Here is a 57,671-nt window from a genome sequence, read left to right as displayed (position 1 = left end):
TCGAAGAATCTGTTTGCGCCGTTTTGCCTGCTGGCCTTGACGCTGGCACTGAGTGCTTGTGGCAAGTCGGCCGATGACGCGCCGGAAATGCCCTTGGCCAAAGTCCGCATCGAAACCCTGCAGGCCAAACCCCTCTCCATCACCAGCGAACTGAGCGGGCGAATCGCCGCACCGCGCATTGCCGAAGTGCGTGCACGGGTCGCTGGCGTGGTCATGCAGCGCGTGTTCAAGGAAGGCCACGACGTGAAACAGGGCGATGTGCTGTTTCGCATTGACCCGGCCCCGTTCAAGGCTGACCTGGACAGCGCTCGGGCCAACCTGGACAAGGCCCAGGCCAATGCCTTCCAGGCACGCCTGCAAGAACAGCGCTACAGCCAGTTGGTAGAAGGCAATGCCATCAGCGGCCAGGACTACGACAATGCCCGCGCCGCCGTGCGCCAGACCAACGCCGAAGTCGCCGCTAATAAGGCTGCCGTCGAGCGTGCGAAGCTGAACCTGGGCTACGCCACCGTCACTGCGCCGATCTCCGGCCGAATCGGCCGCGCGCTGGTGACCGAGGGTGCACTGGTGGGCCAGAACGAAGCCACGCCACTGGCGATCATCCAGCAACTGGACCCGATTCACGCCGACCTGACCCAGTCGACCCGCGAGCTGAATGACCTGCGCCGCGCCTTCCGTGCCGGCAGCTTGAAGCAGGTCGGCCAGGACCAGGCCAAGGCCACGCTGATCCAGGACGACGGCAGCCTGTACCCGCTGCCGGGCAAATTGCTGTTTGCCGAGATCAGCGTCGACCCGGGCACCGGGCAGATCATCCTGCGCAGCGAGTTCCCCAACCCTGACCTCGACCTGCTGCCCGGCAGTTTTGTGCGCGTGCGCCTGGAACAAGCGGTTGATAAGCAAGGCATCAGCGTGCCGCAACGCGCCATTACGCGCGACAGCGCCGGCATCCCGATGGTGCTGCTGTTGGACGCCGAGCAGACCGTCAGCCAACAGCCGGTGGAGCTGGGCGCGGTCGTCGAGGATCGCTGGATCGTCAGCAGCGGCCTCAAGCCCGGTGATCGCATCATCGTCGAAGGCCTGCAACACGCGCGCCCCGGTGAAAAGTCGAAGTGGACGACAGCCCGGCCCCTGGCCAGCCCGTAAAGGAATAACCCGCCATGCCGCAGTTCTTTATTGACCGCCCGATTTTCGCCTGGGTGGTCGCCCTGTTTATCCTGCTGGCCGGTGCACTCGCCATCCCGCAGTTGCCGGTGGCGCAGTACCCCAACGTGGCGCCGCCAAAGGTGGAAATCTACGCGGTGTACCCGGGCGCTTCGGCCCAGACCCTGGATGAAAGCGTGGTCAGCCTGATTGAGCAGGAGCTCAACGGCGCCGATCACCTGCTGTATTTCGAATCCCAGAGCAGCCTGGGTTCGGCCACGATCACCGCCACCTTCCAGCCGGGCACCAACCCGGAAATGGCCCAGGTTGATGTGCAAAACCGCCTTAAAGCGGTAGAGCCGCGCTTGCCGCAAGCGGTGACCCAGCAAGGCTTGCAGGTGGAAAAGGTTTCCGCCGGCTTCCTGCTGCTGGTCACCCTGACCTCCAACGACGGCAAGCTCGATGACGTCGCGCTCAGCGATTACCTGGCACGCAACGTGATGAACGAGCTCAAGCGCCTGGACGGTGTGGGCAAAGCCCAGCTGTATGGCGCCGAGCGCGCCATGCGTATCTGGATCGACCCGCAGAAGTTGATTGGCTTCAACCTCACCCCGGCCGACGTGAACGCTGCAATCAGCGCGCAGAACGCCCAGGTCTCGGCGGGCAGCATCGGTGATTTGCCGGGTACCAAGACCCAGGAAATCACCGCCGCCATCCTGGTCAAGGGCCAACTGTCGACGCCGGCGGAATTCGCCGACATCGTGCTCAAAGCCAACCCTGACGGCTCCACCGTGCGTATCGGCGACGTGGCGCGGGTGGAGATCGGCAGCCAGGAATACCAGTTCTCCACGCGCCTGAACGGCAAGCCATCCACCGCCGTCAGTGTGCAGCTGTCGCCGGGCGCCAACGCGCTGAAAACGGCGACCCTGGTGCGGGCGAGGATGGACGAGCTGTCGCGCTACTTCCCGGCCAACGTGGAGTACAAGATCCCGTACGACACCTCGCCCTTCGTCAAGGTCTCGATTACCAAAGTGGTCTACACCTTGCTCGAGGCGATGGCGCTGGTGTTTGCGGTGATGTACCTGTTCCTGCAGAACGTGCGCTATACCTTGATCCCGACGCTGGTGGTGCCCATTGCATTGATGGGCACCTTCGCCACCATGTTGTTGCTGGGCTTCTCGATCAACGTGCTGACCATGTTCGGCATGGTGCTGGCGATCGGCATCCTGGTGGACGATGCGATTGTGGTAGTGGAGAACGTCGAGCGCATCATGGTCACCGAGGGTTTGTCGCCCAAAGAGGCCACGCGCAAGGCCATGGGCCAGATTACCGGGGCCATCGTCGGTATCACCCTGGTGTTGGTCGCGGTGTTTCTGCCAATGGCGTTCATGCCGGGTTCGGTCGGGGTGATCTACCAGCAGTTCTCGCTGTCGATGGCGACCTCGATCCTGTTCTCGGCGTTCCTCGCCCTGACGTTGACCCCGGCTTTGTGCGCGACCTTGCTCAAACCGATTGCCAAGGGCGAGCACCACGCCAAAAGCGGCTTTTTCGGCTGGTTCAACAAACGTTTTGAAAGCTTCACGGACCGTTATGAAGGCTGGGTGGCCTATGCCCTCAAGCGCAGCGGCCGTTACCTGCTGATCTACTTGGTATTGCTGGTGGGCCTGGGGTGGATGTTCAGCCGCCTGCCCTCTTCGTTCCTGCCGGTGGAGGACCAGGGTTACACCATTACCGATATCCAGTTGCCGCCGGGTGCGAGTAAGAACCGCACGGTGCAGGTGGCCGAGCAGATCGAAGCACATAACGCCGAGGAGCCTGGGGTGGGCGATACCACCATGATCATGGGCTTCAGTTTCTCCGGTTCCGGGCAGAACGCGGCGCTGGCGTTTACCACGCTCAAGGATTGGTCGAAACGCAGCAGCGAGGATTCGGCCTCGGCCATTGCCGACCGCGCCAACGCCGCTTTCGGCGAGCTTAAGGATGCGATTGCCTTTGCGATCCTGCCACCGCCCGTGGACGGCCTTGGCACCTCCAGCGGTTTCGAGTTCCGCTTGCAGGACCGTGGCGGTGTCGGCCATGCCGCGTTGATGCAGGCACGTACCGAGTTGCTGGCGGCCGCCGAGAAAAGCCCGATCCTGGCCAACGTGCGCGAAAGCGCCCTGGCTGAAGCGCCGCAAGTGCAGTTGCAGGTTGACCGCAAGCAGGCCAACGCCCTTGGGGTCTCCTTCGCGGACGTGGGTAATGTGCTGTCCTCGGCCATCGGCTCAGCCTATGTCAACGACTTCCCCAACCAGGGCCGCATGCAGCGGGTGGTCGTGCAGGCCGAAGGCGACCAGCGCAGCCAGGTGGCGGACTTGATGAAGATCAACGTGCGCAACAACGCCGGGAAGATGGTGCCGTTGTCGGCATTCGTCGAAGCCAAATGGACCCAGGGCCCTGCGCAGTTGACGCGTTACAACGGCTACCCGGCCATCGCCATCAGCGGTGAAGCAGCACCGGGGCACAGCACCGGTGAGGCGATGGAAGAAATTCAGCGCCTGGTCAGCCAACTGCCGGCGGGCCTGGGCCAGGAATGGACCGGTTTGTCGTTGCAGGAACGCTTGTCCGGGTCCCAGGCGCCATTGCTGTTGGGCCTGTCGCTGTTGATCGTGTTCCTGTGCCTGGCCGCGCTGTATGAAAGCTGGTCGATTCCAACGTCGGTATTGTTGGTGGTGCCGCTGGGTGTGCTCGGCGCCGTATTGGCGGTGAGCTTGCGCGGCATGCCTAACGATGTGTTCTTCAAGGTCGGCCTGATCACCATCATTGGCTTGTCGGCGAAGAACGCGATCCTGATCATCGAGTTCGCCAAGGACTTGTATGAGCAGGGCGAAGACTTGATCGACGCCACCTTGAAAGCCGCGCGCCTGCGTTTACGGCCCATCATCATGACGTCGCTCGCCTTTATCCTCGGCGTGGTGCCGTTGGCCATTGCCACCGGTGCCAGCTCGGCCAGCCAGCAGGCGATCGGCACGGGCGTGATAGGCGGGATGATCACCGCAACACTGGCGGTGGTGTTTGTGCCGGTGTTCTTTGTGGTCGTCATGAAGCTGGTGCGCAAGCGTTCATAACCCGTTTGAAAATGCGCTATGGTGCTCACAACCTCCCCTGTTGTGAGCACCTATGGCCTTCCTCGCCCGCACCCACCCTCGCCTCTCCGCCGCCGCCGTCCTGGGCCTTGCCGTGGGCATCCTGGCGCCCGCCGACACGATCATCAGCAAAATCCTCATCGGCTGGAACGCCGGCGTCTGGACCTACCTGATACTGATGCTGTGGCTAACCAGCCGCTCGCGTGCCGACGACGTCAAACGCTTCGCCGAGATTGAGGATGAAAACGCAGGATTGGTGCTGTTCATGGTGTGCATCGCGGCGATTGCCAGCCTGGCGACCATCACGCTGAACCTGGTGGGCAGCAAAGACCTGGACAGCACCGCGCGCCTGCTGCATTACGGTTTTACCGGTATGACGGTGATCGGTTCATGGTTGCTGACCGGCGTGATTTTCAGCGTGCATTACGCGCGGCTTTTTTATACGTGGGAAGGTGACGAGCCGGCGCTGCGCTTTGCCGAAGGTTTGCGTAACCCCAACTATTGGGACTTCCTGTACTTCTCGTTCACCATTGGCGTGGCGGTGCAGACGGCCGATGTAGGCGTTGCCACGCGCAGCATGCGTAAAGTGGTGTTGGGCCAATCGTTGATCGGCTTCTTGTTCAATACCGCCATCCTTGGCTTCTCGATCAATATCGCCGCGGGTCTGTTCAGCTGAGCTTGGCTGGCCAGACCCCTGGCCTTGTCGCCTGCACACTTAGATGAAAAAGCTATTAAAAGTCTTTTATTAGACTGTCAACTATGACAGTAGACAAGTGTGAGGAAAGGCCTCTAATAGCGTGAGCTATTCAAACATAGCGCTGTACGGGCACAGTTGAATACTGCCTTCACAAGCGGCGTAACGAAGAAGATAGACACGCATTTGTAAACTGTGAATTCTGACAGTTACATAAATATTTTATTTGTCGCTTGATACCTGCAGTCAGAAGCATCAGCGCTTCTGAATCTTGCAAAAACATCATTGATGGAGAGGCGATCATGGCAGCGACACTGAAATTGGCAACTGAAAAACCAGCCCCCCGCGACGCAACTGGCGAGGTAAAAGGAACGATTGGTGATCACTCATTTAAAACCGATATCGGTAAATGGAGCATCCATCAAGGCATTGTCAGCATGAACCTTATTCACAAACATGAAGACGGCAACGTGGCAGAAGATGTATTCATCCAATTCCCGAGCGATGTCGAATTCGGCAAAGAACTGCAACTGCGAACGCACAATCCTCCAATGGCCTGGGTTTCCTACAAGGCCGAAGACCCTGTTTTGGTCGCCCAGTGCATCAGCAGTCGCAGCGGAGATCCAGAAAACAAGCCTGGTAAAGCGATCCTGGTTATTGAAAAGCTGTCACTCAGTCCTTTTCAAGTCACCGGCAAGCTCCAGTCAACGACTAATGAGATTCGCATAGAATACGTCACCCTCAATTTTCACTTGAAACAGAGTAATTAACCAACGACAAAAAGCCCTGATCGAAAGATCAGGGCTTTTTAATGACCGGCGCTTTAGTTAGAAGGAATAACGTACGCCAACGTTGGCACCCAGTACCTGATCGATTTTATTACTGGAGCTGGTTTCAAGGTCCGCGTGCATTTGCAGGTTCTGCGAGAGTTTCACCGCTACGCCGGCACCAAACTTGGCGCGCGAACCTGACAGGTCATTGTTGAAGGTCTGGTTGTTGACCGCAACCTTATTATTGTTGGCGAACTCGTGAACCATGGCCGCACGCAGGTACGGCTGGATAATGGTGCCACTGTCGAGCTGGATATCACGCCCTACTGTCGCGCCGGCTTCAGCGATACGTGAACGGGTACGTTCACCGTCGACTTTCAAGCCATTTTTCAGACTGTAGTTTCCACCCTGGACCACAATCGTCGACAGTCGACCATAAGGTTCAACGTACCAGCCATCATCGAGTTTGATATTGCGACCGAACTCAGCCGACAGGCTGCCACCCACGTTGTTGTAATTACCTTTGGTCGATGTAGCGTCGCTGAGGCTTACTTTGGCTTCGTTCTGGAAACGGTTGGCCTTGGCTACCGTATCAAAGTAGAACCCGCTTTCCTGGTCCATCCAGGTTGCATAAGCGCCCACGAAGTAGCTCTTGACGGTACCCGAGGAGCCGCGCGCAGGGTTAAGGTCGGAGGTACTATGACCAGCCATCACACCCACCAGCCATTGGCTGTCTACCAGCGGCATGTCCGCACCGATGGAGAAGCCGCGCTGGTTTTGCGTATACGCGGTACCCGAACTTTCGGACACGTTGTACTTGTTACCAAAACCACGAACCCAAAGACCCGCCTGGCCTGGCTCGAAACGCAACTCACCCATGCGGGCGCGCAACGAGGCCTCTTCGCCGTACATCACCGTCGGCGCGGTGTTGAAGAGTGCCGTTACCACACGGGTGCCACGGCTTTTCGTACGGGTTTCCGGGTCGAGATACCAATCAGTGCCTTCTTTTTTCAGATCGTAGGCAAAAGCACCTGCATCGACCGGGCCATTAACCAGGGAGAACTGCGCATCCCCACCGCCGGTATGGACCACGCGAACCTGATCGGGGTTGACCGGCTCAGCGCCACTGGCCGACAGCAACAGGTTGTGATTACCCGTAGCTTCGCCGGTGACATTGATGAAGTCCGTCTTGCCTTGCGCGAAATCGGTGCCCATAACAAACGTGCCATCACCGGCAAGCGTATTCAGGTTCAGTTGATAGAACGCATCCCCGGCGCCCATGGTAACCGTACCACCGGTCATGTTCAGTACACCGACCTGGCTGTCGCCCGTCATGTTCCAGTTGGAAGCATTGCCCACGTTCAAGCTGGACACATTCTGCAACTGGCCAGTCAACTCGGCGTTGTTCTGCAGGGTCAAATGGGCGGTGCTGGTGCCATCGACCACCACATTGCCGGTCAAACGGCTGTTATCAACCGTCATCGTCGCTGAACTGCCGCCCGTGACAGACAGCAGATTACCGTTACCCCCCGTGAGCGTGGAGCCGTTGCGCACCTCTATTTCTACCACCGGGGCCAGGCCTTGCGAGGCCCTGACCGAAATGGCGGAACCGGTTTTGCCCTCAACAACGGATTGGTCCAATACCAACTTGCCATCGGTGGTATCAAAACGTCCGCGGGTAAACGATACCCCGCTGCCCTGGCCGACGATCGTGGCCTGGGTGGCCGTTGCCGTGGCACCCCGTAGGGAAAGGCCAAAACTGTTCACGCCAGTACCTTGTACCAACGTGCCTTGCTTGAAGTCCATCTGGCTACCGCTGCTGGCTTCCGCCCCGCCGGCAGTACCGCTGATAATGCTGTTGCTTACTTGTGTTGACGAGCCATCGTCGGAACTTACAGCACCAACGGCTTGCAAACCCACGCCGTTGTTGTTGGTAATCGTACTGCTATTGATAAACGCAGCGCTTTGTTCCAGGCGCACTGCGCCGAACACCGGGTTGTTCGAAGTTACATGCGCTGATTCGAGATGAACCACGGACCCGTTAGTCGCACGAACATCATTGGCCTGACTGCCGGCATTCATGTTCAGCGTAGAGGCTGCGAGTGCAATGCTGGTGGCCGTTGCGTTGTTCATGTCCAGGGTGGACTGGTTAAACAATTGCCAATCCGTAGTTTGCTCAGTGGCGTCAATGGTTTTTTGCTCACCGTTCAACTGAGCGGCTTGCGCTTGCCCATGTACCGCAGCAAACAGGCAGAACGTAATGGTTGGGACTTTCATCATCTTACTCAAGGGCTTGAGTTCGAATATATTCAGTGCCGACATGGTCAATCACTCTTTGGCAAAGCCTACGAAAACGGTTTGGCTGGTCTATAAAAAGCGAGCCTAACCTCTGAGGCACACAGACTAAGGAGTAAAAGCCCGACATTCTGTAGGAACAATCCCTTAAGTCCTTGGTAAAAACCTGTGTCTCAAGTGGCTGATTAACAGAAAAAAGTCAGTGACTTGCGTCCCCCTCCAAAAGAGGGAGACGTAGTCATACCGACTGCTTACCTACGTGGTGCCCTAAGGGTTTGTTACCAGGACAAAATCACAATATGTGTTCGCCAACGTTGTGCGCCCGGTGATGGTGTTATTGCCGCGCCCGCTGACGTTGCCTACGAGTGGTGCGATGCTGGTCACCTGTACGAGCCCCGATCGAAGCGGCCTGAGGAATGAGAACGGTACGGGGAACGTAAAGCCACTGGCTCTAACCTGAGGTGTAATAAGCTCTTCGAGGATTATGAAAGCGTCTGCCGTGGGTGACGTAATCCGGACAACCAACTGCAGCATCTGATTCAACACAAACCTCTGGTCCCCAGGCACGAAAATCCGGCCGTCATAATTAGCAGGGTTTACTTGCGGCCTTGGCCCCATCGAATCACAGGTCCAAACCCTTTTACCGACTGGGCCCTTCGCATTGACAAACTCAGGCGGTTCCAGGGAAACCATCACAGCGTCTGTCACAGTAATCTCTGTATCCGGCGCTCTATTCATGTTGTCGGTGGGCGCCGGCGTTGCCGAGGACGCGATAAAATAGTGAATGTTCTGAACACCATTAAACTTGATTAAACCTGAGTCCCATTGGATATCAAAACTGACCGTGTCACCCGGCAATTGATTGGTGATTTCATAAGGAGGCAACACTGCAATGCCATCGCTGCCTACAACGTGGATCCACTGATTGGGTCCGGGTATGTCCTCGGCCGTCCACAATACAATCTCCACGGTAATAGGTTTATTGGCATGCTCGGCTGTCAACTCATCCGCCACCAGCGAACCTTGGCCATATATATGCGCTGGATTCAAATTGGGGTTCCGGCTTCCAGGCTCGCCTGGGTTTTCCGGGCCCGGTACACTCAAGTCGACCTTGACGATCTTAGGAGGAGAATCGGTAATTGCGCCGTTTTGATTTACCCGAAATTGCATGGGGGTCGGCACAGGCCCCCTCTGCTTTCCGTATTCGATCTTTAGCAAATCGTTAAGTACTGTTCCCGAGATGACCACCGGTAAGGTGGTGAACGTAGCAGATAACGAAGTCCACGGTTGTGAGCCCACCTTCCACTGAATTTTATCCAGATTAAACTGCGGGTCCGTGTAGGTCCCCTGGAACTCGATACGTGCCAAATAGTCCGCAATATTGAGCAGATCATCGACACTGCCCCCTACCGGTGCCGGTGCCAACGGAATGAAAATATCCAGTTGCGTGGGCGTCGGCAACAGCGACACATTGAAGCGATTAACGATCGATGGCCGGCTGACGTTCCCCGCAGCGTCGGTGCAGGTGTAGAAGTAATACCAGACACCGCTGCCGGTGATAAAACGGGCAGGCACGGTAAATGTGTTGCCGGTTTGCAGCGCCAGCGTCGTCCCTACCACAAACGCAGCCAGTGGAACCGTATCTTGGCTCCAGTAATGTGTGTAGGTATCGCCGAGTGCCCATTGCCCGGCCGGATACGGGTAGGTATTGTTGGCAAGGTTGAAGGGTGCCCCCCCGTCATTGTTAATAATAGCCTGTGTCAGCGGCTGCGCCGGATCCCCAGTCCCTGTGTAAGTTGAGACAGGGGGTTGAACGCTATTTATCTGACTGGACCAGGGAGCAAACCGGTCAACCGTGAAATTCCCGGACGTTGAAAAGTTAAACTCTTCCTGCGGTCTTGCTACGTCATTCTCATCGTAATCATTCACAAACACCCTGTACTGGAACTGATACCGACCGTCCCTTATCCCTCCATCGTTTATTTCTGACTGAGTAAAAGGGACGGTCACATCAAGCGTGGCGTCTGTCGACGTTATTTCAAATTGGGCAGGGCCATACCGCGTTACCCAATTGGGCAACGGCTGGGAGAGGTCTTGCATGAGTATTTCGATCCAGTCATCGCTCAGCGTTTCACTCCCCAATTCACACCTCAGCGTGGAGGGCAGCTTGGCGGCTTCTGCTGAAATAAGGCCCGTCGCAGGATTGAGTGCGCCCAAGACCTCAGGTGCACGCAGCGTGGGCCCAGCGGCAAGTATGGCGGCAACTTTTGCAGACACAGGGGTGCTCATATATATTCTCCATCTTCATTTGATATGAATGCCGAACAAACACAGACAGTCAACGTGCATTAATGCCCTGCTGACCCTTTAGAGCGTTACTTCTTTCCGCGCCCGCCAATACAATTATTAGAGACGAAGAAGTTCGTGATGAAGAGTGCCTATCGCCCTCTCCACCGCAACCTTATAAAACAGCCGTTCTTATTTTTCCCCAGGCCCTACACCGTTCGGCCCGCAGTATTTACCCGTGCTGTACTTACGATCAATCGGCACGTAGGCGGCTGCTGATGTCCCTTGTAAGATACCCTCACGGAATACACTGTAACGAGCGGCTCCCCCTGCATAGTCACTCAATGGCCTGATCAGCGCTTCGTAAGGCTCAATGATATATTCATGCGTCGTATCGCCCGCCACCCAAACATATTCAAAGGTGTCGGCGGTTGCAGGAAGCGGATTGCGATCCGGGTAGTTTAGATAGCCCTGCCATGACAACACGACCTGGTCTCCCGGTTGCAGAACATTCGGTGCGGGGTTGACCACCACTTTAATGCCTTCCCACACTTTCGCATCACACGCCAACCATTTATGAGGGTGTGGCGCCGTCTGGGGAAAGCTGGGTTTGGGGTAACTGATGGGCGGAGTAAGACTGACAAAAACCGTTTGATCAGGCGATAACTGTTGGTTCACACCATTATCGGTCTGGTAACTCACAAGCGTGTTCGCATTACTGCCGCCGGCCTGAATCACCTGCCAATCAATTCGATTGTCAAAGTCGACGATCTTCCCGCCGACGTCACCCGGCTTAACCAGATAAGTCGCGACCGGTGTCGCCTGGCCTGGCCAGAAAAGCAAGGCGCGCTCACCCTGCACCGGGTTGTCGAACAAGGTAAACGACGCTCTCACCGGCTGGTTGGCATCACTGCTGTCCAGACGGTTGGGAATCTGGGAGACCGCGCCATGGATGTTAACCAGAGCCAATTGACGGTTCAGCAGCGCAGGCGCCTGAGGGTTTTCCTGGCCTGCAATCGTCATGTCCACAGTGACCCGTTTCACTGGGGAGCTGATGCCTGGGCCCACCGTATCGCCTGCGCGGAGAATGGCGTAGCGCACGGGCAAGTTAATGATTCGGCGCAGGTTCGCGCCTTTGGCGATCAACACGCTCCACTCCACGCTGACCGAGAATGGCAACGCGCTGACTGGCACCGGCGGCAGCTTAATACCGTCCCACTCGACCACACACTGATCATCTGCCAACAGGTTGTCGTAGTGACGCACCCTGACCGAGACAATACGACGTGCGTCCTCCCGATTAACCAGCAAATCGGAATCATACGCCGGCACTTCAGGTACCGACAGGTTGGCAGGCGGGGCATTCAACTGCAGGCCGGTACTCGCAACGAATGAGTATTGAGCAGAGATATTCCCCGCACGGTCACGCAGACGATAAAAGAAATACAGCAGGGGCGCGCCGGCAAACTTGCGAATCTCCGCCATCGGAATATTCACACGCATAGGGCCACTCACAGCAGCAAATGATTGCTCATGGATGGCCGGGCGTGTAGGCAGTGTGTCTCGGTCACTTAAATAACATAAAACCGTGTCGAACGCTTTTCGATCAAGGTAATCGCCGGGCACGTCGACCTCAGCCGTGGCATTGCTTGAATCGTACTCTGTAATAGGATCGAGTAGAAACCTGGCGGCGTTAAGCACTTGGCCGCCGCCCGGCGCAACTCTGTCGATAATAATTGTCCTGTCGGACGAAACTTCAAAAACCTCGCTGTCAACAAACAAGTTATTAACACGGTAAGAAACACGCACCTTCGCACTGTTGAGAAAATAAGCCTGAGGTATCGTTACCTCAACAGGAAAATCATCCGCGGTAATAGGCCCTACCAACTCAATCGGTTCAAGATCAAACGCGACGCTGCCCTCGACGTGCCATATGAAGGTCACAAAGTCGCTCTCGCCGAGTTGGGGCAAAAATTGCCAAGGCTTGGTTAACTTAACGACCAAATCGTCAAATAGATATTTTATTAGAATTAATCCATCGGGCTCTACGTTGCTTATGTCAGGTGCAGGCAATGTCGGAACAGTCGCCACCCCGGCAGCCTCAGCAGCGGCAAAACCTGCGGCATTTTCTTTGTTGATAGCATCATCTGCTGAACTGTTGCCCATGGTGTTCTCCGACGCATGTGTGAATGGCTATTACCAACTACGTTAGACAGGATTGAATACTTAACGCTGCTGTTCGGATACTGTCAGAACTAACAGGTAGCGCCGCCACTCGTCGGGCCGAGCCACCGGCTGATTGCACATTTGCACTGAAATACACTTGACGTACTTTCGTCGTTGAGGTCTCCTGAAACCGGTTTCAAAGCTCCACAACCTCCAATAAGAAAGGCCTGCAACCGTGACTTCTTTTTCCGCCGCCCAGCGCAGCCGCGTGACCATGCTCGACGTCGCCGAGCGCGCCGGTGTGTCCAAAGCCAGCGTCTCGCGCTTTATCGGTGATGACCGCGCCTTGCTCTCCGACGCCATTGCTCTGCGCATCGAACAGGCGATCAGCGAACTCGGCTACCGCCCTAACCAAATGGCGCGGGGCTTGAAACGTGGGCGCACTCGCCTGATCGGCATGCTGGTGGCCGATATCCGCAACCCCTATTCCATTGCCGTGATGCACGGCGTCGAAACCGCCTGCCGCCAACACGGCTACAGCCTGGTGGTGTGCAACACCGACCGCGATGACGAGCAGGAGCGCCAGCATCTGGCAGCATTGCGTTCGTACAACATCGAAGGGTTGATCGTGAACACCCTTGGCCATCACCTCGACCAGTTGCTGGAGTTGCAACAGGAAATGCCGCTGGTGCTGGTCGACCGCAAGGTCGAGCCGCTGCACAGCGACATGGTGGGTTTGGATAACTTCGCGGCGGTACGCATCGCCGTGGAGCATCTCGAACAGCAGGGTTATCGCGATGTGTTGCTAGTGAGCGAAGCCGCCGATGGCACCAGTTCCCGACTGGAACGCCAGACCAGTTTCAAGGCAGAGATTGCCAGCCGCCCAGGGTTGACCGGCGCCGTGCTGGAACTCGATGGCGAGCTGGAAAATCGTCTGCAGGCCTTTCTTGCCAAACCCGGCCCCAAAGCCTTGTTCTGCGCCAACGGTATCGCCACGCTGGCCTGTACCCGCGCGCTCAAGTCTTTAGGCTGCAACCTGTTTAATGAGGTCGGCCTGATCGCCCTGGATGACCTGGACTGGTACCCGCTGGTAGGCAACGGCATCACCGCCCTCGCCCAGCCGACCGAAGCGATAGGCGCGAGCGCCTTCGACTGCCTGCTCAAACGCCTGCGTGGCGATGACGCACCGACGCGCACCCTGGACTTTTTGCCGCAACTGATCATTCGCGGCTCAACTCAACCCCCTGTGGGCGCTGGCTTGCCTGCGATCGCGGGTTCTCAGCCGAAGCAGTAATCGACTGATTCACCGCCATCGCAGGCAAGCCAGCTCCCACCCCTGTTTTGTGTATAAAAATGAAACCGGTTTCAGAGGTAAACAACAATGCATAAGTACCCCGTCTCCATCAGCCTTTCCAGCTACGGCGCTGATCTGGTACGCCAGCAGGGCCAATTGAGTTTTGTCTCGTTGCTCAATGCTGCCGGCGCCCAGCGCATCGAATGGCGTGAAGAATTGCTGACCACCGAACAACCCGCCGTCCTCGCCCAGGCAGCCGCTGAGCATGGCCTGGAATCGGTGTTTTCGTCGCCGCTGGAACTCTGGGTCGCCGGGCGCGCCCAGCCGAATGCCGAACTCGCCGCCATCCTGGACCGCGCGCAGGCATTCGGCGCACGCTGGCTGAAAGTCTCCCTCGGTTACTTCACCGACACCAACGACCTGCAAAGCCTGCACGCCCTGCTCAACCGCCACCCGGTCCAATTGCTGGTGGAAAACGACCAGACCCTGCACGGCGGGCGCATCGAGCCGATGCAACGGTTCTTTACCGAGGTTGAACGCCTGGGTGTACCGGTCAAAATGACCTTCGACATCGGCAACTGGCAGTGGCAAGACCAATCCGCCCTCACCGCCGCACGCCTGCTGGGCCGGCACGTGGATTACCTGCACTGCAAGGCCGTGGCGCGTCGCCAGGACGGCAAGCTGGTGGCCTTGCCGCCCAGCGCCACCGACCTGCATCTGTGGGAACAACTGCTCAAGCATATGACTCAAGGTATTACCCGGGCCGTGGAATTCCCGTTGCAAGGTGATGACTTGACCGCAGTTACCGCGCAACAGGTCGCCGCCCTCGCCCTCCTTGGCCAGCCCCGTGCGGAGAATGCCCATGTCTGAGATCGATATCCTGTCGTTTGGTGAAACCATGGCGATGTTTGTCGCCGAACAGACCGGCGACCTGGCCGAGGTGGCCCAGTTCCACAAACGCATTGCCGGGGCCGACAGCAATGTGGCTATTGGTCTGTCGCGCCTGGGTTTCAATGTCGCCTGGCTGAGCCGGGTAGGGGCTGATTCCCTCGGCCGGTTTGTCATCGACACCCTGCAAAAAGAAGGCCTGGATTGTCGCCATGTGGCGGTCGATCCGCTGCACCCCACCGGTTTTCAGTTCAAATCCCGCGAAGAGACTGGCGCAGACCCTCAAGTGGAATATTTCCGCAAAGGCTCGGCCGCCAGTCATTTGTCGATTGCCGACATTCGTCCCGCCCTCCTGCAAGCGCGGCACCTGCATGCCACCGGTATTCCGCCGGCCTTGTCCGAGGCCACCCGCGAGCTGTCCGTGACGCTGATGACGCAGATGCGCAAGGCCGGGCGCAGCGTGTCATTCGACCCGAACCTGCGCCCGTCTCTGTGGGCCAATCAGCAGCAGATGATTCGCCAGATAAACGCCCTCGCAAGCCTGGCTGACTGGGTCTTGCCCGGCTTGAGCGAAGGCCGCTTGCTCACCGGCTTCGACGACCCGGCCGACATCGCCGCCTTCTACCTCGACCAGGGTGCCGAAGCCGTGGCCATCAAGCTTGGGCCGGATGGTGCCTACTACCGCACCCAGATGGACCAGGGCTTCGTCGCCGCCGTGCCGGTGGAAAAAGTCGTGGACACCGTCGGCGCCGGTGATGGTTTTGCCGTCGGCATGATCAGCGCCTTGCTCGACAACCTCAGCTTCCCCGAGGCCGTACAGCGCGGCAACTGGATCGGCAGCCGCGCCGTGCAAAGCCGCGGAGATATGGAAGGCCTGCCCACCCGTGCGGAGTTACCCACTCGATCCATTGCATGACCCACACCCTGTTGCCACAACTACAACAAGCTCAGGAGCAACCCCATGGACACCTTGAAACTCGCCACCCGCCGCTGGTGGTACATCATGCCCATCGTCTTTATCACCTACAGCCTGGCGTACCTGGACCGCGCCAACTACGGCTTCGCCGCCGCCTCCGGAATGGCCGAAGACTTGATGATCACCCCCGGCATGTCGTCGCTGCTGGGGGCGCTGTTCTTTCTCGGCTACTTTTTTTTCCAGGTACCGGGGGCTATCTACGCGCAGAAACGCAGCGTTAAAAAGCTGATTTTCGTCAGCCTGATCCTGTGGGGCGGCCTGGCCACCCTGACCGGCGTGGTGTCCAACGCCTATATGTTGATCGCGATTCGCTTCATGCTTGGGGTGGTGGAAGCGGCGGTGATGCCGGCGATGCTGGTCTACCTGTGTCACTGGTTTACCCGTGCCGAACGCTCGCGGGCCAACACGTTCCTGATCCTCGGCAACCCGGTGACCATGCTTTGGATGTCGGTGGTGTCGGGCTATCTGGTGCAGCATTTCAGTTGGCGCTGGATGTTTATCGTTGAAGGCCTGCCGGCGGTGATCTGGGCGTTTATCTGGTGGCGCCTGGCTGACGAACGGCCCAAGGATGCCAAGTGGCTGAGCGACGCACAAAAGCAGGACTTGGAAACGGCCCTGGCTGCCGAGCAAGTCGGCATCAAGGCGGTGAAAAACTACGCCGAAGCCTTTCGCTCGCCCAAGGTGATCATCCTGGCCCTGCAGTTTTTCTGCTGGAGCATCGGCGTGTACGGCTTTGTGCTGTGGCTGCCATCGATTCTCAAGGCCGGTTTGCAGATGGACATGGTCGAAGCGGGCTGGCTGTCCGCGCTGCCTTACCTGGCAGCCGTCATCGGTATGCTCGCGGTGTCCTGGGGCTCGGACAAGCTGCAAAAACGTAAACGTTTTGTGTGGCCGCCGTTGCTGATTGCGTCCATCGCTTTCTACGCGTCCTACGCCCTGGGCGCCGAGCACTTCTGGTGGTCCTACACCCTGTTGGTGATCGCCGGGGCCTGCATGTATGCGCCTTATGGCCCGTTCTTCGCCATTGTCCCGGAGATCCTGCCGGCCAACGTTGCCGGTGGCGCCATGGCGCTGATCAACAGCATGGGCGCGCTCGGCTCGTTCGGTGGTTCGTACCTGGTGGGTTACCTCAATAGCAGCACCGGTTCGCCCGGCGCCTCCTACCTGCTGATGAGCGGCGCATTGATGTTCGCGGTGGTGCTGACGATTTTCCTCAAGCCCGGCGCCAGCGACCGTAAACGCGCGCCGTCGCCTACTTTTGATTTGAAGGTTAAAACCCGATGAAGAAATCTGTCGTTTTATACAAAAAACTCTCGGCGCCATTGATGGCCCGCCTGCACGAGCACGCCGACGTCACGTTGATCGACGCGCTGGACGAACCCGGCCTGGCCAAACTGCGTGACGCCCTGCCCAGCGCCCACGGCCTGCTGGGTGCCAGCCTGCGCCTGGACGCCACGCTGCTCGATCTGGCGCCCAAACTGGAAGCGGTGGCCAGCGTCTCGGTCGGTGTCGACAACTACGACATCGACTACCTGACCCAACGAGGCATTCTGCTCAGCAACACCCCGGACGTACTCACCGAAACCACGGCGGACACCGGCTTTGCGCTGATCCTGGCCACTGCCCGCCGCGTGGTCGAACTCGCCGATATGGTGCGCGCCGGCCAATGGAACAAGAACATCGGCCCCTCGCATTTCGGCAGCGACGTGCACGGCAAGACCCTGGGCATTATCGGCATGGGCCGCATCGGTGAAGCCCTGGCCCAACGCGGGCATTTCGGTTTCGGCATGCCGGTGATCTACCACAGCCACTCGCCCAAGCCGCTGGTAGAAGAGCGCTTCGGCGCGCAGTATCGCAGCCTGGTGGCGTTGCTCAAGGAGGCCGACTTTGTCTGCCTGACACTGCCGCTCACGGCTGAAACCGAGAAATTGATTGGCGCTGAGGAATTTGCACAGATGGGCCCCGAGACGATTTTTATCAATATTTCTCGGGGCAAAGTCGTCGATGAAGCCGCGCTGGTCGAGGCACTGCAGCAACGCACGATTCGGGCGGCGGGGCTGGATGTGTTTGAGCGTGAGCCGCTGAATCACGACTCGCCGTTGTTGCGCTTGAATAACGTGGTGGCCACGCCGCATATCGGTTCGGCGACCCACGAAACGCGGGAAGCGATGGCACGCTGTGCGGTGGATAATCTGCTGGCGGCATTGTCGGGTGAACGGCCGAAAAACCTGGTGAATCCGGCGGCCTGGAAACCCTGAATCCCGAGCGCTGAACAGCTCCCACAGAAAAGCAGAGCACTGCGGTGCTGGCAGCTAAACTCGGTCAAAATTGTGGGAGCGGGCTTGCTCGCGAATGCGGTGGGTAAGGCAGCTTATTTGTAACTGACCCTACCGCATTCGCGAGCAAGTCGAATCGTCGCACCGCCGCTCCCACATTTGGAACTCATTTCCTCAGGTAGAAGTGGTGTTGCCCTGCTTCTGCCCTGCTTTTGCTTCAACCACTCAGGTCGTCTACCAGGCCGCCGTGCTCTGCTTTTGATTTTTATCTGACAGGCCCTGTTAATCACATTTTGAACTCAGTACATCAGGCAGAGGGTATGCGACTCTTCAGGCTGTACTCGGTCAATGTGGGAGCTGGCTTGTCGGACCGCCGAACCGCTGCGATGGCATCAATTGGGTATGCCTGATGTACCGAGTTGCCGGCATCGCAGGCAAGCCAGCTCCCACATTTAGATCATCAACGCTTTCCAATCAGCGCAACGCCCGGCGCAATACTTTGCCGACGGTCGTCTTGGGCAACTCGTTGCTGCGAAACTCCACATACCGCGGCACCTTGTACCCCGTCAGGTATTCCCGGCAATGGGCAAGTATCTGTTCCTGAGTAAGGTTCGGGTCTTTGCGCACCACAATGATCTTCACCTTCTCCCCTGTCACAGCATCCTCAACACCGATTGCCGCCACCTCGCCCACGCCTGGGTGCAGCGCCACCACGTCTTCGATTTCATTGGGGTACACGTTGAAACCCGAGACCAGGATCATGTCTTTTTTGCGGTCGACCAGGCGAATATAGCCACGCTCGTCCATCACGCCGATATCACCGGTCGACAACCACCCTTCGGCATCCAGCACCTCGGCGGTTTCCTTCGGGCGTTTCCAGTAGCCCTGCATCACCTGCGGGCCGCGCACTTGCAGTTCGCCCTGCTCACCGATGTCGGCCAGCTCGCCATCTTCACGAATAAAGCGCACCCAGGTCGACGGCAACGGCACGCCGATGCTGCCGGTGAACTCCATCTCGCGCATGCGTGAAATGTCGATGGGGCTGATGCTCACCACCGGCGAGCACTCGGTCAGCCCATAACCCTCGACGATCGGCAGCCCGGTGACTTCCTTCCAACGCTTGGCCACCGCCGTGTGCGTGGCCATGCCGCCAGCAATCACCATGCGCAAATCCGAGAAGTCCCGCGCGCAGAATGCCTTGTTCTCCAGCAAGCCGTTAAACAGCGTGTTGACCCCGGCAATCCCATTGAAGCGCTCCTTGCGCAGGATCATCTGCACCCGCTTCACGTCCCGAGGGTTGGCGATCAAGATGTTGCGCCCGCCCAGGCACATGAACATCAGGCAGTTCACCGTGAGCGAAAAGATGTGGTACAGCGGCAGCAAGGTGACGTTGGTTTCCTGTTTGTGCTGATCGAGCTGATCACCGACCCAGGCCTTGGCTTGCAGCAGGTTGGCGATGATATTGCGGTGGCTGAGCATCACGCCCTTGGCGTCCCCCGTGGTGCCGCCGGTGTATTGCAAAAAGGCCAGCTCATCGAGGCCCATGGCGACCGGAAAGTGATGCTGCGCCCGCCCCTGTTTCAGCGCCTGGTTGAAGCGTACCGAGCCTGGCAGATTAAAGACGGGCACCTGCTTTTGCACACGGCGCAGGATGAAGTTCATCGCTGCCCCCTTGAAGGTGCCCAGCAAATCGCCGATGGCCGCCACCACCACGCGCTTGACCTTGCTGCCGGCCACCACCTTTTCGAGGGTGTGGGCGAAATTTTCGAAGATCACCACGGTTTCAGCGCCGCTGTCCTTGAGCAGATGCTTGAGCTCATGGGAGGTGTACAGCGGGTTAACGTTCACCACCACCGCACCGGCCAGGATCGTGCCCAGCAGGCAAATCGGGTACTGCAAGCAGTTGGGCATCATCAGCGCCACGCGGTCGCCCTTTTTCACGCCCTGGCCCTGCAGCCACGCGGCAAACGCAATGCCTTGCACTTGCCAGTCGGCATAAGTCATTTCGGTACCGATGCTGACGTAGGCAACCCGCTCGCGAAATTTCTCCAGGTGTTCCAGGAACACTTCGCGCAACGACGGGTAGGCCTCGATACCGGCCTCAATGTCCGCCGGGACGCCGGGCAGGTAAGCGTTCAACCAGATCCGTTCAGTGCGTTCCAGGCTTACAGCGTTCATGGCAGTCTCCTTGTTGTTGTTTTTGATAGCGCTACTTTTCGACGATGGCGGTGATGCCCAGCCCGCCCGCCGCACAGATCGAAATCAAGCCGCGTCCGCCGCCGTTTTCGTGAATGGTCTTGGCCAGTGCCGCCAGTTGTCGCCCACCGGTTGCGGCGAACGGGTGACCACAGCCGAGGGAGCCGCCGTTGACGTTCATCTTGCTGCGTTCGATAGCGCCCAGCGGGGCATCCAAGCCGAGTCGCTCGCGGCAATAATCGGCGTCCTCCCAAGCCTTGAGGGTGCACAGTACCTGGGCGGCAAAGGCTTCGTGGATCTCGAAGAAATCAAAGTCGGCAACGCTCAGGCCTTCGCGCTTGAGCATGCGTGGTACCGCATAGGCCGGCGCCATTAACAGGCCTTCGGTACCGTCGACAAAATTCACCGCTGCCGTCTCGCCGGTGCGCAGGTAGGCCAGCACCGGTAAGCCCTGTTCAGCGGCCCAGGCTTCACTGGCCAACAGCACCACCGACGCGCCATCGGTCAACGGCGTGGAGTTGCCTGCCGTGAGGGTGCCATTTTGGCGGTCGTAGGCAGGAGCCAGGCCCGTGAGTTTTTCCAGGCTGGCATCGGCGCGCAGGTTGTTGTCGCGAGTCAGGCCGCGATGAGGGCTGATCAGGTCATCGAAAAAGCCGCGTTGGTAGGCAGCCTCCAGGCGCTGGTGACTGGTCAGGGTCAGCTCATCCTGGGCCAGGCGTTTGATCTGCCAGCGCTTGGCCATTGCTTCACAGTGTTCGCCCATGGACAGGCCGGTGCGCGGTTCGCCATTGCGCGGCAGCAACGGCTTGAAAAACATCGACGGACGCACCTTCAGTAACGCCTTCAACTTGTCGCCCATACCCTTGGCCCGATTGGCCGCCAGCAAGGTGTGGCGCAAGGCTTCGTTGATGCCGATGGGCGCGTCGGAGGTGGTGTCGGCCCCACCGGCAATGCCCACTTCGATCTGGCCCAGGGCGATTTTATTCGCCACCAGCAAGGCAGCTTCCAGGCCGGTGCCGCAGGCTTGCTGCACGTCGTACGCGGGTGTTTCGGGTGACAGCGTAGTGGAGAGCAGCGATTCACGCGCCAGGTTGAAGTCCCGCGAGTGCTTGATCACCGCGCCAGCGGCAAACTCGCCCAGGCGCTGGCCGTGCAGGTTGTAGCGGTCCACCAGGCCTTGCAAGGCGGCGACCAGCAAGTCCTGATTGCTGTCGTGGGCATACACGGTGTTCGAGCGGGCAAAGGGGATACGGTTGCCACCGATGATCGCCACGCGGCGGGTCGGGGCCGGGTTGAAGCTGTAGTCATTCATTGATGGCGCTCTTCAAAATTGGGCTGCCAAATAAAAAGCCCACGCATATGGGGTTTGTCGCCCGCGACATTGCGCACTTCGAACTCACGCCGTGGGCCGGTTACAGGGCGGTTCCACAGGGCGACCTGACCGGGCAGGAAGATGGGCAACTTGAAGTCACAATGGGCTTGCGCCTGATCCAGGCCGCCCGGCGGTTGCTGGGCGGCCAACGCGCGGCCCAGGGTCCACATGCCATGAGCGATGGCACGGCGAAAGCCAAAGATTCTGGCGCCGATCAGCGAGGTATGAATCGGGTTGAAGTCTCCCGAAACCTTGGCAAATCGTCGGCCCAGATCGGCAGGCAACACCCAGCGCTGGGTGCGTAACAGGCCCTCTTCCTGCAATGCCAGCACGTCGTCCCACGGTTCGCCCACCGGGTTATTCACGTCACGGCGCAAGTACAGGCTGTCGCTCTCCCACACCAGCCTGTCCGCGCCGTAAGCCCGGGTGGCAATGCTCAGCGCCTGGCCCTTGGGATGCGCCACCCAGCGCTCGCAAAACACCTCAAGGCGCAAGGCCTGACCTTCCTGCAAGCGTTGGTGCTGACGAATACGATTAGCCAGATGCACCATGCCGCTGGCCGGGTATGGGAAGCTGGGCCGAGTCAGCAGCATCAGGTGCAATGGGAACGCCAGCACGTGTGGATAGGACAGCGGCACGCCCTGCTCGCGCCGGAAACCACACGCGCGGCCATACGCGGCCATACGCGGCAATGCCGCTGGCCGACAGCTGCGCCGCCGAGCGCACCAGAAGCGCCGTGGGCAAGGGTGGCGCACCGTCGAGCTTGGGTTTACGCAGCGCGCGCACGCCGTCCAGCAACAACTGAGTGCGCGACGGCGGCGGGTCGATAATCTGCGTCACGTAGTCCATTCCTCAGGCTCCCAGCAGGCTTTGGCCGCACACGCGTACGACTTGGCCGTTAACCCCGCCGGATGCAGGGTGCGCCAGCCAGGCGATGGTCTCGGCCACGTCGATGGGCTGTCCGCCCTGGGACAGTGAGTTCATGCGCCGCCCCGCCTCGCGAATCATCAGCGGGATTTTTGCGGTCATCTGGGTTTCGATAAACCCGGGCGCCACCGCATTCACCGTGACCTGCTGCGCCGCCGCCAGCGGTGCAAGGCTCTGCACCAGGCCAATCACCCCGGCCTTGGAGGTGGCGTAGTTGCTTTGCCCCAGGTTGCCGGCGATGCCGGAAATCGACGACACACACACAATCCGCCCACCGGGGTTCAGCCCCTGGCCGCTGAGCAATGCCGTGCTCAACTGCAACGGCGCTTCGAGGTTGACCGCCAGCACACTGCGCCAGGCGGCTTCGGTCATCTTGGCGATGGTCTTGTCGCGCGTGATGCCGGCGTTATGGACCACCACGTCAAAGGCACCGTATTGGCTGACATGCGCCTGCAACAGCGAGGCCGCATCCGCTGCGGTGATGTCCAGCGGCAAGGCTGAGCCGTTCACACTGCTGGCGGCTTGCAGCAGCGCGTCCTGGGCCTGGGGCACATCCACGCAGACCACGTGGGCGCCATCGCGGGCCAGCACCTGGGCGATCGCCAAACCGATGCCACGGGAAGCGCCGGTTACCAGGGCGCGCCGACCCGCGAAGGGTTTGTCCCAGTTGACGGCAACGTTGCCGTCCACCGGCGTTTCCAGGCGCACCACTTGCCCCGACACATAGGCCGAACGGCGCGACAGGAAGAACCGCAGGCTGCTGTCCAGCGCGTCTTCGGCACCCGGCGCCACATAAATCAATTGCACGGTAATTGCCCGGCGCAGCTCCTTGGCCAACGAACGTACCAGGCCTTCGAGGGCACGTTGGGCGATGGCCTGGGGCAAGTCCTGGCAATGTTCCGGCGCCGTGCCGAGCACCACCACGCGGCCGTGGTGGCCAAGGCGTTTGGCATTGGCGTGGAAGAACACGTAAAGCTCGTCGAGCTGCTGCAAATCGAGCACGCCACTGGCGTCGAACACGGCGCCCTGCACCTTGACGGTGGACGGCGCCTTGGGCGTCGCCGGGGTGGCGGCGACCGTGTCCGTGGCGGCGAAAATCGCGTGTACCCGCGCGCAAAGCCGCCCTGCCCCGGCGACAATCACCGGGTTGACCAGGCCGTGTTGGCCACTGCGGTGACGTTGCAACGGCAAGGGTTGCGGCAGGCCGATGGCCTGGGCCAGGCGGCGGCCCCAGGGGGAATTGACGAAGGATAGGTAGCTGTCACTCATAGATAGATCCACTTACAACGCTGCGTTGCCATGTAAACCCGATCAAATGTGGGAGCTGGCTTGCCTGCGATGGCGGTGTGTCAGGCAGACCGCTATCGCGGGCAAGCCCGCTCCCACACTGAGCGCGTTTTCCCTAGTTGACCGAGGCGTTTTCGCTTTGGCTGCTGCGGCGCTTGGCCACGGGCTCCAACGCTTGCTGACGCCGCTGCAAGGCCTCCAGCAAACCGAAATCCTGCGGGAAGTCGTCGACCTGAATACCGTGGTCGGCATATTCCACATAGCGCCCCAGCAGGCGGTCTTCGTCATCGCTGATCAGGTCCAGCGCCCGCGCCTTGACGCGCCAACCGGTAAAGGCCGTGGCGGAGATCGGCATGGGCTCGATCAAGCCTTGCTTGACCGCAGACTTGAGCCGGGCGTCGATCAATTCCACCTGCGGCAACAGACGGAAGCCCAATTCGCCATAAGCCAGCTTGTCGATTTCCGGACGCGGAATGTAGGAATTGGCCAGCAAGCGGTCGCGGGTTTCGCCCGGGGTTTGCACCACCTCGGCCACCTGGGCCAGCAAGCGGTCCGACGGTTTACGCAGGGCAATACCGAACGGGAAACTCAAGCCACGCACCACTCGCGCAGCGGCTTTCGAAGGGTAATTATCGAGCACTTCGGCCAGGGCTTCATGGGCGCGCAATAACGCGTCCTGGGCCGACCAGTGCACCAGCGGCAGGTCCGCCTGGGGCCGTCCGTCATCTTCAAAGCGCTTGAGCACGCAAGAGAGGATGTAGAGCTGCGACAGAATATCGCCCAGGCGCCCGGTGATGCTTTCCTTGCGCTTGAGGGCGCCGCCCAGCACGCCCATGGAAATATCCGAGATCAACGCCAGCACCACCGACAGCCGATTGGCCTGGCGGTAGTAGGACGCCAGCGCCGGCTCGGTCTTGGCCGGAACAGAAATCAGCCGCCCGCCCGTCAGCGAATGCACGGCGGCGCGCACGGTATTGGCCAGCACAAAACTCAGATGGCCGAACATCGCGCTGTCGAAGGCTTCCAGCGCCTTGCGCCGATCCGGGTTGCGCGCCGCTTCCATCTCGCGGAACACATAGGGATGGCAACGAATCAGCCCCTGGCCAAAGATAATCAGGCAACGGGTCATGATGTTCGCGCCTTCTACCGTGATGGCAATCGGGCTTTGCTGGTAGGCGCGGGCCAGGAAGTTATTGGGCCCCATACAGATGCCTTTGCCCGCGACGATGTCCATGCCGTCGTTGACGATGATTCGCGCGCGCTCGGTGACGTGGTATTTGGCGATGGCGGAAATCACCGAGGGCTTTTCACCGGCATCCAGGGACGCCACCGACACCTTGCGCACCGCATCGCAGGCATACAAGTGCCCGGCCATGCGCGCCAACGGCGCCTGCACGCCTTCGAACTTGCCGATGGGCAGGCCGAATTGTTTACGCATCGCGGCATAGGCGGTGGTGCCGCGTACCGCCACTTTGCCCAGGCCGACGTTGGCGGATGGCAAGGAAATCGCCCGCCCCGCAGCCAGGCATTCCATCAACATGCGCCAGCCGTTGCCGACTTGCTCACGGCCGCCGATGACCCACTCCAGGGGAATGAATACATCCTTGCCGGTTGTAGGGCCGTTCTGGAATACGGCATTCAGCGGCCAGTGACGGCGACCACTGTTCACGCCGGGATGAGACGTCGGTATCAGCGCGCAGGTAATGCCCAGCGAGCCAGCCTTGCCGAGTAAACCCTGCGGGTCTTCGGCGCGAAACGCCAGGCCCAGCACCGTGGCGATTGGGCCAAGGGTGATGTAGCGCTTGTCCCAGGTCACCTTGAAGCCGAGCACTTCCTCACCCTCGTGCACGCCTTTGCAGACGATGCCCAGGTCCGGAATCGCCCCGGCGTCGGAGCCGGCATACGGGCTGGTCAGCGCAAAGCACGGAATGTCTTCACCCCGCGCCAAGCGCGGCAAGTAGTAATTACGCTGGGCATCGGTGCCGTAATGCAGCAGCAATTCTGCCGGGCCCAGGGAGTTGGGCACCATCACCGAAATCGCCGCCGCCGAGCAACGTGTCGACAACTTCATCACCACTTGCGAATGCGCATAGTGGGAGAAACCTTTGCCGCCGTACTGCTTGGGAATGATCATGCCGAGGAACCCGGCGTCTTTGGTGTACTGCCAACCTTCGGGGGACATGTCTTGCCAGACCTGAGTAGTTTCCCAATCGTTGGAAATGTCGCAGAGCGTCTCGACCTCATTGTCGAGGAAGGCCTGCTCTTCGGCACTGAGGCTCGCCGGAGCGGCTTTGAGCAACCGATCCCAGTTGGGTTTGCCGCTGAACAGCTCGGCGTCCCACCACACGGTGCCGGATTCGATGGCGGCGCGCTCGGTGTCGGACATCGCCGGCATGATCGTACGAAACAGGCCCAGGGCCTTGCTGGTCAACAGCGCGCGACGCAGGGGTTTGATCGTCAGCAGCAAGGCCGGTAATACCACCAACACCGCCGCGACGGTGATACCCAGGCCCGCCACCCCATTGAACAGGTAACCAAGCGCCAGCCAGATCAGGCCAGCGCCCAACCAAAGGGCTGCGGCGGCCTGTCGATACGCCAGGGCAATCGCTGCTGCGAGACCCACCAATAACCAGATAACCATGGGGATACCTCTACTTGATTCAGGGCACGGCCAATGCGCAGGCAGATCAAAATGAACTGCGGCGTAAGGCCACACTACAAACTTGAAAAGACAAATTCAAATTTTGTTTTGAAATTTTTATTTAATGCGTTCGCGCAACAATAAAGGGCTGAACGAGTCAGCCTGCTTGAGCAGCAATTGAGGCAATTTCAGGCGCGAGCACCAAGATGCGCTGGGTGCTCGTGCCGTCGTGGTGTTAGAACTTGTAGGTGGCTGACAAGCTGACGATGTCGCCTGAAGACTCAGCCGTACCGTCGAGACGACCGCCGCCAAGACGATCAACGTTCTGGGTTCTGATGTTGACCTTCTGAACAAACTGGTGCGAATACGCGGCGTCCAGCGACAAGCCCGGTATGGCCTTGATATCGTAACCCGCACCCAGTGATGCAAAGTAACGGTCGCCGTCCGGGATACGTGGATCGCGCGTCGAGTCGCGCGTCGGGGTTTGGTCATACGCCACACCGGCCCGCAGGGTCAGCTCATCCGTGGCCCTGAAATCGCCACCCACGGAGTACATCCATGCATCCCGATAGTTGTAAGGAATGGCAACGATCGTCGAGCCCTCGGACTTGAGTGTCAGGTCCTTGAAGGACGACCATTGCGTCCACATGGCGCTGAGACCCAAGGTCCAACGGTCGTTGAACTGATGCACCCAGTCGATCGCGGCAGTCGCCGGAATATCCAGCTGAGTGCTGGCATTGGCGCCGTTGGGGTACAACTTCAGCCCAGGGTACGCCGTTTCAACCAGCGTCTTGCCGGTACCGAAGACGGTGTCGTCGGTCATCAAACCGTTGTTCAGCGCATCAGCCCGGATGTTGTATTTACCGGTCATCTTGTTTTTGATTTTGGCGTGGTAGTTAAGGCCCAACGAGTCCTGGTCAGTCGGTTTCCAGACAACGCCGGTAAACCAGCCAACGGAGACATTATCGACCTTGACGCGCATCAGTGCGGTGCCGACGCCCGACGGAAACGCCCCATTGCCCAAACCGGGAGAGACCGACGCAGCCGAAAACAGATCGATGTTCTGGCTGACGAAGCCTTGGCTGCGCTGGACGATCATGCCACCACCGATGGAGAAGTCGTCACGCACCTTGAACGATAACGACCCCGTCAGGCCGACGGTTTCGATTTTGGTGTCCACGGCAAAGTCGCGAAACTTGGAGTTTTCATTCCAGGTGGTGCGCATCCCTTGTGGCACGACCTGGCTGAGGCCGAATGCAAAACGGTCACCCATCGGGATGACCAGAAAACCGGTCGGCAACCAGGCGGTGAAACCGCCCTGGCCACCGTCATTGTTGTTGACGACTGCCCTGCTCGGATCAAAGCTGCCATCCGGCATCACGGCGGTATTGGAGACTGGATTACCGGCGTAATCGTAAGCCTGACCGCTGTATTTAATCTTCACACGCGCATAGTCGACGGTCTGTTGAACCACGGCCTGGTCGACAAATGCCATGGCCGCCGGGTTGTTGTAAGCAGAACTTGGGTCGTTCTTGAACAGAGAACCGCCGCCAAACGCCCGCCCCCACCCAGGGGCGCCGTATGTCGGCGTGGAGAAACCACCCGCCTGCACGGGCGCTGTCGTCATCAGCCCCCCCAGTAATGCCAGCCCCAGCAGTGTTTGAGCCTGTTGTTTCTTAGTGATCATGCGGCACTCCTTATTATTATGCGCTCCCGGCATTGCCGGCTTTCCACGTCAGCCGGCACCTCTTGCGAGGCACCGGTTTTTCAACGGGTGATCAACCCTTCGTTCTGCAATGCACGCCCGTTATGGGTTAACCGTCAGGCCGGCGGCAGTCGTGGTCAGCGAGACAATGTTGCAGCCGCCGCTCAGCGCCTGGTTGGCGGCTGTCAGCGTGTGAGTCGCAGCGTTCCAGGCCACGCTGATGGTGGACGGGCCGCAGTCAGTGCCTGGAAGTACGATGGTTTTTTTGATGGTGTAACCCACGTTCTCCACTTGGCCTGCAGCGCCCGACAATGCGGTCAGCTTCCAGCCTGGCGACGGGATGCTTTTAAGGGTTGGCAACGAGCACAGGCCGCCACCGGTCAGGGCAGCATTGTTGATTGTGGCAACACCGCCACTGACATTACCGCTGAAGGTAATGCCGCAGGTCACAGAGCCCCCGAATGAAGACGGTGACTGCACGACGATGGAGCCTGCGGTGGTGGTGAAAGGACCTTCCGGGCTGATCGAAGCCGCAGTGGCCATCGAAGCAGCGCCCATGCAAACAGCCAGAGCAGTCAACGACACGAGAGTTTTCAAGCTTTTCATTGTTTTTCCTCACATGTTATGGCGAGTCATTTCGCCAGGGGTAATGGCCATGAACGAGAAGTCACGGTGAAACTGCAGAACGTCCCTTTCCAGCCAAATTTCAATTCAATTACCGCTGTAGTATTCGGATTCTTTTATTCGACCACTTTGAAGGTGGGCGGCATCTTGATCGACACCGTCTTGATCGTGCAGTCTTCGCCAATCGGTACATTGGCGGCTTCCAACTTGCCGGTGGCGTTATCCCATGTACCGTTGGCCGTGGACGGACCACACTTGCCGCCCAGGCCAAACGCGTGAACATCCACACTGATCTTCGACATGGAGCCGCTCTTGGTATCCTTGGCAACTAACACCCAAGGCAAGTTGATTGCCTCGACACGGCTGCACTTGAGGCCGCCATCGAATTCAACTTTATCGACATTCACCGATGCCCCATCGGCGGCGACTTTGCCGGCCACCTTGATGGTGCAGTCGGCGCTGATCAGCGCGCCTTTGGAAAAGCTGATGGGGCCTTGTGCCGTAAAGGCGCTGCCGGCCGGCTCGATACGCGCCGCCTGGGCCTGTTGGTAAACAATCAGGCCCAGGGCGGCCAATACGACATGCGCGGTGAACGTGGCAGGGCTTTGCATAATGTACGTCCTTCCCTTGAAATTATTGTTGTCGGGTCAAACAACTTACTGACCACTCAATCCGTAAAACCTGGGCGATGAAAACCCGCGCGATACACAGATCCCGAGTGACACAACCCCTGTGTTACTTCACATTAGAATGGCGTCGCACTGTGACTGTACTTCTCCAGGTACTTCAACCGTTGGGAAGGTTGAAGATTGGTCAGGGTAATATCCCCGGCATAATGATTGAGTACCCGATGGTCCATGCGGCGCCGCCACAAGTACGGCACGTAGGCCCAGACAATCATGCTCGCGTACCCATAAGGCAGTTGCGGTGATTCATCGAAGTGGCGCAACGACTGATAACTACGCGTCGGGTTGGCATGGTGATCGGAATGCCGCTGAAGTTGGAACAGAAAGATATTGGTGACAATTCGGTTGCTGTTCCACGAGTGCCGCGGCGAACAACGTTCATAACGACCGTTGGGCAACTTCTGGCGTTGAAGCCCGTAGTGCTCGACGTAGTTCACCACTTCCAGCAATGAAAACCCGTAGATCCCCTGGATAATCAGGAACGGAATCACGGCCGCCCCCAACCAGACAATCATCACACCCCACAACACCACGCTGTACATCCAGGCGCTGAGCACGGCGTTCTTCCAGTGCAAGGCCGGCAGGCCGAGTTTGCGCAAGCGCTCGCGCTCCAGGTTCCACGCCGACACGGCGCTGAACCACACCGAACGCGGCAGGAAAGCCCAGAAACTCTCACCCAGGCGTGAGCTGGCCGGGTCTTCCGGTGTCGCGACGCGTACGTGATGGCCACGGTTATGTTCGGTGTAGAAGTGCCCGTAGAACGTCGGCGCGAGGGTGACCTTGGCCAGGAACACTTCCAGCGGCTTGGGTTTGTGCCCCAGCTCATGCGCGGTGTTGATCGCGATGCCAGTGGCTGCCCCCGTGGACATCGCCATGCCCAAATAAGTGAACCAGCTGACCTCGCCGTGCAACTCAGTGCGCGCGGTAATGAATGCCGCGGTTTTTGCCAAGCCGCTTGCAGGGTCAAGGGTTGCGGTGGCGTGCAGCAGGCCGCCGTTGATGATCCATTCAATACCACCGGCGGCCAGCCAGCCGGTCATCACCACCGAAGTGATAACAAACAGCACACCGGTGTAGACGATCCAGCGGTAATAGCTTTGAGATTCGAGGTTGCTGACGGCGGATTCGGGTGGGTTGCTGACGTCTTCACCGAGCAGGCCGTCGATCAACGGGATCAAGCCGAAGATCACCAGTACGCCGACCCACCACAGTTGCTGCACACCGGTGGTGATTGCCAGGGCGCCGGACAGCAACGGCGTTGCCAGGGGCAGGATGCCGAGCCACCACAGGTGGCGCTTGCCGTCGGTCCAGACGTGTGGGGTTGCCAGGGTCTGATTCATGGCAGCCTCCGCACGCAGCGGCTTGGCAGGGAAAGATTCGCGGCACTCAACAGCGGCACGGAGCGCTGACGGCTCCGAGAATTCAACGATGCGATAAAAGGCGTTTTTTTCATTATTTTATTCGCTCTTAGGCATTTCAAAAACTGTTTCAAATTAGACATTGAAATAATTTTTTTAAATAAATAGCGCGGAATCGTTAGGTCGTCAACTAGTTTCTTGGACCCATCGTCACGTGACCGGGCAGTCTCTTTTTCAGCCGTTTGGTCAGGTGTCTAGGGCAAGCTTTAACGCCATTGAACCGCGAGTCGGGTAGCACAATCATTTGCTCGCCAAGGCAAAGGAAGGGCGCAGCACCGTGGCACTCAGGACTGGCGTGGCCCGCTTGGCGACCTGATCCACCAGCGCCGCCACGCGCTCTGTGGCGGTAATCGGCAGCATATGGCCACGGCCCTCCACCACCTGCAATTTCAGCCCGGGCACCTTGCTCGCCAAGGCTTGGCCGTGCTTCTGGAAGTCCAGCACGTTGTCGCGCGCGCCAAAAATCAGCCCGATCGGCAGGGTCAATTGCGGGTAGCGCTTGACCATGTCCGGCAGGTCGTCATTGACGAGGTTGATCTCACTGGAGGCTGCGTAGAAGTTGTCAGGACGCATACCGAGCAGCCCGCCGCCGCGCGTGGCGAAGTCAGGCGGCGCGGCGTCTGGGGCGAATACACCTTTCACCACCGACCCTTGGGTGAGCAGGCCGACAGGCAAAGTCAGCGTGTGCGAGATCCAGCGCCGCAACCACGCCGGGCGCACCGCCAGCGACAGAAAGACCAGCGGCAACATGCGCTGGGGATGGGTCAGCGGCGCCACCAGGATCAACCCGGACACCGCATGGGGATGATCAAGCGCCAGCGCCAGGGATATCGCCCCGCCGAGGGAATGCCCCAGCACCAGCGGTTTATCCAGGTCGAGCGTCTTGATAAAGGCGGCGATTTGTCGGGCCTGGGCCGGCAGATCTGCCGCGGTGCCTGCGTGGCGGCTGGAATAGCCCGATCCCGGACGATCAACCGTGATGACGCGAAAGCGGTCACGCAACTGGCTGGACAAGGCATAGGTCAAATTGCGACTACTGCCCATCAGCCCGTGAATCATCACCAACGGTGGGCCCTTACCTTCCTCTACATAGTGAAAGCGCTCGCCATCGACCTCCACGAAGCGCCCGTTGATCGGAACGGCCGCTTCAATGCGCCGCGTCATCCAGGCACTGAAACCCCACAACACAACGCTTGCGGCCACAAGCACACCCGCAGCGACAACCCATTCGACAGCCATAGCTCGGTCCTCTGCTTCCCTGCTGCTGGCGACCCGACCGTTATTGATCAAGGCCTCAGCCATCGTCCACACCCTGGACCTAAACTTCATGCATACCGTGCTCGTCCGTCGGACAAGTCGCACATGCGGAACAAGGTCCTAGCGTAGGCGATATTTTCAGGTAGATTATTTAAAATCTTTTTTAAAATAATTAATTCATTTTTCCTTTGCAATGGTGTTCTATCTAAAAGACACAACAAAAAAGACAGGAGCACACCCGATGCCCGCCCAGCGCTCCCTCTATGAGGCCTGCCTATGAATGCCCACAGTGATTCAATCGACATCGCCATTATCGGTTCAGGTTTCGCCGGCCTGTGCATGGCGATCAAACTCAAGGAAGCCGGGTTCACCGACTTCTTCATCGCCGAGCAGGCCGACACCCTCGGTGGCACGTGGCGCGACAACCATTACCCGGGTTGCGCCTGCGACGTGCAGTCCCATGTGTATTCGTTTTCGTTTGCGCCGAACCCGGACTGGACGCGGCAATTCGCCCCGCAGGCAGAGATCCGCGCGTACCTTGAGCAATGCGCACGGCGTTTCGAGCTGGCGCCTCATCTGCGCTTCGGCATGGGCCTGCAACGTGCGGTCTTTGATGATCAACAGCAACGCTGGCAACTGAGCTTCAACAATGGCCGACAGGTCAGCGCGCGGGTGCTGGTGTCGGGCATGGGCGGCTTGTCGCGCCCGGCACTGCCGGATATTCCGGGGCTGGACAGCTTCAAGGGCAAGCGCTTCCATTCCCAGCAGTGGGACCACGCCTATTCATTGAAGGGCAAACGCGTCGCCGTGATCGGCACCGGCGCGAGTGCCATCCAGTTCGTACCGCAGATCGCGCCGCAGGTGGCGCACCTGGACCTGTTCCAGCGCACGCCGCCGTGGATCATGCCCAAGCCCGACCGGGACATTTCGCGCATCGAGCGCTGGGCCTTCAAGCACTTGCCGTTCACGCAGCGCTTGGTACGCGGCGCGTTTTACTGGGCACTGGAAGGCCGCGTCGTAGGCTTTGCCCTGCACCCAAAACTGATGAAGATGGTGCAGAAAATCGCCCTGCGGCACCTGCATAAGCAAGTGGCCCGCCCTTCCCTGCGCAAAACACTTACGCCGGACTACACCATCGGCTGCAAGCGCGTGCTGATCTCCAATGACTATTACCCGGCGCTGTCGCGCAGCAATGTCGAGGTGGTAACCGACCACATACTGCGCATCGAAGCCGACGGCGTTATCACGGCCGATGGCAACAAACACCCGGCCGACTGCCTGATTTTCGGCACCGGTTTCCAGGCCACTGATCCCCTGCCCCGCGACTGTATCATCGGCCGCGACGGCATTGACCTGATGGACGCATGGCGCGACGGCGCCCATGCGTACAAAGGCACCACGGTGCCGGGGTATCCGAACCTGTTTCTGATCGTCGGGCCCAACACCGGCCTTGGGCATAACTCGATGATTCTGATGATCGAGGCCCAGGTCACCTACATCCTTGATGCGCTCCAGCACATGCAGCGCCAACGTATCGCCACGGTTGACGTCAAACCCGACGTGGAGCAGGCCTACAACCGGCAACTGCAGGACAAACTCAAACGCACCATCTGGAGTACCGGCGGTTGCCAGAGCTGGTACCTCGACCCGCGCACCGGCAAGAACACCACGTTGTGGCCCGGCTCGACCTGGCGCTTCAAGCAAGTCACCCGGCATTTCGCGCTCAAGGACTATGTGGTTGCAATGGCACCGACCCACGCCATCCCCCACGTGATAACAGCGCCAAACGCCACTGCTGAAGGAAGCCTGTCATGAAGTCATTCAACGGCCGCGTGGCGGCTATCACCGGCGCAGCGTCCGGCATGGGCCGCGCGTTGGCCCTGGCGCTGGCACGGGAAGGTTGCCACCTGGCCCTGGCGGATAAAAACAGCCAAGGGCTGGATCAAACCTTGGCGCTGATCAAAACCTCGACCCTGTCGCCGGTGACGATCACCACTCATGTAGTGGATGTGGCGGACCGCCAGGCCATGGAAGCCTGGGCAGCACGCTGCGTGAGCGACCACGGCCAGGTCAACCTGATCTTCAACAATGCCGGCGTGGCGCTGTCGAGCACGGTCGAAGGTGTGGACTATGCCGACCTTGAATGGATCGTCGGTATCAACTTCTGGGGCGTGGTACACGGCACCAAGGCGTTTTTGCCGTACCTGAAAGCCAGCGGCGATGGTCATGTGGTCAACACCTCCAGCGTATTCGGCCTGTTTGCCCAACCGGGCATGAGCGGCTACAACGCGACCAAGTTTGCCGTACGCGGCTTTACCGAGTCCCTGCGCCAGGAGCTCGACCTGCAACGTTGCGGCGTGTCCGCCACCTGCGTGCACCCCGGCGGCATTCGCACCGATATCTGCCGCAGCAGCCGCATCGACGCGAACATGACCGGCTTTCTGATCCACAGCGAGCAACAGGCTCGCGCTGACTTTGAAAAGCTGTTCATCACCGATGCCGACCACGCCGCCAAAGTGATTCTGCAAGGCGTACGCAAGAACAAACGCCGTGTGCTGATCGGTCGCGACGCGTACTTCCTCGACCTGCTCGCCCGCTGCCTGCCTGCGGCTTATCAAGCCCTGGTGGTGTTCGCCAGCAAGCGCATGGCGCCCAAACAGCGCACGCCGGTGTTTGAACCCAACGACGAACCCCGTCTCTGAACAGGAGCACGCACCATGCTACCCATCCGTCGCGATATCCGTTTTGCCTTGCCCGCCGGGCGCATCAAGGACTGGCACGAACAAGGCCCGTTCATCACGCATTTCTTTAATGCGTTGTCGCTGCTGTTTCCCCAGGGCGAGCTGTTTTTCATGGACAGCGTGCGCCATTACCGCCAGCGCATTGACGACCCGGAACTGAAAAAAGAGATACAGGGTTTTATCGGGCAGGAAGCCATGCACAGCCGCGAACACGTGGCCTACAACGATCTGCTGCAAGCGGCAGGTCTGCCGGCGGATACCCTGGACCGGCGGCTTAAATTCATCCTCGACCTGCAAAAAAAACACCTGCCTGCCTCCTTCAATCTGGCGGTGACCATTGCCCTTGAACACTACACGGCGATGCTTGCGGAAATCCTGCTCAGCGATCCCACGCGCTTTGGCGACTCACTCAAGGGCTACCAGCAAATGTGGTACTGGCACGCCCTCGAAGAAACTGAACACAAAGCCGTCGCGTTCGATGTGTGGAACACCGTGATCAAGCCCGGGCCCGGGCGCTATCTGCTGCGCACCGGCACCATGCTGACCGTTACCGTGTTTTTCTGGCTGGTAGTGTTGGATTTCCACCTGCGCCTGCTGATTGCCGACCGCAAGGCCGGTGGGCACCTGAAGGGCTTCTGGCGCATGCTCAAGTTTCTGTACGGCCCCAAGGGAGTTTTCCCACGCATGCTGCGGCCGTGGCTGCACTATTTCAAACCGGGCTTTCACCCCTGGGACCACGACAACCGCAAGCGCCTGGCAAGGATCGACGGGCTGGTCGAAGAGATCGAGCAGACCCAACGCGAATACGCGTCAGCCTCGGTTTAAACCTGAGTTGAGGCGCGCTCGCGGACAAAGCGTTGCAACTGATCGCCGGGCAGCGCCTTGCTGAAATACCAGCCCTGGATAAACAATTCGGGGCCGGTGCTCAAGAACGCCAACTGCTCGGCGGTCTCCACGCCTTCCACCACCACGCCGAGCTTGAGCGCCTCACAGAAACGCAGCATGCCGGTCAGCACCTGCGCCCCCTTGGGGTCGCGCTGGGCGACCACAAAACTGCGGTCGATCTTGATGAAGTCCACCGGAAACTGGTGCAGATAACTCAACGCAGAAAACCCGGTACCAAAGTCATCGATATACACCTTGGCGCCGATCGCTTGCAGTTTCTGGATGGTTTGGCGAGTCACCTGGATATCACCGACCAACGCGTCTTCGGTGATTTCCACCGACACCTGCCCATGGGCCTGCGCGAGAATTTCCACCAGGCGCTCGCCGTAGGCGGCGTCCGTCAGGGTGGAGCTCGATATGTTGATGGTCATGGGCAAGGCGAAACCGTTTTTCTTCCACTTCTGGTACTGGCGCACCGCCTGGGATGCCACCCACACATCCACATCCGGCATCAACCGCGCCTGGGCGAGCCATTGCAGGAATTCCCAGGGTGAGTGCACCGTGCCCTTGCTGTCGCGCGCGCGCATCAGTGCCTCACAGCCGGTACACAGGCCGGTGCGTGTGGAGACCTGGGGCTGGTATTCGAGATAGAACTCGTAGTCGCTGATCTGCTGGATGCGGCTCAGTTCGACGGCCTGACGGGCCAGGGTCCGGTGGGACGCCAGCACAGGGTCCAACTCCAGCAGGCGGCCCTTCTCCTCGAGGCCGCGGAAGGTCATGTCCAACGACTTGAGATACACCGTGCCGCCTTCGCTGGCCTGACGATGAATCGCGCGTACATACGGCGCATACACCAGGGTGCCCAGACACAGCAGCAGCACCTGCAACACCACGGCCGCTACATCACCGTGCGTGCTGAGGTAGGCATTGAGCAACACCGGCGCAGTAAACGGCACGCTGGCCACCGCCGGTGACACCCAACCCAGGTGTACCACCGTCAATGCCACCATGGTGTTGAGCGCCGGCACCAGCAGAAACGGGATAAACAAGCGCGGGTTCAGGATGATCGGCAAGCCGAACAGCAAGACCTCGCTGACATTGAATAACGACAGCGGCAAACTGGCCATTGCCAGCAAACGCATGGACTTGCTTTTGGAGAACAGCAGAATCGCCAACAACAGGCACAACGCCCCGCCAGACCCGCCGATAAACGCGAAAGAACCCAGCAAGCCATTGTTGAGCAGGTACTTGATCGGCTCACCCGCCGCGAGTGCGGTGCCATTGAGCACTACGGCCTGATCCAATACATCGAACAGCGGCTGCATGGCATACACACCGTGAATGCCGAAAAACCACAGCAGCGAATTCATCAGGGTCACAAACAACCCGCTGCCATAAGGCGATTGCAGCGCATCGAGCACCTGCGGCCCCTGAAGTTGCGCCACATAGGGAATCAGTAGCAGCAACGACAACACCACCACCAATAACAGCGCGGTAATGGCGCCCGGCACCACCATATTGATGGCACCCCGCAGGTTATGGCCGACCAGGTCCTCGTTGACCAGGCGGGTCCAACGAAAACGGTGCAGCCAGGCTATCGCCGGCACATTGAGCAGCGGCGAGGCGATGGCGATGAACAATACGAAGGTGGCCGACGCTCGGGGGTATTCCCGCAAGACAAACGTGGCGACCACCACGTGAGCCAGGCATAAAAAAGCGACAGGCAATTGTGGCAAGCGGTGCTGGATCGCCAGCATGTAACCAATGGAGGCCGCCACCAGCAGCGGAATGACCGAGCTGATCTGGTTGTGCAGCCCAGACAGAAAGCCCACCACCTGCGGATCGAACCCCAGCACCCTGGCGCATTCGGACAGGATCAGGAAACCGGCCGACACCAGCAGGCACGGCAGAATCCACAGCAGCCCTTCACGTATGGCGCGCAATGATTCGGTACTGGCCAAGGCCGCCAGGCGTTGAGTAAGGAAAAGTTTGAACAGCGTTTGCACCATGCCCCGCCCCTCCGCCCATCGCCTTCTGCCGCTAGTGGCAGCCCGGAATTCTCGTGTAACGCTACACGGCCAGCTACCGAGAGCGAAAGGTTTTTGCCGCGCCACCCGCAATTATTCAGAATTAATTTCGGCCCTTGATGCTTGTCGCCGACGGTGAGTGAGCCCATGCTTTGAATGGTTACTCTCGAACGGACTCGAGCCCAGGCCTTGCTCCGTGTGTCTTACCCGACATCCAGGTGCCTGCCCATGCGACGAATACTGCCCCTTATGACCTGTGCGCTGCTGGGGTTTTCCTGCGCCGCCATCAACGCAAATGAAGCGAGTTTTCCCGACGCCCACGCCAGCGATCCGGCCCGTATCCAATGGAGGGTCGTCGCCCCGACGCCACCGGACCGAACCGTGCATGTTGAGGCGTGCGTTTTGAGACGATTGCCCGCGACCTGATTGCAAAACCAGCGGCATGCCCCCATCTAGTGACCTCACCTAATCAGGAGTAAGCCCTTGTCAGAACCCGGTGATAATCACCAGCGCGCCCTGGACCGTTTCTTGAACGAACACCCGCTGGTGGCCGCAGAACTGGACACCCTCAACCCCTTGGCGGCGCAAGCCAAAGGCGAAACCCTGGCGCAGTACCGCGCCGAACGCCTGCATGAAGCGTTCGAAGCCGAGGCGGAACGTCAGAACCTGTTTGCCTGGGAGCTGACCCTCAAACTGACGGCCGAATCCCATGCAGCCTTCGAAGCCCAGCGCCTCGAAGTGCACAAGGAGGTCGCGCAGATGGCGGGGTTGAGTTGGGATGAGTATTGTCGGCTGCATGATTTGGCGGGTTGACTTCAGGCTACATAAACCAGTGTCGGCGAGAACGCGTCATGACTTCGCCTAACTCCTCGACACTGATCGTTCGGCGTTCAGGGTCCACTGCCAACGCCGAGCGTAACGCCGGCCAGCACTGTGTCGGCAGTTGCCGAGGGCGGTCCGGTCGTTCAGCGGCTCGACGCTCGCCGAGACGTTTCCCATGGGCCAGTTCATACAGCACGCTCGCCACCCCATACAGGTCAGCGCTCGCCGTGAGCGCACTGCCCGCCAACAACTCCGGGGCTGCATAAGCCGGTGTCCACGCGTTAAAACGGTCACGACTCAAACTCGGCAGCCCTGCCGCAACGTGTGTCGGCGCATGCCCGAGGCCGAAGTCGAACAACCGCACGCCCTCTTCACCCACCATGATATTGACCGGCTTTACATCGCCATGCAGCACGCCCTGTCGATGGACATAAGCCACGGCATTCAGCAACTGCACAGCCATGGGCTGCAGCTCTCGCCAGGGTAAGCCGCCGGGACACTCCAGCAGCAGCCGGTCCAGGGTCATACCCTGCATCAACTCCATGGTGAAAAAGGCGATCTGGCTGCTGATATCCACCTCGAACGCAAACACCCGCACCACATGCTCATGCCGCAGGCTGCGGCTCAGTGCAAACTCGCTGTAAAGCAGCACATGAGCATCGGGGGCCTGCTTGAGACGCTCGCCAAGCACCTTGACTGCCAGACGGGCGCAGGGCTCGCCAAATTGTTCATGCAACAGGTCTCGCGCACGGTAGACCACGCCCATTCCTCCCGCGCCCAACACTCGCTCAAGGTGGTAACGCCCAGCCAGCAAAGAGGGCGTGCCAGATTCGGTGTTCATGGCCGCACCACCACAGCCGTCAGGTCATCCCGAGCGGGCCCTCGCAACACCGCCGTGAACAACCGGTCCACAACCTGTTGCGGCGTCCCTTTATCCAGAGCGCTGCCAAGCTCGACATGCGTCAATCCCTGGTACACGCCATCGCTGCACAACAAAAAGACATCGCCTGGGTGTGTGCTCAGTTCCAGCACCTCAAGTTTGAGCGGATGCCGGGCCCCTACTGCGCGTGTCAATGCCCTGGAACCAGGGTGAGCCTGGGCCTGCTCCAGGCTCAACTGCTGTTCATCCATCAATTGGCGAAGCAAGGAGTGATCTCGTGACAACTGATACAGCCGTTGGCGTCGCCACAGGTAACAACGGCTGTCCCCCGCCCACATGCACGCCGCATTTCGCCCATCAAGCAGCAATACCACCACGGTACTGCCCATGGTGTCGTCGCGGCCCTCGACAGTCAGTCTGCCTTCACCGCCCAAACGCCGACTGAGCCCTTGCAGGCATCGCCGAACGGCGTCGATACGCTGATCCAGCGTGTCCTGGGCCGGCAACGCGGCAAGACTGTCGACCACCGATTGGCTGGCCATGTGCCCGGCCCGATGGCCGCCCATACCGTCTGCCACCACCCAGCAACCTTGCTGCGGGCAATCGAGGAACGCATCCTCATTTCGTTGCCTGGCCTTGCCTCGTTCGGAGCGTGCGGCACTGCTTGCAGGAGATGTCGGCGGGCTCATAACTGCTCCGGCAAGCGGAACGTGCGCCACGAGTCCAACTGAAATGGGCTGGGCACGCGCTGGCTGACCAAGACGTAGTTGGCACGCAAACCGCCGAGATCAGACTTGAGTAGCTGCGCATCACGCCCGCTGGCAGGCTCGCTTTGCATCAATTCAAAGAAGCGGAACAACGACCAGGCCCCGCTGTTCTTCTCGATGTCCAACGGCCGCTCCGTTCCCCGCTCCAAAACCAGGCTGCTTCGACCATTGTCCGCCTCGCTCGGCCACTGGAACGCCACGGGCACGATCGGTCCATGACGGTATTCCAGCTGCTGCCCGCCAATGCTCAGGACCGCCCGACTGACCGCCTGGTCCAGGCTGTAGGGTGCCAGCGTAAACCGAACCACCAGCTCGCCGTGGTCCTCGCCGAAAAATCCCCGGCGAATGATCTGCGCTTTGGACAGTTGATCCAGTAACGATCGTGACATCGGCAGGCTTCGGCCATCCAGGCCACGCAACCGGTAGCGTCCACCCTCGACGCTGACAAAAGGCCGAAGGTAACTTTCATGGAACCTTGCCAGCACGCCCTGTGGTTTGAAAAACGCCTGGAAATCGCTCAATGCAACGTCGCTGCCGGCATGGGCATTGAACGGGTAACGCTGGCGGATTGCCTTGGCATAAAGACCATACACTTCACTCTGGTAGCGTTGGTTCACATACCTGTATGCGTCATCGAACAAATGTCGCCAACTGTCGTCGGCAAGGCCTTCGATCCAGCCTTTGAGTGGCAGCGGCAAGCGCGCGGCAATATCACGTAACTGGCCCAACGCAGGTTGTTGCCCTTCCATGCGTCGCTTCACCATCTGAAAGGCTGCCTGCTCCGGTGAACCCTCACGGTTCAGAGCCGCCAGTTGCAGATGCAACGCGTCAAGCTGGCGCAACGCCAGGGTCAACTCCGCCCCCGGGTTTTGCTGTTCATCCAGCAACTGATGCAGGGGCTCGAAGCGACGCTGCAAGGCGCGTCTGGCGCCGTCATCACCTGCCAGGGTCGGCAGTTGACCTGCCAATACATTGCCAGCCGCCGACTGCGCGATTACCGCCGCATCAACCGCCTCGCGGGTCACAGCTGCCAACGGACCTTTAGCGTCTAGCAAGCGGGTATTTTCACGAACCTGCTGTAACAGCAATACCAACGGCGACTGCGCCGATGTCAGGCTCGCCAGCTGTTCTGTATTTTCCCTGAGGCTTTCGGTATCGAGCAACCTGATGCGCCCCAAGGCATAGCTCCAGGCGTCGGCATACTCACTGAAATAGCGCTGCTCCAGTTCAATCATCAACCGACGCAAATCCATCACACTGAGGTCGGTTGCCTGCCCCAGCACCCAGTTATCCTGGACGATCGCATTGATCAGTCGAGGACCCTGCTTGTCGAAATATTGCACATACCGCTTGCTGTAGAATCCGGGAATGGGTTGCTCAGGCGCAGTAAAAACCGTACCGCCCGTTAGACGGTAGGGTTCCAGGTTCAGCGATTGCTCGCGCAACACGCGATACACCACGTCTGCCAGCGACTCCCCACGCAAAGCGTGGCGAGCCTGGGCCACCAACTCATCATTCAGTGTGGCTATGAACGGTTGCTCAAGCAGCCGGCCGAAGTGTTCATTCAAGCGGACCTGCACCGCGGCCTCACCGGCGAAGCGCTCAGACCATCGGCTGGCTACACGCTCCGCCAGCCAGCGCTTATCACGGCGCTCGGGCAGGTTGAGCATCAGGTACGCGCGCAAGTTGTCCAGCAACCGCTCGCGATCCCCAAGGTTGGACCGCACTTGCTCTTCCAGGAGAGACGCGGTTTGGACCATTAGCTGCTGCAGGGCGTCATCATAAGCACTGACTAACAGTGGGCCAGTCACTTGCCCCTGAAATAACCCCGCTCGCTCAAACACTCGCGCTTCTGTCACGGGAGGGAAAACCCGAGTCGCCGCCAGTCGCTTATCCAAAAGAGGCAACAAGACCAGCGTCTGGTCCGCACCTGTCTCCGCCGGTCTATCCGCCTTACCTAGCTGCGCCAACTGTTGCAAGCGTTGGTGGTTGACCGAATAGCTGTGCATCCAGAGCGCGCCCGCGGTGCCGATGACCAGTGATGCTGCGATCGCCAACCCCGCCTGCCGCCAGCGAATTCGGCGATATTCCTGGGTATGGAGCCCCGCAAGTTCGGCTTCGGCGAAAATCACCTGGTTGAAGAGTCCTTTGACAAAGCGTTCGCGCCGCTCGCCCGCACTGGTCAGATAGAAACCTCGCAAACCGCTGATCCGCTGATTGCGATGGGCGCAGAATGCTACCTCGACAAACAGGCATAAACGTTCGCCAATGCGTGCAACCTGCTGCGGAAAATCAAGCATACGGCCACGGCGTTCGCCGTTGCGCTCCTGGTGCAAGCGCACGATAAGTTCGCCACTCAGCCGCTGCAACAGCGTCTCGAACGCCTGACGCACCTGCGCCATTTGGACACCCGTGTTGCTGACGGCGACGAGTTCACCCAGCACGCCGTCCAGAGCACTGCCCTGCGGCGTATCAAAAAACTCGGTAAAGCCCGGTATACGGTCAGCTTGGGTCAGCACCAAATAGATCGGAATATCGACGTGAAGCGTCTGCTGAATGTCTTGCAGGCGGCTATGTACCTGGCGTGCGTGGAGCTCCAGATCATGCTCATTGCTACCCAGCAGTGTGTCCACCGATAACGCCACCACCACACCATTAAGTGGACGTACCCGGCGTCTGGACTTGAGCAGGCTCAGCAATGTAGCCCAACCCACGGCATCGACCGAGCTGTCGGGTTGGTCCAGATAGCGCCCGGCGCTCTCAATCAGTACGCCTTGATCAGCGAAGTAGACGTCACAGTAAGCAGTCCTGCCTGCCGGTATCGACTCAGTTTGATCCGGCGGTAGCTGCAACCCGTTCGCTGCCAACAAACAGGTCTTGCCACTACCCTGCTGCCCGATCAGCAAGTACCAAGGCAGCTCGTTGCGCGAGCGCGCGCTACGCCCAAGGTACCGGCGGGAAGTTTTCAAGGTTTGCAGCGCGTCCTTGAATCGGCCGCGCACGTGTTTGCGCTCATCCTCTACCAACCCCTGATGTTGAGTGCGCGTCTGGTTTTCGAGTGTTCCTAGACGGGCCGTATGGCGTGCACCCGCAATGACCATCGCCAGTCCCCACAGCAAAAACAGGCCACTTATAGTTAAAAGTCGCGCCGTAGAGCTTTGCCAGAACCGATGGTCATCCACGGCCAGCAACGGCCCGAAAAACCACACGAGGCATGCGCTGGAAAGCACCAGCAACAAACTCCATACCCAAACTATGCGCAGCGCAGTGCCCGCGCCCTTGAAGAATGCGTTCATTCAATATTCCCAGCGTTACAAGGGCGTCAGAGTCAGTTCCGGCGCCGAAGGTTGAAAGGGTTGCAGCACACGTGCCCGCTCTTGCCCCAATACCCAGGCAGCACCCGAATACATCGCCAGCAAAGCGACCACACCGAACGCCACAAACCAGGTCGCGGGGATAATGCGCAGTCGCCTACGCCGTACTTGCCCCGACCGGGGGGCAAACGTCGACAGAGCGGGGGCATCACCCCGCACATGCCTTATCTGTCGATACAAGGCATCTCGTACCCCTTCAAGCTGGACCTCTCCTCGCTCCATGACTCTGTATTTGCCTTCAAAACCCATCGACAGGCACAGGTACATGAGCTCCAACATCGCCAGGTGCTTGACCGGATCACGGGAGAGGCGCTCCAGTAGTTGGAAAAACTTTTCGCCGCCAAAGGTTTCGTTATGAAAGCGGCTCAACAAACTGATCTTCGCCCAGTCGCTGCGATTCCCCCATGCCGTAGTAACCACCGCTTCATCAATGACGCTGCACAGCACATAGCGTGCGGACACCACGTGACCGCTCTCCATGCCCTCATGCAGGGCGCGGGCTTCGAAGCGAGTGATGCCTGCGGACAGGCGATCATTGAGCGTCTGCAGGTTTTCCCGGCCAGCGCTGCGCTTCATTTGAAGCAGCTCAGACAGTGCATCCCAAGCAGCCGCTACCAGAGGGTTGAGGCCCACATTGAACTGTTGCGCGCCTTGTACAGCGGCGGCATAAATCATGCGGTCCTCCAGTTGCTCAAAACGCGGGGGCGAGAGGAAGTCCGTCATCGGCCCCTGTGCAGGACCGTAGCCGTCACGATCCAGCAAGACGGTTTTTTCATCCTGCGGGTATTCACTTTCCATGCTCATGAGTTCAATTCCTGATAGCCCAGAAGGTCAGCTCCAGCTCGGTAAATTCGCCGCCGACATGGAACGCAAAACCACCCGATTGCTCCAGCTGCACAACATCACGGGCACTGAGTTCAAGCATGAAATAGGTTTTACCGGCGTGAAACGGGATTTGGCGTGGCGCCACAGGCATCGGCTTTACCTTGATACCGGCAAGGTGCAGGTTGACCAGCTCGCGAATGCGCTCAACAGGACCAATCTTGAGATGGGCCGGCAACCGGTGGCGAAGCTCTTCAGAATCGCATTGAGCAGCGACCGCCAGGATGAATGTCGCGCTGCCCAGCAGCTTGCGATCTGCCACAGGGCAGACCATCACCCCGTACTGGCGCTGTTGCAGCGCCAGCTCCAGAGCCTGCTGCTCAAATACCATCGACAGCACAGTGCGCAGCCCCGCCATCAGCCCTCGAAAGCTTGCGCCTTGGTCGCCATGGAGGTAACGCACCTCAAGATTGGCGCGTTTGCTGTCACTGGTGAACGTCGATAGCTCACCCAGTATCGACAACATCTCCCGGTACAACACCTCTGGCCGAACTTGTGCTTGAGTCAGGTAGTGACGCAACACCGGCTCGGTTCGGTTGATCAATTGCAGCATCAGAAAATCTGCCACCTGCGCACCCGCGGTCACGCCGTTACCGCAAATACGCTCGGCAATGGCATCACCGCGGCTGGCCAGCAGACTGATCACTTCCTTGAGGCACGACGACATAAAGCCCGAGCCCTGTACATAAATGAACGTCGGGACGAAATCAGTATCCATTCTGACCCCCTCTTCGGTAGAGGCGTCCAATACCTGGGCAATTTTCAGCTTCACGCAGGTCTGATCACCTGGGCTTTCACCCAGCAACAATCGCAAATCAGGACGTGCACAACTGACCTGGCAAACAGAGCCCAGCCCGGCATTCGAGTCACCGACTTCGACTTCGCATGCGATATAGCGCGCCAATACATCGGGCTCACCCTGCGTTCGGGTTTCAACCTGGTTGCTGGTCGCCATCGGCAATGCAAGGTAAACCGATTGTTTTCCCGAGTTGGCCGGGACTTCCAGCACCAGCGGCGCCATGGCGGTAGTCAGTTCGAATAGACTGCCGTCCGGTAAAACTCCACTGGCCTGGTTGACCACCAGCTTGCCCAGGTTGAGGTACTGCAAGTCGACGTCCAGGGCCAGGAAACCCCAGGCGTCACGGCCAAGCAAGCGGGTTCGATTGAGCTGATGGTTGTAGTAACGGTCGTTGTGTTGCAGGTGCTGGGGGCGCAGCAACATGCCTTCCTGCCAGATGACTTTATGAACCTGCATATCAATTCTCCACCACGCCAACGATCGGGTCGGCAACGCGAACACCCGACTGGTCAAGCACCAGATGAGTTCGCGTCACTTGCTGCGGGGCCAGCGGTACTACCCATCGCCATTGCACGTGGGGCAAGTCGCGGTACGCCGCCACGATCCCCACGTAGCGACTTTGCGGTTCGCTCCTGAGCTTGATAGACACCTGCTCGCCGGGACGTAATTCCAGTTCCTCGCTGCTCACCCAGTCTTTGGACAGCGCCTGCTCGGCACGGCCATAAAGACTGAAAAAATCCGCATGCTCGAATGCGACCGGATGCTTCAGTTCAAGCAGGTGCACCACCACCGGCGAGGGACGCCCATGAAGGTCAGGGTTAACCTGTTCGCTGGCTGTCAACGTCAGGTCCAGCTTGGTTAACGTGGAAAAGGGTGACACGCTGCTACAACCAACCAGCAGGCTCAGTACAACCAACAGGGGTAAGGCGACACGGGGCATGAACATCATCCTGGGTATCCGGCGAATAAAGCCGAGGCCAGGCGTACCTGTTCCTCATATGCCCTGGCAAAGTCGCCGTGCAATGGGTGTGCGCTCACGGCTTCTGCGTCGATCAGCCGTTGGTAGTGACGCTGGTAGGCTCGCCAATGCGCCCTGTCGCTGAAGAACCTCGGCGCCTTGTCATGGCGCTCAAAGCTGAGCAGCAGGTGGCCAGGTGCAAACGCCGCCTGTTGAGCACGCATCGCCGTACGGCACGCCACCAGCAAAGCAACCTGATGCACTTGCAATTGCCGATAGAGCTGAGCAATTGCCTCCTCGGCGCTGGATTGCCCCGGCTCGCTCATTTCCAGCAACGATGCCAAGGCTGCGTCGATGCCCGCGCTGTCTTTAAAACCGTTCGGGATCTTGATTGACGCGCCAATACCCAGGCTCCACTCGTTGCTCAGTTCATCGTGAGTACGCAGGTTCTGTTGCAGCCCACTGATAGCGTACCTCAGCAAACTCGCCACCTTGATCGCCAACGCCTCACGGCCAGAGGCATCCAACGTGACACCCAGCGCTTCCGCGAACTGCGCCCAGAACGCCTCATCGACGGGGGCCGAATGCACAGTAGGCTGAATGGGCTCTACCACGTCTTCGAGAGGGTTCGCCGGTGTCGGTATAACCAGATGATCCTGCTCCACAGAACCGCGATACATCCATGCCTCAGGAGCGTCTGTTGTGTCATGCAATGCATCCAGCTCATACGACGACGCTCCGTGCATCTGCTTACGGTCCAGCTCGCGGACAGGGTCCAGGCCCAGATAGGCATCGTCGGGTATCACCTGGCTCTCGGCGGACTGCACCTGACGGTGAGATGCCACTGGCTCATTCAATCGCGCCCTTACAGCGAATGGCCCCAATTGGAAGACATCCCCATCAACGATCAAGCGCGCCTGCCCCTTTTGCAGAGCCTCGCCGCTGCTCACCTGGCAGATACCGTTGCTGCTGATATCCGTCAGGAAATACCGCTCGTCACGGTAACCAACCAACCCGTGGTGGCTGGAAAGCAATCGACTGGGATCAGGGATAACCCAGTCGCAACCCACCCCACGGCCGACTACGCCGCCAATACCGTCGAACACCTTGCGTGTTGGCGGCTGACTGCACCCGTCGTCACACACCTCAAGCACTAATTGCATGGCAGGCTCCCTTTTCACTGACCACGACGGGTCGCTTGGGGGTCACCCAAAGGACGGTAGTCAGCATCATCAAACACGTAATTGGCGTTACAGCCGGTCAACAAACACAGCACAAGCGCCATGACTTGCCATGGACGGTCAGGCATCAGGTTTCTCCCAGGAAGATAAGGCAGGCGGCGAATCGCAGCGTCCACAGGTACGCCATTCAGCATTCCCCACGGGACGCGCTGAAAGGGATGTTCAAACGCGCAAGCCGGTAGAGCAGCGTGCGACGAGCGACCCCGAGTTCCCGAGCAGTACGTGTTCGATTACCTCGGTTCTTGTGCAGGCAATCAATCAGAAATACCCGCTCTACCCGCTCCAGACGCTGGCGTAGCGTGGCGTCGACAGTTGCATGCGCGGGCGCCGACAACAGCGACAGATGAGCAGGCAAAACCACACCGTCATCGCAGAGCAACACTGCGCGTTCCACCAGGCATTTGAGTTCACGGACGTTGCCTGGGAACGCATGACTTGTGAGCTGATCAAGCGCAGCGCTGGACCAACTGACCACGGGTTTTGTGAGCGCTGCACACACATTTTCTGCGAAGTGTCGTGCGAGCAGCAGTACATCACCCTCCCGCTCCCGCAACGCCGGCAATTGGATTGGAAACTGCGCCAATCGGTAATACAGGTCCTCGCGAAACGTACCCTGGCTCACCATTGCCTTCAGGTCGCGGTGGGTCGCGGCGATAATTCGGACATCGACTTTGTGGGCGGTATTGGCACCCAGGGGACGCACCTCGCCCTCCTGTAAAACCCTCAGCAGCTTGGCCTGCAAGGACAGTGGCATATCACCAATTTCATCCAGTAGCAGTGTGCCGCCGTGGGCTGCGTCAAACAGCCCGGCATAGTTACGTTCCGCACCGGTAAACGCGCCTTTGCGGTAGCCGAACAGCTCACTCTCCAGCAAGCCCTCGGGAAAGGCCGCGCAGTTTTGCACCACAAACGCCTGCGTACTACGTGGGCCCGCGGCGTGAATGGCGCGGGCCACAACCTCTTTGCCAGTGCCCGTTTCACCACTCAACAGAACGGTAAACGGAGCCCGCAAGACCTTGCCGATCAAGCGGCAAGTCTCATCCATTGCCGTGCAGTTGCCGATCAAGCCATATGCGTCGGTGGCGGGTGTGTTGCGCTTTGGGGCAGTCGTGACGTGCCCTGGTCGGCTACGCCGCCATATGGCTAATTGGCTGAGGGTAAAACTACCCAGTTGGCCCAACGATGCGGCGTAGCCCTGCAATTGCGCTGGATGCTGGCTGGCATACAGCACCACACCACAAACCGTCTTGCTGCGATTGAACAGGGGCAGGCATGACAGTGAGTGCCAGGGCTGCGCCGCCTCAGGCAGGAAACTGCTGTCATAGGCGCTGTTGCGCAGATCATCAATAGTCAGGGAACGACACTGGTTCAGGACATAGTGCAATAACTGTTCGTTCTGAAAGTCCACGTTTGCTGCCGGGGAGTCCAGTGATGACGCGCCCGCGCAATGCTGAGCGATCAACCCAAGCCGGCCGGTCGTCTCATCTCGCCAGTACAGTTGGCAAAGTTCGCACTGGCTCAGCTGCGCAACCGCCATGGCACAAAGTTCTGCCAGCGTCGAATCATCGCTCTCGATACCCAGGCGTGTGAACCAGTTCAGCAAGCGGTCGGCGTAGACCAGAGGATCGGGCAACTGGTTAAACAGATTGTCCATCATTGGCTGAACTCACAGACCGGTACGCCGTTGCCATCCAGCGTTGCATGGGTTACCGACAGGGATTCGCCAACGGCCATCGCACTGAGTAGACGATCCACGATTGGCGGCAGCAGGTGTGACTCGATCCATTGGTCGATGTACCGCGCGCCACTGTCATTGTGAAGGCAGCGCTCGACCATGTGTGTGACCAGCTCGGGGGTATAGCTCAACACCAGCTTGCGCTGGTGCAACCGTTGACCGAGGCGATCCAGCTTGAGCCTTGCCACATCCTGTAGCAGTTCGCCTGCAAGGGGGTAATACGGCACAACGCGCATACGGGCGAGCAAAGCCGGCTTGAAGTGGGCGCGCAACACTGGGCGAATCGCTTCTTCCAGGACCGCGGAATCAGGACGACGGCCATCGGAGCACAGAGCCGTGATGCAATCGCTTCCCAAGTTGGACGTCATCAGGATCAGCGTATTACGGAAGTCGATTTCCCGGCCTTCACCGTCATTGGCCGAGCCCTTGTCAAAGACCTGGTAAAACAGGTTCAGCACTTGCGGATCCGCCTTCTCGATTTCGTCAAGCAGCACCACTGAATAGGGGCGTTGGCGCACGGCCTCAGTCAGCACCCCGCCCTCGCCGTAACCGATGTAACCGGGCGGCGCTCCGATCAAGCGGGACAGGGAGTGTTGCTCCTGGTATTCCGACATGTTGAGTGTGGTGACAAACCGCTCGCCGCCATACAGCAAATCCGCGAGTGCCAGGGCCGTTTCGGTTTTTCCGACACCACTTGGGCCTACCAGCAAAAATACGCCCACGGGTGCTCCTGGGGCGTTGAGGCCCGCAGCAACCGCACGCAGGTTGCGATCAAGCGCCTGCACTGCCGGCGCTTGCCCCAGAATTCGCCTGCCCAAGGCATCGGCGAAACCCAGAACCCTTTCACTGTGCTCAAGGGCCAACTGTTCAACGGGAATGCCGGTCCAGCCACTGATGACCTGGGCCACCACCCGTGGGCATACCTCATGGCTTATCAGCCGCCGCTCGCTGAGTGGCTGGCGCTGTTCGGCCAGTGGCAGCTCAACGTGCTCAAGCCCCTCCCCTGCACTGCACGCATCAACCCTTGGCTGACGCGAGGAGCGTGTTCGCTCGGCCAAGGCTCGTTGTTGAGTCCAGCAATGCTCGGCTTGCTCCCGCTCAAGCTCAATGGATTCCAGGCGCTGGCTCAGCGCCTGCAAGGCCTGCCTGTCAACAGGCAAGCCTGCGCCACTATCCCGCTCGAGCGCCACGCGCTGCCGCATGCCCTCTGCCAACTCGGCGCACAAGCGTTGCAACGGTTCAGGCGCCGCCGTCAGGCTTATACGCACCTGTGCGCAAGCCGTGTCCAACACGTCCACTGCCTTGTCCGGCAACTGGCGTCCTGCCAGGTATCGAGCGCTCAGCTGCGCGGCCGCCACGACTGCATCGTCGCGTACGTAAACACCATGGCTGGCTTCATAAACCGGGACAAGCCCACGCAAAATGGAGATTGCCGCCTCCACGCTCGGCTCGGCCACCCGTACCGGCTGGAAACGCCGCGCCAATGCGGGGTCTTTTTCAATATATTTTTTGTACTCGGACCAGGTCGTGGCCGCGATCGTGCGCAACTGTCCGCGCGCCAGGGCAGGCTTGAGCAAATTGGCAGCATCGCCTCCGCCCACCTGAGCCCCTGCGCCCACCAAGGTATGTGCCTCGTCGATAAACAGGATAACGGCCTGCGGTGAGGCGTTGACCTCGTCGATAACACCTTTGAGGCGCCGTTCGAACTCACCCTTGATGCTGGCGCCTGCCTGCAGCAAGCCCATGTCCAACGTGAGTATTCGTACGCCCTTGAGTGGCGCCGGCACCTGTGAGGCAATCACTTGCAGGGCCAGCCCTTCGACGATGGCTGTTTTACCCACCCCGGCGTCTCCGACAAGGATGGGGTTGTTCTTGCGCCGACGAACGAGGATGTCGATCAATTGGCGGATTTCTGCGTCTCGACACAGAACCGGGTCGATGCGTCCTTCTCGAGCCTGACGCGTCAAATCGTGGGTAAAGCGCTCCAACAGCGATTCACCCTGTGGCGAAGGAATGGCTTCAGATCGCAGGTTCAACACAAGATCACGCACACGTTGCGCGTCCAAACGACTCAATAATTGCTGATAACCACTGCCCGCGTGCTGCAACGGATGAAGCAGGAGTGCCAGTAATAACGCCCCCTGATCCACCTCGATTTGCCCCAATTCAAGGTGGGCAACCATCAACGCTTGTTGCAACCACTGCACGAGTGTCGGCGCAAACACCGGGCTACGCGATGCGCCTTGCTCTCCCTTGAGTAGCAACATTGCCTGCAACTCGTCGGGCGCAATCTCCGCGTCCGCCAGCGCCCTCACCAGAGGACCATCGTGCTGCTGCAGCAGCGTCAGCAGAAGGTCCTCGACGAGCACCTCCTTGCCGCCGCGCGTCACGCATCGCTCGGCGGAGCGCTCCAGGTCCAGACGCGTCGCAGCCGTCAATGTCCGAATCAATTGTTGCAGGTCTACATTCATCATAATCATCAGTCCCTAATGAGAGTTGCTGGCCAGCGTGACCACGCCGTCAGCACGCTCGTACCCCAACCAACTGGTCCAACCGAGACGGCAGACGTTGCGTTCACCCAAATGCAGCGGCCTCACTTCCCCGTCGGCCAACACCAGGCGCAGGTCATAGTCCAAAGGGGCTCGTACCGTCAGGCGAACCAATGAACACAACGGGCTGTAGTCGTTGCCGGTGGGCAGGAACTCGTGAAAGCGCTGCCAGCTCAAGCCCTTGATATGCACTCTGAACTTGCCACTGCGGTCTGCGACCTGAAGCCCCAGCATCAGGTCCTCGCCGAGCAGGTTGTTGGCTGCGCCAAGTCGGTTGCGTTGTTGAAGGGCGATGGTCACGGAGCGACCGACCCATTGCTCGATGAACACACCGCGGTGCTTGAAGTAGTGACGCAATACCGCCTCAATCAGGGCGGCCGAATGCGCCCGCAGGCTCAACAACCCCAGACAGGGCAACAGCCGCTTGCAATCCAATTGCGCAGCGTCACGAATCTCGCGGCTGCCCAACCCAACCAGAGCGAACATCTGCTCGGAAAAAGCATCGCTGGCCCCCGTGCGAAAACTCGCTCGATAGCGATATTTGCGCCAAATCGGCAGCATCAGCCTGTGCAGGCGGTGGTGAAATACATCAAGGAAGTCACGGCTGACATTCCCACCCGCCTGCTCTTGATAAAACGCAGGCAATGGCGAGCCGGCACCAAACAGACCGAGCACATTGAGGCGAAGACGCGCCCGTAATTGGTCGCGCTCGACGAAAAATTCCACCCGATCAATATCGTGCCCGGGGAACCCCAAGCTGGGGTTGGCCTGGAACTCGACCTTCTCGTAGAGCTCGTCATCCTCCAGCAATGGGTAGCTGTCGCGTAAACGCTCGATCACCTGCAGCACCGCCTGGTAGAGCGAATACTCACGAATCGTTTGCGATAGTGCAGTCAAAGCAGGGCCTGCTGACCCATCCGGGGTGGCCATAGATACACGTCTCCTTGTGTGCTGGTAACCCGCAGTTCGTGGTACGAATTAAGGCTGGCGTAAAGGGCAAAAAACTCATTGAGTGCCGAGGCGAAGACAAAGATGTCGCCCCGGCCGACGAACCCATTGGGGTCAATGTTCAAGTCGACTCGCACGCCACGTATTGGCAACCCACGATGCATTCGGTCGACGGCCTCATGGCTGACAGATCTCAGTGCATCCAGTCTTCGCTGACTGATGTTGTGCGCCTGTCGATCGTGATAGCGCGGCAAGTCGTAGGTTTGGAGGATGACCTTCAAGGCCCGTGTGTCAGTCAATGACAGGTAATTGAGCGACATGTTGCTGATCAACTTCCAAAGGAAGTCCTGGTCCAGCGGCGGGGCAAAGCTCGCCGTCGGCGCGCAGATATTGCGAAACGTAAGAAACTCCGGAGTCTGTTCACACGGCTGGTTGATCTCACCAACCTGCAGCAACCGTGGCAAGTCGTGGTTGGTGCACGTCAGCTCGACTGACAGTGTCTCCTGTTGATCTCTGTGGCCAATGCCGAAACTCAACCAGGTATCAAGCTCGGCGCTCTGTACCGAGGAGCGTTGACGAATACTGTAGCTAGGGGCTTGCATCGAAACGCCACTGTCGCTGTCATGTTCGAAGGATTCGAATGGCACGTACGTCTGGTAGCCCAGCCCACCCGGACGCCATCCAGTAACACGGTCAACGGAAAAAACAGCAGCGTTGCCCCGTGCAATTCCACCCGGGAGCAGCAGGTAATCATCCTGCTTGCCATCCAGGCGAATCGGCACCGCATCCTGCTTGAACAGGTTAGCGATCGGCGTGCAATACAGCTTTACGTTATCCAGAGTGGGGCGATGTGGCTCATGCTCCCGGGTGCGCAATTTAAAACGCAGCTCTACACCCATGGCCTGCTTGAGAAATTCGTTGGGTAACGCCTGCAATGCATCGAAACCCAGTACGTCGACAAACAGATACTTGTCCGCAAATGCAAAATATTCTTGCAGGTGGCGGTAGCCGCTGAAGGTGTTCGCCGGATAGGGAATCAGTGCATGATCTTCGTCAAACCCTACTGGCTTTGTTTGGCTAGCGGAAAGTCGCAGCGATAAAACCTGCCCATCGCGACCCTTGATCGCAAGCCCATCATGGTCAAAGAGCAGCACCTCAATGCCTTCGAGATGACGTAACAGACTCAGGTACAACCCTTGACTCACTTGTCGATCACCCGTCAGGTGCAAGCGCAATTGAGTGAATGCCCACTGACTGAAATTACCCTCGACGCTCATCTCCAGGCGCAGGTTGAGCAACGCCCATGTTCCCTGAGACAGGTATTCCAGGCTGCTCAGTTGCAACGGCATGACCTGAGTGGCGTAACACGTTCGGAAGCGGCAGCGTTCACCATTGACCACCACGCTTTCGACCGGCGTATCCCGATCAACACTCACCGTGGTGCACGCGTGCTTCAAGGGGTCAAACTGCAAGATGCTGAACGCCGGCAATGGCCGCATGTAGTTGGGCCACAGCAAGTGCATCAACGAATGGGTCAACTCAGGAAGCTCATCAGCAAGCTTCTGGCGCAAGCGCCCGGTGAGGAACGCAAAGCCCTCCAATAGACGCTCTACGTCCGGGTCCTGGCCTGAATCGGCAAGAAAGGGTGCCAAGGCGGGATTGCGTTCAGAAAAACGCCGCCCAAGCTGGCGCAACGCACTGAGTTCACTTTGGTAAAAGTGGTTAAAGGACATCAGGTAATACCTCGACCCGTCCACCACCCAGCAGGTGTGCATTAAACACCACCGGTTGCATGACACCGTCGATGACGACGGTTGCCTCAATCACAAACGCCAGTACCAAAGGGTTGTAAGCACCCGCTCCCCGCCTGACACGTATATTTCCCAAGCGTGGCTCGTACGCCTGGATAAAACGTTCAATCGACAAACGCGATTGGCTGAGTGATTCATGCAGGCTCAAGCGCATGTCATTGAGGTCGGGCAGCCCGTAATCGGGCAGCGCCTGGACACTGCCTGCGCGCGTGCTGAGCATTCTCTCCAGATGCGTGGCAATAGACGCCACGCTGTCAGTCCTGGCGAGAGCCAGACCTTCGAGACGCTCAAAAAGGCTGCGATAATCGGGTATCCCCTGACCCTTCCTCATTCTTTGTCGAGTTTGCCGACGAGGGACAGCGTGAAGTCCGCCCCCATGTACTTGAAGTGCGGTCGCACGCTGAGGTTGACGCGGTACCAGCCAGGTTCGCCCTCGACATCACTGACTACGATACGAGCAGCTCGCAATGGACGCCGCCCACGAACCTCGGCGCTGGGGTTCTCTTGATCTGCGACGTATTGGCGAATCCACTTGTTGAGCTCCAGTTCCAGGTCGGTACGTTCCTTCCATGAACCCAGTTGCTCACGCTGCAACACCTTGAGGTAATGAGCCAGGCGATTGACCACCATCATGTAAGGCAGCTGGGTACCCAGGCGGTAGTTCAACTCAGCTTCCTTGCCTTCGATACTGCCCCCGAAACTTTTAGGCTTCTGTACCGAGCTGGCAGAAAAGAATGCCGCGTTATCACTGCCTTTGCGCATGGTCAGAGCAATGAAGCCTTCTTGCGCAAGTTCGTACTCGCGGCGGTCAGAGACCAGTACTTCGGTCGGGATCTTGGTTTCGATTTCCCCCATGCTCTGGAAGTGATGCAGGGGCAGATCTTCCACCGCGCCACCGCTTTGCGGACCGATGATGTTCGGGCACCAGCGAAACCGGGCAAAACTGTCAGTCAGTCGAGTGGCAAACGCAAAGGCAGTATTGCCCCACAAATAGTGCTCGTGGCTGTTGACCACGTTTTCCTGGTAGGCAAATGTCTTGACCGGGCATTCAAGGGGATCGTATGGGGTTCGCAACAGGAACCGCGGCACGGTCAAGCCGATGTAACGAGCATCCTCGCTCTGGCGAAAGCTTTGCCACTTGGCGAATTGAGGGCCTTCGAAATGATCCTTGAGATCCTTCATGTCAGGCAGACCGGTAAAGCTTTCCAGACCGAAAAAGTTCGGGCCCGCGGCAGCAATGAACGGCGCATGGGCCATGCAGGCAACACTGGAAGCGTACTGCATCAGCTTCACATCCGGTGCGCTTGGCGAAAGAGAGTAGTTAGCGATAATGGCGCCCACGGGCTGCCCACCAAACTGACCATACTCGGCACTGTAGATATGCTTGTAGAGCCCGGACTGAGTGATTTCCGGCGAATCTTCGAAGTCATCCAGCAGGTCCTGCCGTGAGACATTCAGTAGTTCGATCTTGATGTTCTCGCGAAAATTGGTCCGGTCGACGAGCAATTGCAGACCTCTCCAGGAGGCCTCCAGCGCCTGGAAATCCGGATGGTGGAGAATCTCGTCCATTTGCTGGCTGAGCTTCACGTCAATCTCTGCAATCATTCGATCAACCAGGCGCTTCTTGACCGGCTCGCCGCTGTTGTGCGGCTTGAGCAGCTCTTCGATAAACGCCGAGACACCCCGCTTGGCAATGCCGTAAGCCTCGTCATCCGCACTCAGTAGTGTCTGGGCAATGATGGTGTCTAGGATGCTGTGTTCTTCGGTGACTCGTGTGGTTAGCGGATGCTGTTGGATCGTCATGGCGTCAGTGTCCTTTTACTGAAAATGTCAGGCGGTGGGATCGCTCAATCCCAACTCAGCCAATACCCGGGCTCGGGAACCGTCATCCGCCAGAGCCCGCTCTATGGCCTTGCGAAAACTCGGTGTGTTGCCCAAGGGCCCTTTGAGCGCCATAAGCGCTTCACGCAGTGCCATCAGTTTTTGCAACTCCGGAATCTGCTCGACCAAATTCGCGGGGCTGAAATCCTTCATCGAATTAACCCGAACCTGGATAGCCAATGCGTCAACATCCGCAGACTCCTGGAGCCGATTGGGCACACTCAGCGTCAGCGCCAACGCCTGTTTGGCCAACACGTCGTCAAAGGTGCTCTTGTCGATGCCAATAGGCTTGCGGTCTTCGAGCTTGCGTTGATCCTCGCGCTGGGTGAAATCGCCCAACACCAGCAGTTTCAGCGGCAGTTCGACCTCTTCCTGGGCACCGCCAACGGCTGGCTTGAAGGTGATATTGATGCGTTCCTTGGGTGCTACCGAACCTTCTTTGGCCACGGTAAATCTCCTTTTTCGAGTGGATCGAAAGCCTATTCAAGTACCGCTTCAACATCGAAGTGGCACAGCCTTCGGTGGGTATCTTCCTTACGCTCACGTACGGTTTGGCTTTGCGGCAAAAGCTCGCAACAGCGGTACAAAAGCTGTGCTACGTGGAGGGCCAGCTCCGGCTCCCAGCGATCCAGCCCCGCACGCTGCAGTTCATGATCCAGGCCTTCGAGCTGCACCTTCGCCAGCTCTTGCTTGCCCGCCAATACACACAACCGAGCCAGGGCCAGCCGCCAATGAAAACGAGCACGTTCGCTGCGAGCGGCGTGCATGCCCTGCTTGAGTTCGCACACCGCCGCCTTGAGCCCGTCCTTGCGTAACGTAGGCATAACGTCATGCAAGGCTGCTTCCCAGGGTTCGGCTTTGGCATCAACGACCACGCCGGACGGCGCAGAGGGTTGTAAGTGGCGAGCGACGTGCAAAGTGATCCAGTCGCGGGTGGCGCTATCAGCAAACGGCACGCCGTCGTGGAACCTGAACTCAGGCAGATGTGGCAAACGCTGCAGTAACAGCGCGAAGCTCACTTCCAGTTCGGTCATTGCCAGGGGGGCCTGCAGGGCTTCAAGGCACTCCCAGACCCTGCGCAAACCGTCAAACCAGAACAATGCGCCTGCCAGGCTGGTCTCAAGTTCAAATAACAGTTCGCCGTATTGCCCCTGGGCAAAACGCTCCTCGTAGCGTTTGAGCTTGTCGGGCGCCGGGCCACGAAGAACCGTGAGCCGCTCGCTGTCAGCGTCCGGGTAGCCGTTGAGTGCCAGCCAGGTCAGTGTCCGGCTAAGGCGCAAGGCGCGCAGGTCGGTGGCATTCTGGCGCAGCCACCAGGTACACAAGGGGCGGGCTTGTTCCTGCAATG

Annotated in this window: 41 protein-coding genes and 2 pseudogenes (2 of these 43 only partly in view); 13 read left to right on the top strand and 30 right to left on the bottom strand. The window is 59.1% G+C overall.

Features of this window, described 5'->3' with window-relative positions; translation table 11 throughout:
• The 4 genes and pseudogenes from ACI77D_RS20585 to ACI77D_RS20570 all read left to right on the top strand — a co-directional run.
• Positions 1-1,151 (top strand): annotated as a pseudogene (locus ACI77D_RS20585) (efflux RND transporter periplasmic adaptor subunit); it begins 3 nt to the left of the window's first position.
• A gap of 6 nt (positions 1,152-1,157) precedes the next feature.
• Positions 1,158-4,247 carry a multidrug efflux RND transporter permease subunit gene (locus ACI77D_RS20580; RefSeq protein ID WP_407017379.1) on the top strand — a complete coding sequence of 1,030 codons (3,090 nt, stop codon included), beginning with the start codon at positions 1,158-1,160 and terminating at the stop codon, positions 4,245-4,247.
• 52 nt (positions 4,248-4,299) lie between these two features.
• Complete coding sequence (locus tag ACI77D_RS20575; protein WP_064452150.1) at positions 4,300-4,941, top strand: DUF1345 domain-containing protein; 642 nt, start codon at positions 4,300-4,302, stop codon at positions 4,939-4,941.
• A 320-nt stretch (positions 4,942-5,261) separates the two neighbouring features.
• On the top strand, positions 5,262-5,729 hold the full coding sequence (locus ACI77D_RS20570; protein WP_407017378.1) for a hypothetical protein: 468 nt from the start codon (positions 5,262-5,264) through the stop codon (positions 5,727-5,729).
• 57 nt (positions 5,730-5,786) lie between these two features.
• On the opposite strand, the gene ACI77D_RS20565 is transcribed toward ACI77D_RS20570, so the two are convergent.
• The 3 genes from ACI77D_RS20565 to ACI77D_RS20555 all read right to left on the bottom strand — a co-directional run bounded on the left by ACI77D_RS20565 (position 5,787) and on the right by ACI77D_RS20555 (position 12,476).
• Complete coding sequence (locus ACI77D_RS20565; RefSeq protein WP_407017377.1) at positions 5,787-8,051, bottom strand: autotransporter outer membrane beta-barrel domain-containing protein; 2,265 nt, start codon at positions 8,049-8,051, stop codon at positions 5,787-5,789.
• A 240-nt stretch (positions 8,052-8,291) separates the two neighbouring features.
• On the bottom strand, positions 8,292-10,301 hold the full coding sequence (locus ACI77D_RS20560; protein WP_407017376.1) for a hypothetical protein: 2,010 nt from the start codon (positions 10,299-10,301) through the stop codon (positions 8,292-8,294).
• Positions 10,302-10,502: 201 nt separating this feature from the next.
• Positions 10,503-12,476 (bottom strand): hypothetical protein, encoded by a 1,974-nt coding sequence (locus tag ACI77D_RS20555; protein ID WP_407017375.1) that lies wholly within the window; start codon positions 12,474-12,476, stop codon positions 10,503-10,505.
• Between the two features lie 235 nt (positions 12,477-12,711).
• Here ACI77D_RS20555 and ACI77D_RS20550 point away from each other — a divergent pair, with 235 nt between their 5' ends.
• From ACI77D_RS20550 to ACI77D_RS20530, 5 genes are all read left to right on the top strand, one after another.
• Positions 12,712-13,770 (top strand): LacI family DNA-binding transcriptional regulator, encoded by a 1,059-nt coding sequence (locus tag ACI77D_RS20550; protein ID WP_407017374.1) that lies wholly within the window; start codon positions 12,712-12,714, stop codon positions 13,768-13,770.
• An 87-nt stretch (positions 13,771-13,857) separates the two neighbouring features.
• Positions 13,858-14,640 (top strand): sugar phosphate isomerase/epimerase family protein, encoded by a 783-nt coding sequence (locus tag ACI77D_RS20545; RefSeq protein WP_407017373.1) that lies wholly within the window; start codon positions 13,858-13,860, stop codon positions 14,638-14,640.
• On the top strand, positions 14,633-15,574 hold the full coding sequence (locus ACI77D_RS20540; protein WP_064452144.1) for a sugar kinase: 942 nt from the start codon (positions 14,633-14,635) through the stop codon (positions 15,572-15,574). Before ACI77D_RS20545 ends, ACI77D_RS20540 begins: the two co-directional genes overlap by 8 nt.
• 45 nt (positions 15,575-15,619) lie before the next feature.
• A complete protein-coding gene (locus ACI77D_RS20535) occupies positions 15,620-16,918 on the top strand; it encodes an MFS transporter (RefSeq protein ID WP_064452143.1) in 1,299 nt (432 codons plus the stop codon).
• A complete protein-coding gene (locus tag ACI77D_RS20530; protein ID WP_064452142.1) occupies positions 16,915-17,892 on the top strand; it encodes an NAD(P)-dependent oxidoreductase in 978 nt (325 codons plus the stop codon). The genes ACI77D_RS20535 and ACI77D_RS20530 overlap by 4 nt, the downstream gene beginning before the upstream one ends.
• 492 nt (positions 17,893-18,384) lie before the next feature.
• On the opposite strand, the gene ACI77D_RS20525 is transcribed toward ACI77D_RS20530, so the two are convergent.
• The 10 genes and pseudogenes from ACI77D_RS20525 to ACI77D_RS20480 form a co-directional block, all read right to left on the bottom strand.
• On the bottom strand, positions 18,385-20,088 hold the full coding sequence (locus ACI77D_RS20525) for an AMP-binding protein (protein WP_262667742.1): 1,704 nt from the start codon (positions 20,086-20,088) through the stop codon (positions 18,385-18,387).
• A 31-nt stretch (positions 20,089-20,119) separates the two neighbouring features.
• Positions 20,120-21,418, bottom strand: a complete 1,299-nt coding sequence (locus ACI77D_RS20520; protein WP_407017372.1) for an acetyl-CoA C-acetyltransferase — start codon at positions 21,416-21,418, stop codon at positions 20,120-20,122.
• A pseudogene (locus ACI77D_RS20515) lies at positions 21,415-22,327 on the bottom strand (MaoC/PaaZ C-terminal domain-containing protein). The gene ACI77D_RS20520 and the pseudogene ACI77D_RS20515 overlap by 4 nt, the downstream one beginning before the upstream one ends.
• Before the next feature lie 3 nt (positions 22,328-22,330).
• On the bottom strand, positions 22,331-23,674 hold the full coding sequence (locus ACI77D_RS20510; RefSeq protein WP_407017371.1) for a 3-oxoacyl-ACP reductase: 1,344 nt from the start codon (positions 23,672-23,674) through the stop codon (positions 22,331-22,333).
• Between the two features lie 133 nt (positions 23,675-23,807).
• A complete protein-coding gene (locus ACI77D_RS20505) occupies positions 23,808-26,333 on the bottom strand; it encodes an acyl-CoA dehydrogenase (RefSeq protein ID WP_407017370.1) in 2,526 nt (841 codons plus the stop codon).
• A gap of 235 nt (positions 26,334-26,568) precedes the next feature.
• Entirely contained in the window at positions 26,569-28,020 is a 1,452-nt protein-coding gene (locus tag ACI77D_RS20500; RefSeq protein ID WP_407017369.1) for an outer membrane protein transport protein, read from the bottom strand.
• Between the two features lie 120 nt (positions 28,021-28,140).
• Entirely contained in the window at positions 28,141-28,644 is a 504-nt protein-coding gene (gene praB, locus ACI77D_RS20495; RefSeq protein WP_064452135.1) for an alkane oxidation protein activator PraB, read from the bottom strand.
• A 134-nt stretch (positions 28,645-28,778) separates the two neighbouring features.
• Positions 28,779-29,273 carry an alkane oxidation protein activator PraA gene (gene praA / locus ACI77D_RS20490; protein ID WP_064452134.1) on the bottom strand — a complete coding sequence of 165 codons (495 nt, stop codon included), beginning with the start codon at positions 29,271-29,273 and terminating at the stop codon, positions 28,779-28,781.
• Positions 29,274-29,407: 134 nt separating this feature from the next.
• Entirely contained in the window at positions 29,408-30,688 is a 1,281-nt protein-coding gene (locus ACI77D_RS20485) for an alkane 1-monooxygenase (protein WP_262667733.1), read from the bottom strand.
• Positions 30,689-31,006: 318 nt separating this feature from the next.
• Positions 31,007-32,005, bottom strand: coding sequence for an alpha/beta fold hydrolase (locus ACI77D_RS20480; protein ID WP_407017368.1), 999 nt, complete (start codon positions 32,003-32,005; stop codon positions 31,007-31,009).
• Between the two features lie 294 nt (positions 32,006-32,299).
• Between ACI77D_RS20480 and ACI77D_RS20475 the strand changes: the two genes are divergently transcribed.
• The 3 genes from ACI77D_RS20475 to ACI77D_RS20465 are packed head-to-tail and all read left to right on the top strand — an operon-like array spanning position 32,300 to position 35,589.
• Positions 32,300-33,838, top strand: coding sequence for a flavin-containing monooxygenase (locus ACI77D_RS20475; RefSeq protein ID WP_407017367.1), 1,539 nt, complete (start codon positions 32,300-32,302; stop codon positions 33,836-33,838).
• Positions 33,835-34,725, top strand: coding sequence for an SDR family oxidoreductase (locus ACI77D_RS20470; protein ID WP_221294569.1), 891 nt, complete (start codon positions 33,835-33,837; stop codon positions 34,723-34,725). Before ACI77D_RS20475 ends, ACI77D_RS20470 begins: the two co-directional genes overlap by 4 nt.
• A 15-nt stretch (positions 34,726-34,740) precedes the next feature.
• Complete coding sequence (locus tag ACI77D_RS20465; protein WP_221294568.1) at positions 34,741-35,589, top strand: metal-dependent hydrolase; 849 nt, start codon at positions 34,741-34,743, stop codon at positions 35,587-35,589.
• Here ACI77D_RS20465 and ACI77D_RS20460 read toward each other — a convergent pair.
• A complete protein-coding gene (locus ACI77D_RS20460) occupies positions 35,586-37,658 on the bottom strand; it encodes an EAL domain-containing protein (protein ID WP_064452128.1) in 2,073 nt (690 codons plus the stop codon). The genes ACI77D_RS20465 and ACI77D_RS20460 overlap by 4 nt on opposite strands.
• Before the next feature lie 501 nt (positions 37,659-38,159).
• Between ACI77D_RS20460 and ACI77D_RS20455 the strand changes: the two genes are divergently transcribed.
• Positions 38,160-38,489 carry a DUF6388 family protein gene (locus tag ACI77D_RS20455; protein ID WP_221294566.1) on the top strand — a complete coding sequence of 110 codons (330 nt, stop codon included), beginning with the start codon at positions 38,160-38,162 and terminating at the stop codon, positions 38,487-38,489.
• Between the two features lie 7 nt (positions 38,490-38,496).
• Here the strand turns inward: ACI77D_RS20455 and ACI77D_RS20450 are convergent, their stop codons facing one another.
• The 16 genes in view from ACI77D_RS20450 to tssA are tightly spaced (at most 59 nt apart) and all read right to left on the bottom strand, a layout consistent with a single transcriptional unit that may run on beyond the window.
• On the bottom strand, positions 38,497-39,339 hold the full coding sequence (locus tag ACI77D_RS20450; protein WP_407017366.1) for a serine/threonine-protein kinase: 843 nt from the start codon (positions 39,337-39,339) through the stop codon (positions 38,497-38,499).
• Positions 39,336-40,067: a PP2C family protein-serine/threonine phosphatase gene (locus ACI77D_RS20445; RefSeq protein WP_407017365.1), complete on the bottom strand. Its 732-nt coding sequence runs from the start codon at positions 40,065-40,067 to the stop codon at positions 39,336-39,338. Before ACI77D_RS20445 ends, ACI77D_RS20450 begins: the two co-directional genes overlap by 4 nt.
• A complete protein-coding gene (gene tssM, locus ACI77D_RS20440) occupies positions 40,064-43,441 on the bottom strand; it encodes a type VI secretion system membrane subunit TssM (protein WP_407017364.1) in 3,378 nt (1,125 codons plus the stop codon). Before tssM ends, ACI77D_RS20445 begins: the two co-directional genes overlap by 4 nt.
• Positions 43,442-43,456: 15 nt before the next feature.
• A complete protein-coding gene (gene icmH / locus ACI77D_RS20435; RefSeq protein ID WP_407017363.1) occupies positions 43,457-44,323 on the bottom strand; it encodes a type IVB secretion system protein IcmH/DotU in 867 nt (288 codons plus the stop codon).
• A 4-nt stretch (positions 44,324-44,327) separates the two neighbouring features.
• Positions 44,328-45,656: a type VI secretion system baseplate subunit TssK gene (tssK, locus tag ACI77D_RS20430; RefSeq protein WP_407017362.1), complete on the bottom strand. Its 1,329-nt coding sequence runs from the start codon at positions 45,654-45,656 to the stop codon at positions 44,328-44,330.
• 1 nt (position 45,657) lies between these two features.
• A complete protein-coding gene (tssJ, locus tag ACI77D_RS20425) occupies positions 45,658-46,140 on the bottom strand; it encodes a type VI secretion system lipoprotein TssJ (protein ID WP_407017361.1) in 483 nt (160 codons plus the stop codon).
• A 5-nt stretch (positions 46,141-46,145) separates the two neighbouring features.
• The gene (tagH, locus tag ACI77D_RS20420; RefSeq protein ID WP_407017360.1) at positions 46,146-47,321 is read right to left on the bottom strand and encodes a type VI secretion system-associated FHA domain protein TagH; all 1,176 of its coding nucleotides are present in this window, start codon (positions 47,319-47,321) and stop codon (positions 46,146-46,148) included.
• A gap of 14 nt (positions 47,322-47,335) precedes the next feature.
• Positions 47,336-47,467: a type VI secretion protein gene (locus ACI77D_RS20415; protein WP_407017359.1), complete on the bottom strand. Its 132-nt coding sequence runs from the start codon at positions 47,465-47,467 to the stop codon at positions 47,336-47,338.
• 59 nt (positions 47,468-47,526) lie between these two features.
• Positions 47,527-49,056, bottom strand: coding sequence for a sigma-54 interaction domain-containing protein (locus ACI77D_RS20410; RefSeq protein WP_407017358.1), 1,530 nt, complete (start codon positions 49,054-49,056; stop codon positions 47,527-47,529).
• Positions 49,053-51,608: a type VI secretion system ATPase TssH gene (gene tssH, locus ACI77D_RS20405; RefSeq protein ID WP_407017357.1), complete on the bottom strand. Its 2,556-nt coding sequence runs from the start codon at positions 51,606-51,608 to the stop codon at positions 49,053-49,055. The genes ACI77D_RS20410 and tssH overlap by 4 nt, the downstream gene beginning before the upstream one ends.
• Before the next feature lie 12 nt (positions 51,609-51,620).
• Entirely contained in the window at positions 51,621-52,613 is a 993-nt protein-coding gene (gene tssG / locus ACI77D_RS20400; RefSeq protein ID WP_407017356.1) for a type VI secretion system baseplate subunit TssG, read from the bottom strand.
• Positions 52,577-54,364 carry a type VI secretion system baseplate subunit TssF gene (gene tssF / locus ACI77D_RS20395; RefSeq protein WP_407017355.1) on the bottom strand — a complete coding sequence of 596 codons (1,788 nt, stop codon included), beginning with the start codon at positions 54,362-54,364 and terminating at the stop codon, positions 52,577-52,579. Before tssF ends, tssG begins: the two co-directional genes overlap by 37 nt.
• On the bottom strand, positions 54,354-54,755 hold the full coding sequence (tssE, locus tag ACI77D_RS20390) for a type VI secretion system baseplate subunit TssE (protein WP_407017382.1): 402 nt from the start codon (positions 54,753-54,755) through the stop codon (positions 54,354-54,356). The genes tssF and tssE overlap by 11 nt, the downstream gene beginning before the upstream one ends.
• A gap of 14 nt (positions 54,756-54,769) precedes the next feature.
• On the bottom strand, positions 54,770-56,245 hold the full coding sequence (tssC, locus tag ACI77D_RS20385) for a type VI secretion system contractile sheath large subunit (protein ID WP_221294557.1): 1,476 nt from the start codon (positions 56,243-56,245) through the stop codon (positions 54,770-54,772).
• 27 nt (positions 56,246-56,272) lie between these two features.
• On the bottom strand, positions 56,273-56,770 hold the full coding sequence (gene tssB, locus ACI77D_RS20380) for a type VI secretion system contractile sheath small subunit (RefSeq protein ID WP_221294556.1): 498 nt from the start codon (positions 56,768-56,770) through the stop codon (positions 56,273-56,275).
• Positions 56,771-56,802: 32 nt separating this feature from the next.
• Positions 56,803-57,671: the 3' portion of a type VI secretion system protein TssA gene (tssA, locus tag ACI77D_RS20375; protein ID WP_407017354.1), read on the bottom strand. 685 nt of this gene lie beyond the right edge of the window; only the last 869 of its 1,554 coding nucleotides appear in the window; its start codon lies beyond the right edge, outside the window; its stop codon occupies positions 56,803-56,805.

This window comes from Pseudomonas sp. O39, from assembly GCF_045447295.1.
In the GTDB taxonomy this organism is placed as follows: Bacteria; Pseudomonadota; Gammaproteobacteria; order Pseudomonadales; family Pseudomonadaceae; genus Aquipseudomonas; species Aquipseudomonas antarctica_A.
Note: the sequence above shows the minus strand (reverse complement) of the source record. Positions and strands in the feature narration are given on the sequence as shown.

Coding starts and splice junctions, on each gene's coding strand:
- ACI77D_RS20580 (WP_407017379.1), top strand. CDS start 1,158: ATGCCGCAGTTCTTTATTGACCGCCCGATTTTCGCCTGGGTGGTCGCC.
- ACI77D_RS20575 (WP_064452150.1), top strand. CDS start 4,300: ATGGCCTTCCTCGCCCGCACCCACCCTCGCCTCTCCGCCGCCGCCGTC.
- ACI77D_RS20570 (WP_407017378.1), top strand. CDS start 5,262: ATGGCAGCGACACTGAAATTGGCAACTGAAAAACCAGCCCCCCGCGAC.
- ACI77D_RS20565 (WP_407017377.1), bottom strand. CDS start 8,051: ATGTCGGCACTGAATATATTCGAACTCAAGCCCTTGAGTAAGATGATG.
- ACI77D_RS20555 (WP_407017375.1), bottom strand. CDS start 12,476: ATGGGCAACAGTTCAGCAGATGATGCTATCAACAAAGAAAATGCCGCA.
- ACI77D_RS20545 (WP_407017373.1), top strand. CDS start 13,858: ATGCATAAGTACCCCGTCTCCATCAGCCTTTCCAGCTACGGCGCTGAT.
- ACI77D_RS20540 (WP_064452144.1), top strand. CDS start 14,633: ATGTCTGAGATCGATATCCTGTCGTTTGGTGAAACCATGGCGATGTTT.
- ACI77D_RS20535 (WP_064452143.1), top strand. CDS start 15,620: ATGGACACCTTGAAACTCGCCACCCGCCGCTGGTGGTACATCATGCCC.
- ACI77D_RS20530 (WP_064452142.1), top strand. CDS start 16,915: ATGAAGAAATCTGTCGTTTTATACAAAAAACTCTCGGCGCCATTGATG.
- ACI77D_RS20525 (WP_262667742.1), bottom strand. CDS start 20,088: ATGAACGCTGTAAGCCTGGAACGCACTGAACGGATCTGGTTGAACGCT.
- ACI77D_RS20520 (WP_407017372.1), bottom strand. CDS start 21,418: ATGAATGACTACAGCTTCAACCCGGCCCCGACCCGCCGCGTGGCGATC.
- ACI77D_RS20510 (WP_407017371.1), bottom strand. CDS start 23,674: ATGAGTGACAGCTACCTATCCTTCGTCAATTCCCCCTGGGGCCGCCGC.
- ACI77D_RS20505 (WP_407017370.1), bottom strand. CDS start 26,333: ATGGTTATCTGGTTATTGGTGGGTCTCGCAGCAGCGATTGCCCTGGCG.
- ACI77D_RS20500 (WP_407017369.1), bottom strand. CDS start 28,020: ATGATCACTAAGAAACAACAGGCTCAAACACTGCTGGGGCTGGCATTA.
- praB (WP_064452135.1), bottom strand. CDS start 28,644: ATGAAAAGCTTGAAAACTCTCGTGTCGTTGACTGCTCTGGCTGTTTGC.
- praA (WP_064452134.1), bottom strand. CDS start 29,273: ATGCAAAGCCCTGCCACGTTCACCGCGCATGTCGTATTGGCCGCCCTG.
- ACI77D_RS20485 (WP_262667733.1), bottom strand. CDS start 30,688: ATGAATCAGACCCTGGCAACCCCACACGTCTGGACCGACGGCAAGCGC.
- ACI77D_RS20480 (WP_407017368.1), bottom strand. CDS start 32,005: ATGGCTGTCGAATGGGTTGTCGCTGCGGGTGTGCTTGTGGCCGCAAGC.
- ACI77D_RS20475 (WP_407017367.1), top strand. CDS start 32,300: ATGAATGCCCACAGTGATTCAATCGACATCGCCATTATCGGTTCAGGT.
- ACI77D_RS20470 (WP_221294569.1), top strand. CDS start 33,835: ATGAAGTCATTCAACGGCCGCGTGGCGGCTATCACCGGCGCAGCGTCC.
- ACI77D_RS20465 (WP_221294568.1), top strand. CDS start 34,741: ATGCTACCCATCCGTCGCGATATCCGTTTTGCCTTGCCCGCCGGGCGC.
- ACI77D_RS20460 (WP_064452128.1), bottom strand. CDS start 37,658: ATGGTGCAAACGCTGTTCAAACTTTTCCTTACTCAACGCCTGGCGGCC.
- ACI77D_RS20450 (WP_407017366.1), bottom strand. CDS start 39,339: ATGAACACCGAATCTGGCACGCCCTCTTTGCTGGCTGGGCGTTACCAC.
- ACI77D_RS20445 (WP_407017365.1), bottom strand. CDS start 40,067: ATGAGCCCGCCGACATCTCCTGCAAGCAGTGCCGCACGCTCCGAACGA.
- tssM (WP_407017364.1), bottom strand. CDS start 43,441: ATGAACGCATTCTTCAAGGGCGCGGGCACTGCGCTGCGCATAGTTTGG.
- icmH (WP_407017363.1), bottom strand. CDS start 44,323: ATGAGCATGGAAAGTGAATACCCGCAGGATGAAAAAACCGTCTTGCTG.
- tssK (WP_407017362.1), bottom strand. CDS start 45,656: ATGCAGGTTCATAAAGTCATCTGGCAGGAAGGCATGTTGCTGCGCCCC.
- tssJ (WP_407017361.1), bottom strand. CDS start 46,140: ATGCCCCGTGTCGCCTTACCCCTGTTGGTTGTACTGAGCCTGCTGGTT.
- tagH (WP_407017360.1), bottom strand. CDS start 47,321: ATGCAATTAGTGCTTGAGGTGTGTGACGACGGGTGCAGTCAGCCGCCA.
- ACI77D_RS20415 (WP_407017359.1), bottom strand. CDS start 47,467: ATGCCTGACCGTCCATGGCAAGTCATGGCGCTTGTGCTGTGTTTGTTG.
- ACI77D_RS20410 (WP_407017358.1), bottom strand. CDS start 49,056: ATGATGGACAATCTGTTTAACCAGTTGCCCGATCCTCTGGTCTACGCC.
- tssH (WP_407017357.1), bottom strand. CDS start 51,608: ATGATGAATGTAGACCTGCAACAATTGATTCGGACATTGACGGCTGCG.
- tssG (WP_407017356.1), bottom strand. CDS start 52,613: ATGGCCACCCCGGATGGGTCAGCAGGCCCTGCTTTGACTGCACTATCG.
- tssF (WP_407017355.1), bottom strand. CDS start 54,364: ATGTCCTTTAACCACTTTTACCAAAGTGAACTCAGTGCGTTGCGCCAG.
- tssC (WP_221294557.1), bottom strand. CDS start 56,245: ATGACGATCCAACAGCATCCGCTAACCACACGAGTCACCGAAGAACAC.